This window comes from Terrabacter carboxydivorans (assembly GCF_039532035.1).
Taxonomy (GTDB): domain Bacteria; phylum Actinomycetota; class Actinomycetes; order Actinomycetales; family Dermatophilaceae; genus Terrabacter; species Terrabacter carboxydivorans.
Map to the genome: position 1 here is coordinate 115344 of NZ_BAAARE010000013.1, position 48070 is coordinate 163413.

Annotated in this window: 42 protein-coding genes and 1 tRNA gene (1 of these 43 running past the window's edge); 19 read left to right on the top strand and 24 right to left on the bottom strand. The window is 71.6% G+C overall.

Annotated elements, in window-relative coordinates; translation table 11 throughout:
- From ABD297_RS15430 to ABD297_RS15455, 6 genes are all read right to left on the bottom strand, one after another.
- Positions 1-84, bottom strand: partial view of a glutamate ABC transporter substrate-binding protein gene (locus ABD297_RS15430; protein ID WP_344255921.1) — the start only. It extends 918 nt beyond the left edge of the window; 84 of the gene's 1002 nt are visible here — the first part of the coding sequence; the start codon lies at positions 82-84; its stop codon lies beyond the left edge, outside the window.
- Positions 81-1418 (bottom strand): hypothetical protein, encoded by a 1338-nt coding sequence (locus tag ABD297_RS15435; protein WP_344255922.1) that lies wholly within the window; start codon positions 1416-1418, stop codon positions 81-83. Before ABD297_RS15435 ends, ABD297_RS15430 begins: the two co-directional genes overlap by 4 nt.
- A complete protein-coding gene (locus tag ABD297_RS15440) occupies positions 1415-3052 on the bottom strand; it encodes an AAA family ATPase (protein WP_344255923.1) in 1638 nt (545 codons plus the stop codon). The genes ABD297_RS15435 and ABD297_RS15440 overlap by 4 nt, the downstream gene beginning before the upstream one ends.
- A gap of 13 nt (positions 3053-3065) precedes the next feature.
- Positions 3066-3659, bottom strand: a complete 594-nt coding sequence (locus tag ABD297_RS15445; protein ID WP_344255924.1) for a hypothetical protein — start codon at positions 3657-3659, stop codon at positions 3066-3068.
- Between the two features lie 99 nt (positions 3660-3758).
- Entirely contained in the window at positions 3759-5021 is a 1263-nt protein-coding gene (locus ABD297_RS15450) for a toxic anion resistance protein (protein ID WP_344255925.1), read from the bottom strand.
- Positions 5022-5418: 397 nt separating this feature from the next.
- Positions 5419-6198 (bottom strand): dioxygenase family protein, encoded by a 780-nt coding sequence (locus ABD297_RS15455; protein ID WP_344255926.1) that lies wholly within the window; start codon positions 6196-6198, stop codon positions 5419-5421.
- 173 nt (positions 6199-6371) lie between these two features.
- Between ABD297_RS15455 and ABD297_RS15460 the strand changes: the two genes are divergently transcribed.
- The 6 genes from ABD297_RS15460 to ABD297_RS15485 all read left to right on the top strand — a co-directional run bounded on the left by ABD297_RS15460 (position 6372) and on the right by ABD297_RS15485 (position 12970).
- On the top strand, positions 6372-6830 hold the full coding sequence (locus ABD297_RS15460) for a GyrI-like domain-containing protein (RefSeq protein WP_344255927.1): 459 nt from the start codon (positions 6372-6374) through the stop codon (positions 6828-6830).
- Positions 6831-6986: 156 nt separating this feature from the next.
- The gene (gene topA, locus ABD297_RS15465; RefSeq protein ID WP_344255928.1) at positions 6987-9755 is read left to right on the top strand and encodes a type I DNA topoisomerase; all 2769 of its coding nucleotides are present in this window, start codon (positions 6987-6989) and stop codon (positions 9753-9755) included.
- 155 nt (positions 9756-9910) lie between these two features.
- Positions 9911-10405, top strand: coding sequence for a GNAT family N-acetyltransferase (locus ABD297_RS15470; protein ID WP_344255929.1), 495 nt, complete (start codon positions 9911-9913; stop codon positions 10403-10405).
- A gap of 12 nt (positions 10406-10417) precedes the next feature.
- Positions 10418-11209 (top strand): PIG-L deacetylase family protein, encoded by a 792-nt coding sequence (locus tag ABD297_RS15475; protein ID WP_344255930.1) that lies wholly within the window; start codon positions 10418-10420, stop codon positions 11207-11209.
- Between the two features lie 68 nt (positions 11210-11277).
- The gene (locus ABD297_RS15480) at positions 11278-11745 is read left to right on the top strand and encodes an SCP2 sterol-binding domain-containing protein (protein ID WP_344255931.1); all 468 of its coding nucleotides are present in this window, start codon (positions 11278-11280) and stop codon (positions 11743-11745) included.
- 10 nt (positions 11746-11755) lie between these two features.
- The gene (locus ABD297_RS15485; protein WP_344255932.1) at positions 11756-12970 is read left to right on the top strand and encodes an acyl-CoA dehydrogenase family protein; all 1215 of its coding nucleotides are present in this window, start codon (positions 11756-11758) and stop codon (positions 12968-12970) included.
- Between the two features lie 266 nt (positions 12971-13236).
- Here ABD297_RS15485 and ABD297_RS15490 read toward each other — a convergent pair whose 3' ends face one another.
- Positions 13237-14631, bottom strand: a complete 1395-nt coding sequence (locus tag ABD297_RS15490) for a GntP family permease (RefSeq protein ID WP_344255933.1) — start codon at positions 14629-14631, stop codon at positions 13237-13239.
- Positions 14628-15158, bottom strand: a complete 531-nt coding sequence (locus tag ABD297_RS15495; protein WP_344255934.1) for a gluconokinase — start codon at positions 15156-15158, stop codon at positions 14628-14630. The genes ABD297_RS15490 and ABD297_RS15495 overlap by 4 nt, the downstream gene beginning before the upstream one ends.
- A 158-nt stretch (positions 15159-15316) precedes the next feature.
- Between ABD297_RS15495 and ABD297_RS15500 the strand changes: the two genes are divergently transcribed.
- Positions 15317-16021: a FadR/GntR family transcriptional regulator gene (locus ABD297_RS15500; RefSeq protein ID WP_344255935.1), complete on the top strand. Its 705-nt coding sequence runs from the start codon at positions 15317-15319 to the stop codon at positions 16019-16021.
- A gap of 143 nt (positions 16022-16164) precedes the next feature.
- On the opposite strand, the gene ABD297_RS15505 is transcribed toward ABD297_RS15500, so the two are convergent.
- Positions 16165-17079 (bottom strand): DUF2199 domain-containing protein, encoded by a 915-nt coding sequence (locus ABD297_RS15505; RefSeq protein WP_344255936.1) that lies wholly within the window; start codon positions 17077-17079, stop codon positions 16165-16167.
- Between the two features lie 89 nt (positions 17080-17168).
- Positions 17169-19391, bottom strand: coding sequence for an NADP-dependent isocitrate dehydrogenase (locus ABD297_RS15510; protein WP_344255937.1), 2223 nt, complete (start codon positions 19389-19391; stop codon positions 17169-17171).
- Between the two features lie 167 nt (positions 19392-19558).
- Here ABD297_RS15510 and ABD297_RS15515 point away from each other — a divergent pair, with 167 nt between their 5' ends.
- Positions 19559-21007: a serine hydrolase domain-containing protein gene (locus ABD297_RS15515; protein ID WP_344255938.1), complete on the top strand. Its 1449-nt coding sequence runs from the start codon at positions 19559-19561 to the stop codon at positions 21005-21007.
- A gap of 2 nt (positions 21008-21009) precedes the next feature.
- Positions 21010-21612 (top strand): GNAT family N-acetyltransferase, encoded by a 603-nt coding sequence (locus ABD297_RS15520; RefSeq protein WP_344255939.1) that lies wholly within the window; start codon positions 21010-21012, stop codon positions 21610-21612.
- Positions 21613-21995: 383 nt separating this feature from the next.
- On the opposite strand, the gene ABD297_RS15525 is transcribed toward ABD297_RS15520, so the two are convergent.
- Complete coding sequence (locus ABD297_RS15525; RefSeq protein ID WP_344255941.1) at positions 21996-24080, bottom strand: MMPL family transporter; 2085 nt, start codon at positions 24078-24080, stop codon at positions 21996-21998.
- A 63-nt stretch (positions 24081-24143) separates the two neighbouring features.
- Between ABD297_RS15525 and ABD297_RS15530 the strand changes: the two genes are divergently transcribed.
- Positions 24144-24716: a MarR family winged helix-turn-helix transcriptional regulator gene (locus ABD297_RS15530; protein WP_344255942.1), complete on the top strand. Its 573-nt coding sequence runs from the start codon at positions 24144-24146 to the stop codon at positions 24714-24716.
- 117 nt (positions 24717-24833) lie between these two features.
- Here ABD297_RS15530 and ABD297_RS15535 read toward each other — a convergent pair whose 3' ends face one another.
- The 7 genes from ABD297_RS15535 to ddaH form a co-directional block, all read right to left on the bottom strand.
- Positions 24834-25604, bottom strand: coding sequence for an anti-sigma factor domain-containing protein (locus ABD297_RS15535; protein ID WP_344255943.1), 771 nt, complete (start codon positions 25602-25604; stop codon positions 24834-24836).
- Positions 25588-26160, bottom strand: coding sequence for an RNA polymerase sigma factor (locus tag ABD297_RS15540; protein WP_344255944.1), 573 nt, complete (start codon positions 26158-26160; stop codon positions 25588-25590). The genes ABD297_RS15535 and ABD297_RS15540 overlap by 17 nt, the downstream gene beginning before the upstream one ends.
- A gap of 23 nt (positions 26161-26183) precedes the next feature.
- Entirely contained in the window at positions 26184-26942 is a 759-nt protein-coding gene (locus tag ABD297_RS15545; RefSeq protein ID WP_344255945.1) for a class F sortase, read from the bottom strand.
- Between the two features lie 38 nt (positions 26943-26980).
- Positions 26981-27802, bottom strand: a complete 822-nt coding sequence (locus ABD297_RS15550; protein ID WP_344255946.1) for a DUF4397 domain-containing protein — start codon at positions 27800-27802, stop codon at positions 26981-26983.
- A gap of 381 nt (positions 27803-28183) precedes the next feature.
- Entirely contained in the window at positions 28184-29431 is a 1248-nt protein-coding gene (locus ABD297_RS15555; RefSeq protein WP_344255947.1) for an NAD(P)/FAD-dependent oxidoreductase, read from the bottom strand.
- Positions 29432-29609: 178 nt separating this feature from the next.
- Positions 29610-30473, bottom strand: a complete 864-nt coding sequence (locus ABD297_RS15560) for a tryptophan-rich sensory protein (protein ID WP_344255948.1) — start codon at positions 30471-30473, stop codon at positions 29610-29612.
- A 72-nt stretch (positions 30474-30545) separates the two neighbouring features.
- On the bottom strand, positions 30546-31316 hold the full coding sequence (gene ddaH, locus ABD297_RS15565) for a dimethylargininase (protein WP_344255949.1): 771 nt from the start codon (positions 31314-31316) through the stop codon (positions 30546-30548).
- A gap of 129 nt (positions 31317-31445) precedes the next feature.
- Between ddaH and ABD297_RS15570 the strand changes: the two genes are divergently transcribed.
- The 7 genes from ABD297_RS15570 (at position 31446) to ABD297_RS15600 (ending at position 40253) form a co-directional block, all read left to right on the top strand.
- A complete protein-coding gene (locus tag ABD297_RS15570; protein ID WP_344255950.1) occupies positions 31446-32285 on the top strand; it encodes a MerR family transcriptional regulator in 840 nt (279 codons plus the stop codon).
- 53 nt (positions 32286-32338) lie between these two features.
- Entirely contained in the window at positions 32339-33376 is a 1038-nt protein-coding gene (locus ABD297_RS15575; protein WP_344255951.1) for an aspartate-semialdehyde dehydrogenase, read from the top strand.
- Between the two features lie 25 nt (positions 33377-33401).
- Complete coding sequence (gene tmk, locus ABD297_RS15580; protein WP_344255952.1) at positions 33402-34061, top strand: dTMP kinase; 660 nt, start codon at positions 33402-33404, stop codon at positions 34059-34061.
- Positions 34058-35218: a DNA polymerase III subunit delta' gene (locus tag ABD297_RS15585; RefSeq protein ID WP_344255953.1), complete on the top strand. Its 1161-nt coding sequence runs from the start codon at positions 34058-34060 to the stop codon at positions 35216-35218. The genes tmk and ABD297_RS15585 overlap by 4 nt, the downstream gene beginning before the upstream one ends.
- Positions 35219-35317: 99 nt before the next feature.
- A complete protein-coding gene (locus ABD297_RS15590; RefSeq protein ID WP_344255954.1) occupies positions 35318-36874 on the top strand; it encodes an alpha/beta hydrolase in 1557 nt (518 codons plus the stop codon).
- Complete coding sequence (locus tag ABD297_RS15595) at positions 36868-38598, top strand: alpha/beta hydrolase (RefSeq protein WP_344255955.1); 1731 nt, start codon at positions 36868-36870, stop codon at positions 38596-38598. The genes ABD297_RS15590 and ABD297_RS15595 overlap by 7 nt, the downstream gene beginning before the upstream one ends.
- A complete protein-coding gene (locus ABD297_RS15600) occupies positions 38529-40253 on the top strand; it encodes an alpha/beta fold hydrolase (RefSeq protein ID WP_344255956.1) in 1725 nt (574 codons plus the stop codon). The genes ABD297_RS15595 and ABD297_RS15600 overlap by 70 nt, the downstream gene beginning before the upstream one ends.
- 25 nt (positions 40254-40278) lie before the next feature.
- Here the strand turns inward: ABD297_RS15600 and ABD297_RS15605 are convergent, their stop codons facing one another.
- Positions 40279-41205, bottom strand: coding sequence for an NADP-dependent oxidoreductase (locus ABD297_RS15605; RefSeq protein ID WP_344255966.1), 927 nt, complete (start codon positions 41203-41205; stop codon positions 40279-40281).
- 291 nt (positions 41206-41496) lie between these two features.
- Here ABD297_RS15605 and ABD297_RS15610 point away from each other — a divergent pair.
- Positions 41497-41573: transfer RNA gene (locus ABD297_RS15610), tRNA-Thr, on the top strand.
- Positions 41574-41587: 14 nt separating this feature from the next.
- Here the strand turns inward: ABD297_RS15610 and ABD297_RS15615 are convergent.
- The 5 genes from ABD297_RS15615 to ABD297_RS15635 all read right to left on the bottom strand — a co-directional run bounded on the left by ABD297_RS15615 (position 41588) and on the right by ABD297_RS15635 (position 46506).
- Entirely contained in the window at positions 41588-42727 is a 1140-nt protein-coding gene (locus ABD297_RS15615; RefSeq protein WP_344255957.1) for a tyrosine-type recombinase/integrase, read from the bottom strand.
- Entirely contained in the window at positions 42724-42906 is a 183-nt protein-coding gene (locus tag ABD297_RS15620; protein WP_034770063.1) for a helix-turn-helix domain-containing protein, read from the bottom strand. The genes ABD297_RS15615 and ABD297_RS15620 overlap by 4 nt, the downstream gene beginning before the upstream one ends.
- Entirely contained in the window at positions 42897-44486 is a 1590-nt protein-coding gene (locus ABD297_RS15625; protein ID WP_344255958.1) for a replication initiator, read from the bottom strand. The genes ABD297_RS15620 and ABD297_RS15625 overlap by 10 nt, the downstream gene beginning before the upstream one ends.
- A 473-nt stretch (positions 44487-44959) precedes the next feature.
- Complete coding sequence (locus ABD297_RS15630; RefSeq protein WP_344255959.1) at positions 44960-45988, bottom strand: hypothetical protein; 1029 nt, start codon at positions 45986-45988, stop codon at positions 44960-44962.
- Entirely contained in the window at positions 45949-46506 is a 558-nt protein-coding gene (locus ABD297_RS15635; protein WP_344255960.1) for an RNA polymerase sigma factor, read from the bottom strand. Before ABD297_RS15635 ends, ABD297_RS15630 begins: the two co-directional genes overlap by 40 nt.
- A 395-nt stretch (positions 46507-46901) precedes the next feature.
- Here ABD297_RS15635 and ABD297_RS15640 point away from each other — a divergent pair, with 395 nt between their 5' ends.
- Positions 46902-47318 (top strand): hypothetical protein, encoded by a 417-nt coding sequence (locus tag ABD297_RS15640; RefSeq protein ID WP_344255961.1) that lies wholly within the window; start codon positions 46902-46904, stop codon positions 47316-47318.
- Positions 47319-48070 lie beyond the last annotated feature (752 nt).

The following is a 48070-nucleotide window of genomic DNA, read 5'->3' on the forward strand; positions in this document are numbered from 1 at the left end:
GGAGCACCCGGCGAGGGCGCCCAGTCCGGCCACGGCCACCAGCGTGGAGAGGCGACGGCGCAGCGCCGTGGTCAGCGCGCTCATCGGTACTCCTCGATCCGCTGGCCGATACCTCGGGTGATGAGCCACGACGCGACGAGCGCCGCGAGGGCGACGACGACCGCGATGAGCGGCGCGCTGCCCCCGAGCCCGTTGAGGCTCGTCACGGTGGCCTTGGCGGCATCGTCGCGGGCCTGGGTGACGGCGACGTCGAAGTCGTCGAAGGTCTTGGCGGCGCCGGCTGAGGCCCCGCTCGTCGACAGCTTGACCGCCTCGTCCCAGCGTCCACCGTCGTCGAGCTGACGGACCTTGACGTGCGCGTCGACGTAGGCGCCCCAGAGGGAGGTCAGCCGCGCGGAGCTCTCGAGACGCGCGAGGTCGGTGTCGACGGCCGACTTGTCGGTCTTCCACGACGTCTCGTTGGCCTGACCGGAGCCCCGCTTGATGAGGGTGAGGCTCTCGTTGGCGCGGGCGTCGTTGGCGGCGGTCGTGATGTCGGCGAGCGTGACCGCGCTCTGGAAGTCGCCGCGGGCGACGTCGCGCGTCGCGGTGCCGATGCCGGTGATGGTGGTCGCCGTGACGAAGAGGGCGACGAGGAGCAGGGCGATCGCGCCCGTCAGGGAGGCGTTGAGGTAGCGGTGCGTGCGGCGGGCGAGCCAGACCGCGATGGCGACGAGACCGATGAGCGACACGACGCCGACGAGCAGCTGCAGGCTCGAGTTGCTCCGGTCGAACTCCTTCTGCGAGCGCTGCTCGTTGGCCTTGACCACCTGCACGACGATGGGGATCGCGTCGGCACGCAGCCCGGCGCTCGCCTGGGTGAGGTACTGCGCGCCCACCGGCAGGCCGAGGCGGTTGTTGGAGCGTGCCTGCTCGACGAGGGCGGCATACGTCTGCACGCGCTCGGAGAGCGCGCCGAGCGCGGTGCCGTCGGCCGGCTGGGCCGCGGCGGCCCTGGCGATGCCGGACGCGACGCGGGCCATGGCGCCCTCGTACCTCGCGCGGGAGTCGGGGGACTCGAGCCCCCCGACGAGGAAGGCGTTGGTGGCGACGGCGTCGGCCCGGAGGAGGTCGACGTGGATCGACTGCGCGCGCACCACCTGGGCGGTGTTGTTGGCGGCCCGCTCGACGGCGGCCTGGGAGGCGAGCAGCGCGTTGGCGCTGACGGCCCCGAGCAGCACGGCGGCGATGACGCCCAGCAGCCCGAAGAGGCGCATGCGACCCGGGGTGCCGTGCAGCAGCCGTCCGGCGATGCCGCGTGCTCCGGGGACGCCACCGGACAGGCTCCCCGCGATGGTCCGCGGCTGCTGGGCAGCAGGCGTGCCGGACGAGCCGCCCGCCGGGATGGCGACGGGGATGTTCGTCGTCGGTGCGCTCATGGGGTGTCCTCGTGCTCGTTCCCGTGGCCGTCGGGCTGCCGGTCCTGCTCGTCGTGCTCGTCGTGCTCGTCCGAGACTGCCCCATCGGTGCCGGTCGGACCATCAGGGTCTGCCCTGACCGCCGCCGGATCCTCGGGCTGCTCGGGGGACTGCTCGGGGGACTCCCCCGGCTCGTCGGGCTGCTCGGTGAAGTCGTCTGCGGTGAGTAGACGCAGCTCGTCGCGTGTCGGCTCCGTCGCGTCCTTGAGGCGCCACGCGTGCCGGCCGACGGCGTGCTCGAAGAGGTTGCGCGAGAAGCGGCCGTTGCCGAAGGCCGGGGTGCGCGGCGTCGCCTCGAGCTGGTGGCGCACCCGGGTGCGCGCCTCACCCGTCACCTCGTAGTCGCTGCCCCCGGCGATGGAGTCGAGGATCGCGAGCAGCTCGTCGTCGGAGTAGTCGTCGAACTCGATCGTCGTCGTGAACCGGCTCGCGAGGCCCGGGTTCTGGGCGATGAAGCCGACCATCGGGTCGGGGTAGCCGGCCACGATGACGACGAGGTCCTCGCGGCGGTCCTCCATCTCCTTGACGAGGGTGTTGACCGCCTCCTGGGCGTACTGGTCGCCGGTCAGGGCGTAGGCCTCGTCGATGAAGAGCACGCCACCGGTCGCCTTGGCGCAGACCTCGGCGGTCTTCATCGCGGTCTGGCCGACGTAGCCGGCGACGAGCTCGCTGCGGTCGACCTCGACGAGCTGGCCGGTGGGCAGCAGGCCGAGCGCCTTGTAGATGCCGCCGACGAGCCGGGCCACCGTCGTCTTCCCCGTGCCCGGGTTGCCGACGAAGATGAGGTGGCGGCTCATCTTCGGTGCCTTCAGCCCCGCCTCGGTGCGCATCTTCTCGACGGTGAGCAGGGCCACCTGCCGGTGGATCTCCTTCTTCACCCGCGCCAGCCCGATCATCTGGTCGAGCTCGGCGAGCAGCTCCTCGACGGAGCGCTCCGGCTCGGCCGGCTTGTCGGGCGCCGGGGTGGGCTCGGCCGGGGCGGCGGTCGCGGTCGCGCCGCCCACCGTGCCATCGGCCGGGCTGCCCTGTGCGGCAGGCGGATCCACGAGCCTCGGGTCGACGAGTCGAGGGTCCATCGGGCCGGGGATGCTCGGCCGCATCGTGTCCGGTGACCCCAATCCCAGTCTCGGTATGCCGGCCGGGCCGATCCCGGGGAACGCCCCCACCCCGTGCGTGGGCATCCGGGCCGCCGCGAGGTAGGCGCCCGACGCGGCCGACGCGTTGGCGATGACCCAGATCGGCGCCGTGCCGAGCATGACGGCGGAGGAGGCGACCTCCGTCAGCGCCTCCGCGTAGTCCTCGGCGAGCGAGTGCTGCGCGCCGACCAGCGCCTCGAGCAGCTCGGTCGGGGCCCCGCGCCAGCGCCGTCCGCTTGATGCCGCCTCGAAGAAGGCCTCGTTGATGGAGGCCGCGTCGGTCAGCCCGGGGTGCGCGACCTCGGCCCACGCAGGCGCCGCCCCCGGCACCGCCTCGGCGAGCGCCGCCGCCACCCGCAGCCCCTCGTCGCGGGCTGCCGCCGGGTCGAGCCCGGCCTCGGCCGCGACGTCGCTCAGCTGCTCCAGGCTCTCGGCCAGGCGCGACTCCTCAGTGGTCATGCGGCGGGCTTCCTCACTGTGGCGGGGCCAGGGGGCCGGGTGCAGGCGGGGCCAGGGGCCCGGGCGCCAGGGACGGGTCGGGAGGCGGGGCCACCTGCACGGGATCGGGCCCGAGCCCGAGCGCACCCCCGGTCGAGGCCTGCCCGAACTTCTGCTCGAGGAACGCCCCGTGCACGATGATCGCCTCGGCGTCGGCACGGCATACGGCGTCGTAGACCTTGTCCATCGTCGTGCCGAGCAGGTCGAGCTGGTCGACGAGGAGCATGACCGAGCTCTTCCCGGCGGCGATGGGACGGGTGTCGGCCCAGTCACGCGGCAGACGCAGGTAGTTGCCGATGGCGACCGGCAGGTAGTCGGTGGCCGTCGCCATGACGCTGTAGCCCTGGGCGCTGCCGAGCCCGAGGTTGTCGAGGCGCGGCAGGGTCTGGCGCACGATCCGGGTGACCCGCAGCAGCCGGGAGAGCACGACACCGGGCACCTTGCCCTCGCGGGCCTGCAGCTCGATGGCGTCGAGCGCCCCGACCAGCTGCTCGGTGGTCGGTGGTCCCGAGCGCACCGGCTCGGCTGCCTCGGGCCGGTCCAACCCGAACCACGACCGGATTCCCACTGCGTTGTTCTCCTCTGGTGTGTCGTGCGTGGCCGTCGACCGGCCACGCACGTCCTGCTCGAGCTCCGGGGAGCCGTCGGCCTCAGGCGCCGGTGGGCGTCACCGGCTCGAGCCGAGGTCGAGCAGGCCCGGAGCGGCGTTCTCGGCCCGGCGCGCGTCCTGCTTGGCGACGCGGTCGAGGTAGGAGCGCGACTTGGCGACCTCGGTCTCGAGCGTCCCGATCGTCGCGGCCATGTTGTCGAGCGCGCGGACCTTGAACTGGTCGATGGTGTCCATGGTCTCGTAGATGTTGGCGAACGCCTTCTGCAGCGACTCGATCGAGAGCGTCGCGCTGGCCGACTGCTCCTGGATGCGCGCCGAGTTCTGCTTCAGGGCCTCGGACGTGCGCTCGATGATGCCGGAGGTCGTCGTGTTGAGGGCCGTGATCTGGTCGAGCACGAGCTGCTGGTTGTTCAGGGCCTGGGCCACGATGACGGCGGTGCGCAGCGCCGAGACGGTCGTCGTGGTGGCGCGGTCGACGCCCTTGATGAGCTCGATGTTGTTCTTGATGATGATGTCGATGGCGAGGTAGTTCTGGATCGACACCGCGAGCTGGGTCAGCAGGTCCTGGTGCTTCTGGCGCACGTAGAAGAGGACGTCCTCGCGCAGGGCCTTGGCCTTGTCGGGGTCGGTGGCCTCGAGGGTCGCGACCTGTGCGGCCAGCCGGGTGTCGAGCCGCTCGGCGACGTAGACGTACTGGTTGAGCCGGCCCATCGACTCCCAGAGGTTCTTCTTCTCGAGGTTGAGCGCGACGTTGTCCTTGACGAGCTCGTCCTGGCCGGACTGGAGCGCGTGCAGGACGCCGTTGAGGTGGCTCTGGGCCGACTGGTACTTGCGGAAGTAGTCGGTGACCTTGTCGCCGAACGGGATCATGCCGAGGAACTTCTTGGCGCCGGTGGCCTGGCCGGGGTCGAGGTCCTCGACGGTGCGGCGCAGGTCGAGCAGGGTCTTGCCGACCTTGGAGTTGCCCGACAGGCCGCCCTCGTTGAGCGCCTTGACCGGCATCTGGAGCATGCGGTTGCTGCTCTCGGCGGCGAAGCGCACCTCGTCGTTGCCCATGCTGCGCACGTCGGCGGCCTTGGTCTCCCACTCGGGGGAGCGGGCCGCGGCCTTGCCGAGCGACTCGAGGTAGGTCTCGACCTTGGCGTCGAGGCCGGGCAGGGCCGCCTCGGGGACGGCGGGGGCCATCTTGGGGGCGGCCGTCTCGGCGACGGGAGCGGTCGGGGCCGGGGCGGTGAGGATGAAGGCCTCGCCGGGCGGCGGCTCGAGGGGGGCGACCTGGGCGGACGCGGCGGTCGCCTGCTGGGCGGGCTGGTCAGTCATGTGGAGCGGGTCCTTCCCTCGCGTGCCGGCCGCGTCGGCGACGCGACCGAAGTCCCTCACCCGTCGAGCACGAGCCCGCTGCAGAGGTCGTGCGAGGCGCACCCTGAGGTGCACGACACACGCCTGCGGCGCACTCGTCGGGCGTACGGCCACTCTACGTGCCGTGCGCCTGCGACGGGCGGGTGAACGGGTGGGTTCCGTGGCCCTTCGGACCGGACTCCGGGCACCTCCGGGCACGTCCGAAACTGCCCGGGGAGGGAGCGACCGCGGCTCGGAGTCAGGGGAGGTTCCGAGCCGCGGCCGCGATCGTGGGGCCCCACAACCAGTCGAACGGGTGGGGTTACCCGCGGGTTCCCCCGGTCCGGCGCGCAGTGGTGGGACCCCCGGCGGTCGCGACTCAGCCGAACTGCCAGGACCGCTTGCTCAGGCCGAACCAGAAGCCGTCGATGACGCTCTTGTTGTCGAGCCCCCCCGACTCGTAGGCCGCGCCGAGCGTGACGAAGAGCGGCGCGAAGTGCTCGGTGCGCGGGTGCGCCTCGTGGGCGGCGGGCGCCTTGTCGAGGAAGTCGAGCAGGCTGTCGACGTCCTGGGCCTTCATGGCCTCCTGGGCCCACTGGTCGAACTCGGCGCTCGCCCGCGGCGGGGTGCCGTCGGCGCCGCCGGCCGGGTTGAACCAGCGCAGGTTGTGGGTGGTGAAGCCGGAGCCGACGATCATCGTCCCCTGCTCACGCAGTGGGGCGAGGCGTCGGCCGATCTCGAAGAGGCCGCGCGGGTCGAGCGTCGGCATCGACATCTGGAGCACCGGCACGTCCGCGTCGGGGAACATCTCCTTGAGCGGCACGTACGCGCCGTGGTCGAGACCGCGGGCCTCGTCGCGGTGGACCTGGTGGCCGGGCCAGGTGAGCAGCTTCGTCACGTCTTCGGCGAGGGACGGTGCGGCGGGTGCGTCGTAGGTGACCTCGTAGTACTTCTGCGGGAAGCCCCAGAAGTCGTAGGTCAGCGGGGCGCCGGTGGTCGAGCCGAGCGTCGTCGGCGCGTCCTCCCAGTGCGCGGAGACCATGAGGACGTCCTTGGGCTTGGGCAGGTCCGCGGACCAGCCGGCGAGCTCGCCCGTCCAGCGCACGTCGTCGGCGAGGGGCGGTGCGCCGTGGCTGAGGTAGAGGACGGGGGCGGACATGGCGGTTCCTTCCAAGTTTGTTGAACAATAAACTATCAGAGGAACGTAGATCTGGTGGCCATCATTCCCGAGGTCGTATGCCGTCGGGTGGCTTCCCCGAAGGAGCCTCGTTCCGCTCCCGGAGGGCCCTTCGGCCCTGTCGACGCCGAGGGCGACGGGGAGACGCTGGGTCGATGAACGAGATCCGCACCGTCGAGACCACTGAGCAGCCGACCGCCGTTCTGCGCGCCACGGTGCCGATGGACGAGCTGCCGGCCTTCTTCGCCCGGGCCTTCGCCGCCGCGGCGGCGACGATCGGGCAGCAGGGGCAGTTCCCCGTCGGCCCACCGTTCGGGCTCTACCGGGGCATGCCCACCACGGTCGTCGACGTCGAGGCCGGTTTCCCCGTGACGACGCCGGTCGAGGCCTCCGGCGAGGTCGTGCCGAGCACGCTGCCGGGCGGCCGCGTCGTCGAGGCCGTGCACGTCGGGCCCTACGACACCATGGGCGAGACCTACGGCCAGGTCGAGCAGTGGATGGTCGGTCAGCGGCTCGTGCCGGGCCCCGTCGTGTGGGAGAGCTACCTCCGCGACCCCGAGCACGAGCCCGACCCCGCCACCTGGCGCACCGTCATCCACTGGTCGCTCGCCTGAGGGCGCCCGCCCGGCGTCCCGGGCGACACGGCATACGTCCTCCCCACCGGATGCCGGGAGACCGCACCCGGCGCGGGCTGTTACGGTCGGTCCGCGTCCACGTCGGGGCAGCGACGAATCCGCTGCACGTGAGATGCGGGAAGTTGAAGGTGCACCATGGCCGCAGGCAAGGGCCGCAAGCTCGTCATCGTGGAGTCGCCCGCCAAGGCGAAGACCATCGCCGGCTACCTCGGAGGGGACTTCGAGGTCGAGGCCTCCGTCGGTCACATCCGTGACCTGCCCAACCCGTCCGAGCTGCCGGCGGACATGAAGAAGGGCCCGTTCGGCAAGTTCGCCGTCGACGTCGACAACGGCTTCGAGCCGTACTACGTCGTCGACCCGGACAAGAAGAAGAAGGTCGCCGAGCTCAAGCGGCTGCTCAAGGACGCCAGCGAGCTCTACCTCGCCACCGATGAGGACCGCGAGGGCGAGGCCATCGCGTGGCACCTTCTCGAGGCGCTCAAGCCGCGGGTTCCCGTCAAGCGCATGGTGTTCCACGAGATCACCCGCGAGGCGATCCAGCGCGCCGTCAACGACACCCGCGAGATCGACACCGCGATGGTCGACGCCCAGGAGACCCGCCGCATCCTCGACCGCCTCTACGGCTACGAGGTCAGCCCGGTCCTGTGGCGCAAGGTCCGCCAGGGCCTCTCGGCCGGCCGCGTGCAGTCCGTCGCGACCCGCATGGTCGTCGAACGCGAGCGCGAGCGCATGGCGTTCGTCCGCTCCTCCTACTGGGACATCGAGGGCGACTTCACCCCCGACAGTGCGAGCCAGCAGTTCACCGCCCGCCTGTCGTCCGTCGACGGCACGCGCGTGGCCACTGGCCGCGACTTCGCCGACGACGGCCGCCTGACCGGCAAGGGCGTCGTCCACCTCGACGAGGCGCTCGCGACCCGGATCGCCGAGGCGTGCCTGCCGCTCACGGCGCGCGTCACCGACGTCCAGGAGAAGCCGTACACCCGCCGCCCGTCGGCGCCGTTCACGACCTCGACCCTCCAGCAGGAGGCGTCGCGCAAGCTGCGGATGAGCAGCAAGAACGCGATGCGCGTGGCGCAGCGGCTCTACGAGAACGGCTACATCACCTACATGCGTACCGACAGCACGACGCTGTCGGACGCCGCGATGACCGCGGCGCGCAGCCAGGCCCGCGACATGTACGGCGCCGAGTACGTCCCGGACAGCCCGCGCCGCTACGAGAAGAAGGTCAAGAACGCGCAGGAGGCCCACGAGGCCATCCGCCCCGCCGGTGACCGCTTCCGCAGCCCGGCCCAGGTCGCGGGGTCGCTGCGCGGCGAGGAGTTCGCGCTCTACGAGCTGATCTGGAAGCGCACCGTCGCCTCGCAGATGGCCGACGCCCGCGGCTCGACCGCCACCGTCAAGCTCGCCGTCGACACCGCCATCGAGGGCGCCCAGTCCGTCGAGTTCAGCGCCAGCGGCACCGTCATCACCTTCAAGGGCTTCCTCGCCGCCTACGAGGAGGGCCGCGACGACGAGGCCGCCGCGAAGGCCGACGCGGCCGCCGAGGAGCGCCGCCTGCCGAAGCTGAGCGCCGGCGTCCCGCTCGAGGTCGTGCGCGCCGAGGCCGACGGCCATGAGACGAGCCCGCCCGCCCGCTACACCGAGGCCACGCTCGTCAAGGCCATGGAGGAGCGCGGCATCGGCCGGCCCTCCACGTATGCCGCGACGATCGGCACGATCCAGGACCGCGGCTACGTCTTCAACAAGGGCCAGGCGCTCGTGCCCACGTGGCTGGCCTTCGCCGTGACCCGCCTGCTCGAGGAGCACTTCGGCAACCTCGTCGACTACGAGTTCACCGCCTCGATGGAGGAGGACCTCGACCGCATCGCCAACGGCGACGAGGGCCGTGTCGAGTGGCTGAAGCGCTTCTACTTCGGCGAGGAGGCGACCTCGGCCGCCGGGCTGCGCAGCCTCGTCGAGGACCTCGGCGAGATCGACGCCAAGGAGATCAGCACCATCCCGATCGGCGACGGCATCGTCGTGCGCGTCGGCCGCTACGGCCCCTACGTCGAGGAGGTCGTGCCGGCCGGAGTCGACCTCGCGACGGGCGAGGTCGCCGACGGCGCCGAGGTCCCGGCCAACCCGCGCCGCGCGACGATCACCGACGACATCGCCCCGGACGAGATGACCCCCGAGATGGCGCGCGAGCTGCTCGAGGTCGCCGCCGACGACGGCAAGGTGCTCGGCAAGGACCCCGAGACCGGTCGCGACATCGTCGCCCGCGCCGGCCGCTACGGCCCCTACGTCACCGAGGTCATCGAGGACGACGACGCCGCGGCCGACAGGCCCAAGGCCAAGAAGGCTGCGAAGGTCAAGCCGCGCACCGCGTCGCTCTTCAAGGACATGGAGCTCGCGACGCTGACGATCGACGACGCGCTCAAGCTGCTCTCGCTGCCGCGCGTCGTGGGCGCCGACGCCGAGGGCGTCGAGATCACCGCGCAGAACGGCCGCTACGGCCCGTACCTCAAGAAGGGCACGGACTCGCGCTCGCTCACGACCGAGCAGCAGCTCTTCGACATCACGCTCGAGGAGGCGCTCGCGATCTACGCGCAGCCCAAGCAGCGTGGCCGGGCCGCCGCCACCCCGCCGCTCAAGGAGCTCGGCGCCGACCCGGTCAGCGGCAAGCCCGTCGTCGTCAAGGACGGCCGCTTCGGTCCCTACGTCACCGACGGCGAGACCAACGCGACGCTGCGCAAGGACGACGACCCCGCCTCGATCACCCCGGAGCGCGGCTACGAGCTGCTCGCCGAGAAGCGCGCCAAGGGCCCGACGACCCGCAAGCGCGCCGTGAAGAACACGGCGAAGAAGACCGCGAAGAAGACGACCACGCGCACGACGAAGAAGGCCGCCACCAAGAAGGCCTGACGCTCGACGTGGTGTGACGTCGTGACGCCTGGGACGCGGCGGCCACTCGACTCTCGAGTGGCCGCCCCGTCCCACGTCCCTGCCATCAAGTGGCCCATTGCGTATGCCGGGTGCTGGCCCTCCCGGCGCAGCCGCCGTCGCGCTAGCGTCGGGTCGTGATCGAGATCCGACGGTTCGTGCCCGGCGACCGGGGCCGGTGGGAAGAGCTCTTCAGGGCCTACATCGCCTTCTACGAGCGCACCCTCGACGACACGGCATACGACAGGGCGTGGCGTGAGATCGCTTCTGGCGCAAGGCTGCACGGACTCGGCGCCTGGGTGGGCGGCGAGCTGGTGGGGATCACCCACTTCCTCGTGCACCCGAGCTCGAGCGAGCCCGACCTCTGCTACCTCGAGGACCTGTTCACCGACCCGGCCGTGCGCGGTCGGGGCGTGGCAACCGCGCTCATCGGCGCCGTGCGCGACTGGGCGCGAGAGCAGGGCTGCGGCAGCGTCTACTGGCAGACCCACGAGTCCAACGCCGTGGCGCGCCGGCTCTACGACGAGGTGGCGACGTTCGAGGGCTACGTCGTCTACACGCTCCCCGTCGGGCGGGCGCCCGACGGTGCGGGGGAGGCGTCCGCCGATGGTGGGATCGTCGGCGCGCGGTGAGAGGCTGAGGGCATGGCAACCGTTGTCTTCGTCCACGCCCACCCCGACGACGAGGCGTCCCAGTCCGCCGGCTCCATGGCGCGGGCCGTCAGCGAGGGGCACCGCGTCGTCCTCGTCGTCGCCACGAACGGCGACCACGGCGACGCCCCCGACGACCTGGCCGAGGGCGAGACCGTCGTCGAGCGGCGGCGCGCCGAGGCGGCGGCGTCCAACGCCGTCATCGGGACGCACCGCGTCGAGTTCCTCGACTACGCCGACTCCGGCATGACCGGGTGGGCGCAGAACGACCACGAGGAGAGCTTCGTCCGCGCCGACACGGAGGAGGCCGCCGAGCGCCTGGCCGCGGTCCTGCGCGACGAGGACGCCGACGTCGTCGTCGGCTACGACTGGCACGGCGGCTACGGCCACCCCGACCACGTCAAGGTGCACGCCGTGACCAGGCGGGCGGCCGAGCTGGCCGGCACGCCGCGCTACCTCGAGGGCTCGATGAACCGCGACGCGATGATCCGCTCGCACCAGGCGGCGGTGGCCGCCGGGCTCGACGTGGGTGAGTGGGACCCCAGCCAGCCGATGGACGACGGCAACCCGCTCGGCAGCCTCGAGAGCGAGCTGCACTGGGCCTGCGACGTCAGCGAGTTCCTCGAGGTGAAGCGCTCGGCCCTCAAGGCGCACGCGAGCCAGTCCGACGCCCAGGGCATGCTCCAGATCCCGGAGGAGATGTTCGCCGTCGGCTTCGCGCGGGAGCACTACATCGAGCCCGGCCGGCCCGACGGGATGGTCGAGGGCTGGTTCCTCGACGACTGAACCGTCCAGTAACCTACTCTCGGTAACCAACCGTGGCGACAACGCCGTTTCCTCCGGAGGGACCCCCGATGACCGAGATCGACTTCACGACCGCCACCCCCGAGCAGATCGCCGCCGTCGAGCCCGGCGAGTTCATCCGCATCGTCAAGGAGATGTCCGACAAGGACGTCCAGCAGGTGATGGAGAGCGCCAACCGCGAGCCCATCATCGAGGCGATCTTCCGGCGCATGCCCGAGCTCTTCCGACCCGACCGCGCCGGCTCCACGACGGCCACGACCCACTGGAGCATCACCGGGCGCCCCGACGGCGGCGCCGACGAGTGGACCGTGCGCTTCGCCGACGGCACGTGCACCACCGTCCCCGGCCACGAGGGTGACTCGACGCTCACCCTGGCCATGACGCCGGTCGACTTCACCAAGGTCATCACCAAGAGCGGCAACCCCGTGATGATGTTCATGACCGGCAAGATCAAGGCGAAGGGCGACCTCGGCCTCGCCGCCAACATCGCGAACTTCTTCGACATCCCCAAGGCCTGAGGGACCTGTCGTGGTGGAGTTCTCGCTCGCCCTCGACGACGACCAGAGCGAGCTGCGCGACTGGGTGCACGGCTTCGCCGCCGACGTCGTGCGGCCCGCGGCCGCGGAGTGGGACGCCCGCGAGGAGACGCCGTGGCCGGTCATCCAGGAGGCCGCGAGGAACGGCCTCTACGGCTTCGAGTTCCTGGCGCAGTGCTGGTCCGACCCGACCGGCATCTCGATCAACCTCGCCAACGAGGAGCTCTTCTGGGGTGACGCCGGCATCGGCATGTCGATCTTCGGGACGACCCTCGCGGTGGCCGCGATCTACGGCTCGGGCACGCCCGACCAGATGGTCGAGTGGCTGCCCCAGTGCTACGGCGACGCCGACGACCCCAAGCTCGCCGCCTTCGCGACGACCGAGCCGCAGGCGGGTTCCGACGTCGGCGCCATGCGCACCCGCGCCCGCTACGACGAGGCCGCGGACGAGTGGGTGATCAACGGGCAGAAGGCCTACATCACCAACGGCGGCATCGCGAACGTCCACGTCGTCACCGCCGTCGTCGACCCCGACCTCGGCTCGCGGGGGCAGGCCGCCTTCGTCGTCCCGCCCGGCACCAGGGGGATCGAGGGCGCCAAGAAGCTGCGCAAGCTCGGGCTGCGCGCCTCGCACACCGCCGACGTCTTCCTCGACGACGTGCGCGTGCCCGGCTCGTGCCTGCTCGGCGGCAAGGACAAGCTCGACGAGCGCCTCGCGCGGGCCCGTGAGGGCGGCGGGTCGAGCAGCCAGGCGGCCATGCGGACGTTCGAGATCTCACGACCCACGGTCGGGGCGCAGGCGCTGGGGATCGCGCGGGCGGCCTACGAGTACGCCCTCGACTACGCCAAGGACCGCGTGGCCTTCGGCCGGCCCATCATCGAGAACCAGGCGATCGCCTTCGCCCTCGCCGACATGAGGACCGAGATCGACGCCGCCCGGCTGCTCGTCTGGCGCGCGTCGTGGATGGGCCGGACCAACCAGCCGTTCACGGCGGCGGAGGGCTCGATGAGCAAGCTCAAGGCGGGTGAGGTGGCCGTGGCCGTCACCGACAAGGCCGTGCAGATCCTCGGCGGCGCCGGCTACGTCACCGACCACCCCGTCGAGCGGTGGTCGCGCGACGCGAAGATCTACACGATCTTCGAGGGCACGAGCGAGATCCAGCGGATCGTCATCGCCCGCGCCATCAGCGGCGTCCGCATCCACTGACCACGCGCCCCTGAACGCAGCCACCCCGACCCACCCGTCGAGAGGCCAAAGTCTGCGGGTCCCCACCCGTCGAAAGGCCAAAGTCTGCGGGTCCCCACCCGTCGAAAGGCCAACTTCTGCGGGTCCCGTGACGTCGAGAGGCCAGTTCTCGTCACGAGAACTGGCCTCTCGACCCGGCGACACCCGCAAACAGTGGCCTCTCGACGGTTGAGTCGAGCGTGTCGGTGGTGTCGGTGGGGTGTCGGTGGGCGGTGGGGCGTTGGTCGCTAGACGACGACGTTGAGCAGGAGCACGAAGGCGAGTCCGGTCACCGACAGGATCGTCTCCATGAGCGACCAGGTCTTGATGGTCTGGCCGACCTTGAGGCCGAAGAACTCCTTGACGAGCCAGAAGCCGGCGTCGTTGACGTGCGAGAAGAAGACCGAGCCGGCGCCGATGGCCAGCACCATGAGCGACACCTCGTTGGTCGACATGCCCGCAGCGAGGGGCGCGAGGATCCCCGAGGCCGTGACGGTGGCGACGGTCGCGGAGCCGGTCGCGAGACGGATGAGGACCGCGACGAGCCAGGCGAGCAGGAGCACCGACAGGCCGCTCCCGGAGATCCAGTTCGCGACGAGCTGGCCGATGCCGGTGTCGACGAGGGTCTGCTTGAAGCCGCCCCCGGCTGCCACGATGAGGATGATGCCGGCGATCGGGCCGAGCGAGGACTCGAGCGAGGAGCCGATCTCCTTGACGCCCATGCCGGCGCCACGACCGAGGGTGAACATCGCGAGGATGACCGCGATGAGCAGCGCGATGAGGGGCGTGCCGAGGAAGTCGAGCACCGATCGGGCGACGGTGCCCTTGCCGGCGAGGATGTCGGCGAGCGCCTTGCCCATCATCAGGACGACGGGGGTCAGGACCGTGAGCATCGTGATGCCGAACGACGGGCGGGGGCCGCTCTCGGACTCGCGGGCCTCGAAGAGGTCGGGTGCGGGCACGTCGACCCAGCGGGCGGCGAAGCGGGCGAACCACGGGCCGGCGATGGCGATCGTCGGGATGGCCACGAGGATGCCGAAGCCGAGCGTGACGCCGAGGTTGGCCTTGAGGGCGTCGATGGCCACGAGCGGGCCGGGGTGCGGCGGCACGAGGCCGTGCATGGCCGAGAGGCCGGCGAGGGCGGGGATGCCGACGCGGATCACCGACTGCTGCGAGCGCCGGGCGACGAGGAAGATCACCGGCATCAGCAGCACGAGGCCGATCTCGAAGAACATCGGCAGGCCGATGATCGCACCGACGGCCGCCATCGCCCAGGGCAGCGAGCGCGTGCCGCTGCGACCGATGATCGTGTCGACGATCTCGTCGGCGCCGCCCGAGTCGGCGAGCAGCTTGCCGAACATCGCGCCGAGGGCGATCAGGGTGCCGACCCCGGCCGCGGTGCTGCCGAAGCCCTTGGTGTAGCTGTCGAGCACGTCGGCCATCGGCACGCCGGCGATCGCGCCGACGGTGAGGGACCCGAGCGTCAGCGACAGGAACGGGTGCAGCTTGAAGCGCACGATGAGCACCACGAGCACGGCGATGCCGATGAGCGCGGCGGGGACGAGGCGTCCGGCGGGGATGTCGGGCAGCTTGTCGGCGGCCAGCGCCGAGGCGGGCAGCAGGGAGAGCAGGTCGGCGGTCATGGGCGGGTCGCTTCCGTGTCGCGGGGGTTCAGGAGGGTGAGGGACTGGGTGACGAGGTCGTCGACGGGCTGGTCGACGTCGAGGACGGCTCCGCGCTCGCCGGGCTCGAGGGGCTCGAGCGTGGCGAACTGGGACTCGACCAGGGCGGCCGGCATGAAATGGCCGGGGCGTCCGGCGACGCGCGCGGCGATGACGGCGGGGTCGCCGTGCAGGTGCACGAAGAAGACCTGGGGCGCGGCGGCGGCGAGGACGTCGCGGTAGGCGCGCTTGAGCGCCGAGCAGCTCGCGACGCCGCCGCTCTCCGCGTGCTCACGCAGCCAGGTGGAGATCGTCGCGAGCCACGGGCCGCGGTCCTCGTCGGTCAGCGGGATGCCGGCCGACATCTTGTCGATGTTGGCCTGCGGGTGGAAGTCGTCGGCGTCCGCGAAGGGGACGCGCAGACGCTGCGCGAGGGCCGCGCCGACGGTGGTCTTGCCCGAGCCGGACACCCCCATGACGACGACCAGGGGTGGTGGGTGGTGCTGCATGTCTCCGTGACTCCTTCGTCCGGCTCGAACGACGTCTTCGTCGAGTCGCTCGACCTAGGGTGCAGCAACAAGAGCGTCTTATCAAGCCCTCATGGCAAATAAAACGGTTTTAAGGAGTCGTGGCCGTCGACACGGCGGCCGTGTGTCAGGCTGGCCCCGTGCCCCTCGAACGCCGTCCCGCGCTCCACGCGAGTGTTCTCGACGACCTCGGCAGGCAGGTCGTCTCCGGGGAGCTGGCGCCGGGCACGGTGCTGCGCATCGACCAGCTCGACGAGCACTACGGGGTCTCCCGGTCGGTCGTGCGCGAGGCCGTGCGGGTGCTCGACTCGATGAGGCTCGTCGAGGCCCGCAAGCGCGTCGGGGTCCGGGTGCTGCCGAGCACGTCCTGGAACGTCTTCGACCCTCGCGTCATCCGCTGGCGCCTCGACGGGCCCGGCCGGGAGGAGCAGCTGCTCTCGCTCGGCGACGTGCGCCGCGGCGTCGAGCCGGTCGCGGCCGAGCTCGCGGCCGCCCGAGCCACGCCCGAGCAGTGCGGGGTCCTCGTCGGGGCGGTCATGCAGATGGCGGTGCACGCCAAGTCCGGTGACCTCGAGGCCTACCTCGTGGCCGACCAGCTCTTCCACGCGACGCTGCTCGCGGCCTCGGGCAACGAGATGCTCGCCGCGCTGTCGGACCTCGTCGGCGAGGTGCTCGCGGGGCGCACGCACCACGACCTGATGCCGGCCACCCCGAACCCCGTGGCGGTCCGGCTGCACGGTGACGTCGCCGAGGCCGTCCAGTCCGGTGACGGTGCGGCCGCTGCGGCGGCGATGCAGGCCATCATCACCGAGGCCACCGAAGCCCTCCGCGACGCGGATTCCTAGACGCCGCAGCGTCGTTCGTCGGACCTGCCGCTGTCTCCGAGTCCCTGGCAGGCGACCCCAACCGTCGAGCTCTGACCCTCGCCCTCTGGCGGACGACGCGGCCGTATGCCGTATGCCGTGTGGGGGCGTCGAGTCCCGTGTGCTCAGCCGAGCGGGGGCGCCATCCCGGCCGCCTCGAACGCGGTCGCTGCGTCGTGGGGCTGTGTGAGCGCGGCGGCGAGCTCGGGGTCCGTCGACGTCCTGACGACGGGGATGCCGTCAGCCGGCATGGGGGCGCCGGCGGTCACGGGGGCGCCCAGGGCGCCGATCAGCGGCAGGGCGTTGGCGAGTCGGCCCTCGAAGGCGAGAGTGAAGTAGAGGTCGCTCGACCACAGCCGCCCGATCCTCTGGGCCGTCTCGGGTGAGACCTCCAGCCACACGCCGTAGGTGAGCGCGTAGCCGTCCGTCAGCGGCAGCCGGAGCAGGGAGCGAACGAAGCAGCCGTGGTCGACGGACTCCAGGAAGTCGGCACGCTCCGGGTCGTGGTGGCTCAGGCCGACCCCGGCGGTGTGATCGGCCTCGGGCAGCGCGGCGATGACGTCAGGCAGGCGGAAGCGGACGTGGCGGTCGAACTCGTCCAGGTCGCCGCCGCAGCACGAGCAGGCGGAGCCGTGACCGTCGGCCAGGTGCTCCAGCACGAGGTCGTTGACCTCCCAGAACTGCTCGAGCCGAGGGTGCCCGAGCGCCTCGGGCCTCTCCAGCCGTCGCCCGAGGTCGACGGACGGTGAGTCCGTCGAACCTGCCGTCACGAGGGTGCAGGCGGGATCCTCCTGCCCGCGCACGTGGCCGAAGCGGGCCGCGAACGTCTCGTCGGGCCGGAAGTCGGCTCCCGGCATACGGCCGAAGGTGACCTCGACGATGACCTCGGGCGCCTCGTGGTCGTACTCGAACGCCCGGAACCGTGCCTGCAGGCCGTCGCCAAGCCCGTCGACCGACCCGGCATGGGCGACACGCCGGCCGCCGCAGTCGGGGCACTGCTGCTCGTCGTCGCGGAGGGCGAAGTGCAGGCCGAGGGTCATGGTCGAAGTCTCACACGGCGGCAGACGCGAAGGGCCCGCTCGACCTCGGCGGTCGAGCGGGCCCTGCGGTGCGTGCGATGCGTCTCGGGTCAGGCGAGTGCGTCGATGATCTCGTTGAAGGTCTTCGACGGGCGCATCACCGAGGCGACCTTGGCCGCGTCGGGTCGGTAGTAGCCACCGATGTCGACCGGGTGGCCCTGCGCGTCGACGAGCTCCTGCGAGATCGTGGCGATGTTGTCCGACAGCGCCTGAGCCACCGGCGCGAACGTCTCGGCCAGGGCGGCGTCGTCGCTCTGCTTGGCGAGCTCCTGCGCCCAGTAGAGCGCGAGCCACACGTGGCTGCCGCGGTTGTCGATCTGGCCGACCTTGCGGGCCGGACCCTTGTTCTCGTCGAGGAGCGTGCCGGTGGCCCGGTCGAGCGTCGCCCCGAGGACGCGAGCGCGCGCGTTGTCGGTGACGTCGGCCAGGTGCTCGAAGCTGACTGCGAGAGCGAGGAACTCGCCCAGGCTGTCCCATCGGAGGTAGTTCTCCTTGACGAGCTGCTGCACGTGCTTCGGGGCAGAGCCGCCGGCGCCGGTCTCGAAGAGGCCGCCACCGTTGATGAGCGGGACCACCGACAGCATCTTGGCCGACGTGCCGAGCTCGAGGATCGGGAAGAGGTCGGTGAGGTAGTCGCGCAGCACGTTGCCGGTGACCGAGATCGTGTCCTCGCCCTTGCGGATGCGCCCGAGGGAGTAGGCGATCGCGTCGGTCGGCTTCATGATCTCGATGGTCAGACCGTCGGTGTCGTGCTCCGTGAGGTACTCGTTCACCTTGGTGATGAGGTTCGCGTCGTGGGCGCGGTCGGCGTCGAGCCAGAAGATGGCCGGCGTGCCGGTGGCCCGGGCGCGGGTGACGGCCAGCTTGACCCAGTCGCGGATCGGCACGTCCTTCGTCTGGCAGGCGCGCCAGATGTCACCGGCGGAGACCGCGTGCTCGAGGAGCGTGGTGCCGGAGCCGTCGACGATGCGCACGGTGCCGTCGGCGGGGATCTCGAACGTCTTGTCATGGCTGCCGTACTCCTCGGCGGCCTGTGCCATGAGGCCGACGTTGGCGACCGAGCCCATCGTGGCGGGGTCGTAGGCGCCGTTGGCGCGGCAGTCGTCGATGACGACCTGGTAGATGCCGGCGTAGGAGCTGTCGGGCAGCACGGCCAGGGTGTCCTGCTCGGCGCCGTCACGGTTCCACATGTGGCCCGACGTGCGGATCATCGCCGGCATCGACGCGTCGACGATGACGTCGCTCGGGACGTGCAGGTTGGTGATGCCCTTGTCGGAGTCGACCATCGCGATGGCCGGCCCGTCCTCGAAGCCCTTGGCGACGGCGGCCTCGACCTCGGCGCGCTCGTCGGCGGGCAGGCCCTCGACGGCCTTGAGCACGGCGCCGAGCCCGTCGTTGGGGGACGCGCCGACGGCGGCGAGCGACCCGGCATACGTCTCGAAGACGTCGGGGAAGAAGGCTCGGACGACGTGGCCGAAGATGATCGGGTCGGAGACCTTCATCATCGTGGCCTTGAGGTGCACGGAGAAGAGCACGCCCTCCTCCTTGGCGCGCTCGACCTGCTCGGAGAGGAAGTCGCGCAGCGCGGCGACGTTCATCGACGTCGCGTCGACGACCTCGCCCGCGAGGACGGGGATGGACTCCTTGAGCACCGTGGTCGAGCCGTCGGCGCCGACGAGCTCGACGCGCAGCGTGTCGTCGGCCTCGATGACGACGGACTTCTCGTTGTGGCGGAAGTCGTCGGCGCCCATCGTCGCGACGTTGGTCTTGGACTCGGCGGTCCAGGCGCCCATGGAGTGCGGGTGCTTGCGCGCGTAGCTCTTGACGGACGCGGGGGCGCGGCGGTCCGAGTTGCCTTCGCGCAGAACGGGGTTGACGGCAGATCCCTTGATCTTGTCGTAGGCCGCCCGCGCCGCCTTCTCCTCGTCGGTGCTCGGGTTGTCGGGGTAGTCGGGCAGCGCGTAGCCGGCGGCCTGGAGCTCGGCGATGGCGGCCTTGAGCTGCGGGATCGACGCCGAGACGTTGGGCAGCTTGATGATGTTGGCCTCGGGCGTCTTGGCGAGCGCACCGAGCTCGGCGAGGGCGTCACCGATGCGCTGGTCGGGCTCGAGAGCGTCGGGGAAGGCGGCGATGATGCGACCCGAGAGCGAGATGTCACGCGTCTCGACCTCGACGCCGGCCTGCTTGGCGAAGGCCGAGACGATGGGCAGCAGCGAGGCCGTGGCCAGGGCGGGCGCCTCGTCCGTGTGCGTGTAGATGATTGTCGAGTCCAACGCGGGTGCTCCGTTCGGGTTGCTGGTCGAGCCGGGATCCGAGTTCGGCGGGTCCCGAATAAATCTTGATGTCAAGATATCCGATGACGGTCGGCCGTGGGGTCGCCGTCCCATCCTGCCGGGGTGGTCTGCGCCACGCCAGAGACCGCCGTCCTAGGCTGCAGCGGGTGAGTACCGACAGGAGCACCCACCCGCACGACGAACCACACGGCGACCCGCGCAGCGCCTCCGACGCCGACGCGCCTACCCGTACCCGCGCGGCCGACCCGGCCACCGCCCGGCACCTGCACCACCTGCTGGCGTCCGAGCAGCGGCGAGGACGCGTGCCGTCGGTCGCTGCAGGCATCGTGCGGGACGGCTCGCTCGTGTGGGCCGACGCCGTCGGGGCCGTCGACGGGCGCGCCGGGGGAGTGGCTGCCGACACCGACACGCAGTACCGGATGGGGTCCATCACGAAGACGTTCGTCGCGGTCGCCGTGATGCGGCTGCGCGACGCCGGGCGCCTCGACCTCGGCGACCGGTTCGAGGACCACGTGGCCGGCTCGCGCCTCGGCGGCGCGACCGTCGCCCAGCTGCTCTCGCACGGCGGTGGGGTGCAGGCCGAGACGAACGGTCCGTGGTGGGAGCGCACCCCGGGTGGCACGTGGGACGAGCTCGCGGAATCGCCCGTGGGGCAACGCTTCCGGGCCGGCCGTCGCTTCCACTACACCAACGTCGGCTTCGCCGCGCTCGGTGAGCTCGTCGCCAGATCGCACGGCGTCGACTGGTTCGAGGTGGTGCGTCGCGACCTGCTCGACCCGCTCGGCATGACGCGCACGACGACCCGCCCCAGTGGCAAGGCCGCGCCCGGACTCGCGGTGCACCCCTTCGCCGACGTCCTGCTGCCGGAGCCGGAGCACGACGCCGGTGCGATGGCGCCGGCGGGCCAGCTCTGGACGACCGTCGAGGACCTCGCCCGCTGGGCGGCCTTCGCCGGAGGTGACACCGCCGAGGTCCTGTCGCCCGACAGCCTCGCCGAGATGTTCGAGCCGCACACCGTCAACGACAACCCCGGTCAGCCGTGGACCGTCGCCCACGGTCTCGGCTGGCAGGTCTGGAACGTCGAGGGCAGGCGGTATGCCGGTCACGGCGGCTCGATGCCCGGCTTCCTCGCGGGTCTGCGGGTCGAGGTCGAGTCCGGCGACGGGGTGCTCGTGCTCGCCAACAGCACGAGCGGCCTGGGGGCCACCCTCGCACCCGAGCTGCTGACGGCATGCGTGGAGCGGGAGCCGCGCACCCCGGAGACGTGGCACGCGGGCGGCGACGCGACCGTGCTGGGAGCGCTCGACCTCGTCGGGACCTGGCACTGGGGCCCCGCGGTCTCGACGGCCCGGCTCGTGGGGGGGCACCTCGTGCTCGGCGAGCCCGGGCAGGCGCGGGGGTCGCGCTTCGCGCGGGTCGGGCCCGACGAGTGGGTGGGCCTCGACGGCTACTACACGGGCGAGCCGCTGGTCGTCGTCCGCGCGGCCGACGGCTCGCCGTCGCACCTCGACCTCGCGTCGTTCCGGTTCACGCGCACGCCCTACGACCCCGCGGCCGACGTGCCTGGAGGTTTGGACGACGGCGGCTGGCGCTAGTGGTGTCCGCCCCGAACCTCGCCGGGCTCACCTGGCCGCGTCTCACCCGGCGGCTCGCGTTGCGCCCGCTCACCCTCGACGACGTCGACGCCGTCCTCGCCTACCGGTCGCTGCCCGAGGTCGTCGTGCACCTGAGCCACGACGTGCTGGACCGGGAGCAGGTGCACGACCGGATCGCCCAGCGTCTCGCGCGCGGCCGGCCGGGGGCGCGCGAGCCCCTGCTCGGTCTCGCCGTCGAGGAGCTGCGCACCGGTCAGGTCGTCGGTGACGTGATGCTGGGGATCGAGCCCAGCCACAGCATCGCCCGGTCCGCGAGTGGCGAGTGGGAGGGGACGATCGGCTACGCGCTGCACCCCGACGTCCACGGCCAGGGGCTCGCCGCCGAGGCCGCTGCCGAGCTGCTCGTCATCGGCTTCCGCGACCTCGGGCTGCGACGCGTCACGGCCGACGCCTACGCCTACGCCGACAACGTCGCCTCCAACCGGGTCCTGCGGCGCATCGGGATGCGGCTCGAGGCCACGACGATCGCCAAGTCCCTCGGCAAGGACGGCACCTGGCTCGACGACAACACGTGGTCCCTGCTCCGCGAGGAGTGGCCGGCCTGACCCCCGCTGCCGTGCGCCCCGCCCGTCGCCGAACGCCGCGTTCGGTGCCGAGACCGCTGCTCCAGCGGTGAGTTCGAGACCGAACGCCGCGTTCGGTGCGAGAGGTGCCCGGGGGGAAGACCGTGGGCCACGCGCCGGAAGGGAGTCCGGCGCGTGGCCCACGGCCTGCCGTGACCGACGAGGGAGGGCATCGGTGCTGGCGAGGGGAGTTGACGAGGGGAGTTGACGAGGGGAGGTGACGAGGAGCTCTGGTCGGGTCGGTGGTGCAACGCTGGCGCATCGGGTCTGGGTGGTGCGCCTGACGCCTCGCACCGGTGTCAATGGTTTGTCGAGGGTTCGACCAAGCCAATGTCACACCGACGATCGCTCATGTCAAGGGTTGGTCAAGGGTTGGCCGGAGAGGGGGTGGCGACGAGCTCTCGCGACTCGTCCTCGCCCTGGTTCGGGACCTGTTCCGGCGCGGGGTGCGGGCGACGCGGCCACCAGAAACGGTCGCCGAGGACGACCGCGATGGCGGGCACGAGCAGGGTCCGCACGACGAGGGTGTCGAGCAGCACGCCGACGCAGATGATGACGCCGATCTGGGCCAGCACCACGAGGGGCAGGACGCCCAGCACCGCGAAGACGGCGGCGAGCAGGATGCCTGCGCTCGTGATGACGCCACCGGTCGCGGCCAGCCCGCGCAGCATGCCCTCGCGCGAGCCGTGCAGGCGCGACTCCTCCCGGGCGCGGGTCACCAGGAAGATGTTGTAGTCCACGCCGAGGGCGACGAGGAAGACGAAGGCGAAGAGGGGGGCGCCGTCGTCGAGCGCCGAGAAGCCGAAGATCTTGGTGAAGATCCACCACGACGCGCCGACGCTCGCCAGGTAGGTGGCGACGACGGTGGCGACGAGGACCAGGGGTGCGACGACCGATCGCAGCAGCAGACCGAGCGCGAGCAGGACGAGGGCGAGGACGATCGGGAAGATGACGAGCCGGTCGCGCGAGGATGCCTCGGCCTGGTCGAGGGCGACGGCCTCGGTGCCCGCGACGTGACTGTCGGGCAGGGCCGTGAGCGCGGCCCGGAGAGCTCGCACGGTCTCGGTCGCCGCATCGGAGCCGGGAGCGGCCGTGATCACCGCGTCCACCTCGGCCAAGCCGTCCGCCTGCTTGACCGTGCGGGCCCCCGCGATGCCGTCGACGGCCTTCGCCGCCGAGGTCACGGCAGCCGGGTCGGCGGTCGTGACGATGACCGCCGGGTCGGCGCTGCCGGCGGGGAAGGACCGGGCGAGGCGCTCGCCGGCGGCGATGGCCTCGGGCTTCTTGAGGAACTGGTCGGAGGGCTTGAGCCCCGTGTCGATGGCGCCGATGCCGGCCGCCATGACCGCGAGGGCGACGAGCGTCACGCCGATGATCCGCTTCGGGTGGGCCGCCACGCGGTCACCGACCCGACGCCAGAGCGAGTGGCCGTCCACGAGCGACGCCTCGCCCTCGCGAGGGACCTTGGGCCAGAAGATCCAGCGGTCGAAGATGACGAGGGCGGCCGGCAGGACGAGCAGCACGAAGACCGCCGCCACGACGACGCCGACGGCGCACGCCAGGCCGAGGCCCCGGGTGGCGGGGAAGAGCGACAGCAGCAGCGTCAGCAGGCCGATGACGACGGTGACGGCGCTGGAGAGGACAGCCTCCGCCGTCCGGCGCAGGGCGAGCGACATGGCTTCGCGCCGGTCGGAGTGGCTGCGCAGCTCGTCGCGGTAGCGCGAGATGAGCAGCAGGGCGTAGTCGGTGCCGGCGCCGAAGACGAGGACGGAGAGGATGCCGATGGTCGACTCGTCCCAGACGATCGAGAAGGCGGCCAGGGTGTGGGTCGCGAGCACGGCTGCGAGTCGGTCAGCGACACCGACGACGAGGAGCGGGAAGATCCAGAGGATCGGGCTGCGATACGTGAGCACGAGCAGGAGCGCGACGACCGAGGCGGTGGCGATGAGCAGGCGGGTGTTGGCGCCCTCGAAGACCGCCGCGAGGTCCGCCTGGACGGCGGCCGGGCCGGTGACCTGTGCGGTCACCCCGGTGGGCAGGTCGGCCTTGACCGTCGTCCGAAGGTCGCGCACGAGCTCGGCCGTGGCGGTCGCGTCGTTCGCGTCCACGGGGACGACCGCGAGCGCTGCCGTGCCGTCCTCGCTGCGCTGGACGGGGGCCCGTCCCGCCGCCGGGAGCTGGGCCACCCGGCCCTCGATCGCGGTGAGGTCCGCCGGGCTCAGGGCGCCCGAGTCCTTGCTGAAGACGACCACCGCAGTGGAGCCCTCGGACTCCGGGAGCCGGTCGCGCAGCTGGAGCGCGGCCGCACTGTCCGAGCCGACGGGCAGGGCGTCGGTCGAGGCCGCCGTACGCTGCGCCTCGCCCAGGGCGCTGACGACCCCCATGGCCCCGGCCAGGGCCAGGATGACGATCGCCACGGCCCACCACTTGCGCGTGATCCTGTCGGTCACCGAGCGCACACCACACCTCCGGATAAGATGATTAACAGGGTTACTCAGTAGATTACTAAGTTGGTGAGTGATATTAGCAGCAAGGACCGTGACCGGACATCACCGGCACCCACGCGTGCCCGCGCGAGCCGTGGTGCAGCGCCCGACGCCGGGCCGGGGTCGGCCGCCGACGACCGTCGCGGGGCCGGTCTCGTCCCCGGCGTGCCGTCGTGGCGCACCACCGGCACGCTGTCGGCCCTGCAGGAGCTCGTCGAGGTGTCCGAGACCGTCCCCGCCGTCGTGGCCCGCAAGGCAGGGCTCAGCACGTCGGAGCTGCACTCGCTACGACACCTCATGCGCGGCCCGGTCGGTCCCGTCGACCTCGCCAAGATGCTCGGCGTGACCTCGGCGGCGTCGTCGGGTGTCGTCGACCGCCTCGTCGGCCACGGCCATGCCGAGCGTCGCGCCCACCCCGAGGACGGACGTCGCACGGAGGTCGTCATCACCGACAGCGGCCGCGCCGAGGTGCTGGCCCGGATGACCCCGATGTTCCAGAGCCTGGCCGAGCTCGACGCGACCCTGACCGAGCACGAGCGCGTGGTCGTCGAGCGCTACCTCCGCGGGGCCATCGAGGCCATGAAGAGCCTCCTGGCCTGACCGCTCGTCCCCGCCCACCGCTCCCGAGGGGTGCGTCCCGCTCGGTCGCTCGGGCTTGCACCGCCCACCGGCCGGCATACCCGGCCCGTGGAGCGGCGCCCCGCCTACCGCCGCCCGTCAGGCAGGCAGGTGACCGCGGAGCAGGCTGTCACCCGAGTGGGCCGGGTTGTTGTCGAACTGCTCCTTGGAGATGTCGACGACGACGTAGCCCTGGTCGATGAGGGTCTGGGTGATCGGGAAGGTGCCGGACTCGCCGGGCTGCAGGACCCCCACGGACACCATGCGCTTGCCGTCGGCGTTGATGAGCCAGACCTCGAGGTAGCCGTTGCCGGCATCGAGGGGCCGGTCCGTCACGACGCGCAGGTCGAGACCGTTTCCGGCCCGGACCACGGTCGCCTCCCCTTCACGCTGTCGGGTGTCGAGCGTCGAGAGCGACACCTGCGCGACCGGTCGACTGCCGTCGGAGCTCCAGATGGCCCTCCCGGCCAGCAGGCCGACGACGAGGCTCGCGGCCACGAGCAGCCCGGTCCAGGCCACCGTGCGCCGCCTCCGGCGCTGGTCGAGGTCGGTGACGCCGGCGGGCTCGGGCGTCGGCCCGGCGCCCTCGGACTCGACGTCCGTGCCGGAGTCGGAAGGGGTGTCGGCGGGAGGCGTGCTCGTCGACGGGTCCTCGGCGTCGAGCTGCGCCTTCACGCTGGCCCAGACGGCAGCGGGGGGAGCGGTCCAGGCCTCGACCGGCGTCGCCTGCCCGACCAGCCTTGCGGTCCGGCGGAGCTCCTCGACGGTGCTGGAGCAGGTGGGGCAGTCCCAGACGTGGTCCGACAGGTCGGCCGGGACGTCGGCGCCGACGGCGACGTCGACCAGCTGGTCGTCACTCGGGTGCGGCATGCTCCACCTCCTTCAGTCGGTCTCTGAGCTGGATCAGTCCTCGACGAACGTGGCTCTTGACGGTACCGAGGGGTAGGTCGAGGGCCCGTGCGATGTCTTCGTGCGTGCGGTCCTCGATGAAAGCCATTCGTAGCACCGCGGCCCGTGGATCGCCCATGCGCTCGAGCTCGTGCACGAGGAGCAGCCTCTCGGCCAGGTCGGAGTCGTCCACGGGAGGGGGCTGGGTGGCCGCCTCGGAGGCGAGGGCCTGCAGGTTGCGGTGGGTGCGGAAGCGTTGCGTGCGCACGTCTGCCACCCGGTGCTTCGTGATGCCCACGAGCCAGGCGACGGGGGAGCCGCGGTCCGGCCTCAGCGTGGCCCGGCCGTGCCAGGCGGAGACGAAGACCTGCTGGACGACGTCCTCGGCGTCCTCGCGCGCGCCGAGCGAGCGCAGGGCGATCGTGTGGACGAGGGGGGCCCAGCGGCGGTACATCTCGGCGAGAGCCTCGCGGTCCCCACCGCGCAACCGGGCGGCGAGCTCGGCGGACTCCACGTCAGGGTCGTCGTGCACGTGCACGAGCCCACCTAACCACGGGCCGGTCACGCCATCGGCTCTGCGGTCACGACGACGTTCTCGTCGTAGCGTCGCTTCTCACGGTCGAAGGTGCCCCCGCAGGTCACGAGGCGGATCCGGGGAGGCCCGTCGCGGGCGAAGAGCGCTGCGAGGTCGAGCGAGGCCTTGCGGATGGCGTCCACGGCCGTGACCCGGTACCGCCGCGTCTGGCCTCCGGACCGCACCGAGATGACGTCCCCGTCGTGGAGCTCGCTGATGCCGGCGATCGGCCCCACGCCGTAGCCCGGCATGTCGAGGTGCGCGGCGAGCACCGTCGCGCCGGAGCCGTCACCGGGTCGAGGGCCGTAGCGGTACCACCCCACCTGCGCGGGGGTGGCCGGTAGGGCCATCTCGCCGTCCCGGGCGACCCCCTCCGGCACGACCGGCATGTCGATCCCGAGCCGGGTGATGACCAGGCGGTCCGGGGGGCTCACGGACGGGGCCGGGTCCGGCGTCGCCGGGCGGGCGCTCGGAGAGCCGACGACGGGTGCCGGCCCGGTCGACCCGGAGGCGCCCGACCGAGCGGTCGAACCTGTCTGGGACGGGGTGGACGGGCGACCGTCGGCCTGGGCCGTCAGGGACGCTCCCGCCCCGCTGACCGGCGGTGCGGCGTCGGACGAGCGGGTCAGCCAGGCGGTGGACGCGCCCGCCAGGAGGGCGGCCGCCACGGCGGCGGCCACCCCCCTGAACGGGCTCGACGCACGGTGCCGTTGGCGCCCCGGCCCGTGGTCGGAGGGTCGGTTCATGTCCGTCTCGTCCTCGTCGTCCTGGTCCGGCCGGCGGGTCAGCGGTCGGCGTGGGCCCGGCGACGCGACACGAGGACGAGCCCACCGGCTGCGGCGGCCGCGCCGACGACGGCGGCGTAGCGCGAGACCTCGGCCGTCTGCTGCGCGGCCGCGACCTGACCACCCTCGCCGGCCGGGACGCCGCCCGGCGCGGAGTGCATGCCGGAGAGCGTCTGGACCGCGAGGGCGAGGTTCTTGTCCGCGGCGCTGCCCCACGCGTACACGATGGTGTTCGTGCCTTCCTTGAGGTTGAGGTTGGCCGGACCGATGGCCACCGTGCTCGTCCCCGCGAGCACGACGTCGGCCTTGATGGTGCCGGCGGGCAGGACGGCCGTGGCCTCCTTCGGGTTGGTCAGCCCCTTGAACGCCACGGCCCCGTTGGCGCGCACGTCGACCGCGGGGGCTGCCGCGTCGTGGCGCACGGTGATGCGCGCCTTGCCGGCCGGGATCGTGGACGTGTCGTTGACGTACGGCGTGAGCACCGGCTTCCCGTTCGCGTCGAGGTGCGCGACGACGGTGATGTTCGCGTCACCCGGCACGGCGACGCCCTTGGCCTCGATGACGGCAGCGCCCCCGGCCCCCGCACCGGCCTTGGTGACCTTGAGGTCGTAGGTGCCGGCGGGGATCATCAGCGGGTCGGTGAGCGTGCCCGGCTTGAAGTTGGTCAGCAGCGCCTTGCCGTTGGCGTAGACGTCGACCGTGGCGCCCGGCACGGCGTGCAGGATCGACACCTTGGCGTCGGCGGCGTGCGCGGGCGCGGTGGCGAACGCGGCGGGTGCGAGGGCGAGCGCGGTGACGGCGGCGAGACGAAGGGACTTCATGGTGGTTCCTTTCGAAAGGGGTTCACGAGCGCGACCGGGTCGCCCTCGGTGGGTGCACCCGAGGCGGAGGTCTGGAGCCGTGCTCCGGGCGTCAGAGGTCAGCGGGACACGTCACGCCGGAGGCGTCGGGAGCGCCCCGCTGGTCGCTCTCGGTGGTCTCGAGCGCACGTGGGTGGACCCGCGGGACCGGGAAGGGCTGACGCTGCTGCACGGCCTGTCCTCTCTCGGGGGAGCGACGGCGCCGTATGCCGTCTGCCCCTTCTTCCGAGGACGCCGCCCGTCGGGATGCACCGGTCACAGACTTTTTCCCGAGGAGGTCGGTCGAGGGCCGTGACGGTGCCGGTGGTCGTGATCGCGACCGTGGTCGGCGGGCGTGGCGCGTCAGAGGTGGGCGTTGACCGCCTCGGCCGCCCGTTGGCCCGAGACGAGGGCGCCCTGGATCGAGGCGGTGTCGCGGTGGTCGCCGCAGACGAAGACGCCGTCGCCCAGCGTGACGGGCGAACGGACCTCGAGCGGTGGGGTCATCGCCGGCAGCGCCGCAGCGACCCGGTGGCGGGTGACGACCCGCCAGCCGGAGGTGTCGCAGCCGTAGATCTCCCCGACGTGGCGCAGGACGTCGGACTCGGGGGCGTCACCGTCGGGCCGGTCGAGCAGGCAGGTCGCCTCGACGAGGTGCTTCGTCGGTGGTGCGTAGCTCGGCGCGGCGGCCGTCATGACGGCGGTGTTCCACACCGGTCCGGGCGTGACGGAGTCGTGGCGGCGGCCGTCGACCGCGACGAGCGGCAGCGTGTGGGGCGGCTCGGGCGCCTCGAACCACCAGGTCACGAGGCCCTTGGTCACCGGCTCGGGCAGGGCCGTGAGGTCGGCCGCCCCGACGGGGTCGGTGGCGACGACGGCGCTGCGGGCGCGCAGGCTGCGGCCGTCGACGCGGACGTCGACGCCGCCGTGGACGGGGGTGATGCTCTCGACGTGGCTCTGCAGCCGCACCCGGTCACCGAGCGGCTCGGCCACCTGCTCGGGGAGTGCCTGCATGCCCGTCGCCGGGACGGCGGGACGGCCGAGCGCGAACATCCGCACGAGCAGCTTGGTGAAGTTCGCCGACGAGGCCCCGTGGCTGTCGACGAGGACTCCGGCGAGGAACGGGTCGAGCACCTCCTGGCGCAGTCGACCGGTGACACCGGCTTCGTCGAGGGACTCCGCCAATGCCGAGTCCGGTTGTCCCAGAACGGTCTTGGGGTCGGCGATCACCCTCGCGGTCCACCGGGTGACACCGGCCAGCTCGCGCGGGTGCAGGTAGCCGCTGCGCATCGTGCGGGCGAGCAGCCGGGGCTCGCGGACCGGGTCGGCGAGCACCTGCAGCCCGTTGCTGCGGCGCACCAGCACGCCCGAGCCGAAGGGCTTGAGGTCGAGGGTCCCCACGTCGACCCACCGTCGGACCGCCGGGTAGGCGGGGTTGAGCACCTGGAAGCCGCGGTCGCAGCGGAAGCCGTCGACGACGTCGGTGCGGATGCGGCCGCCGACCGCGTCGGACGCCTCGAGGACGACCACCTCGTGACCGAGCTCGGTGAGGCGGCGAGCGCACCTCAGTCCGGCCAGCCCTGCCCCGACGATGACGACGTCAGCGTCCACGAAAGGATCACCCCACTGCTCGAGTCCGGCCCCCGTCGCAGCGTAGACCTCGAGCGGCCGCCGCGGTGCCGCGCCGAGGGTCCGATCCGCGGTGCTCGGTGGTGCGGCTCCCGGGACGGCGCGGTCAGGCACGTCGGTGGGGAAGAGGTGGTGATGCGGCGTCGGTGAGGCGACGCGGTCAGACGGCTCGCAGGGTGCGCGACCGGTCGCCCGTGCCGCTGCGGACCTGGCGCCGGCGCAGCGCCGCGGCCAGGACGAGCAGGGCGGCGACGATCGCCGCGATGCCCGTCGCGACCGATCGAGGTTCGCCACCCAGGCGGCCCACGGCGATCCAGACGAGACCCCACGCCATCGCCGCGGCGACCGACCAGCGACCGCAGAGCTGGCGGGCGAAGACCACGCCGAGCCCAGCAGCCACGGCGAGGACCGCGACGGCAGCCACCTGGTTGGCCGTGGCACCGAGGTCGACGCCCGAGTCGACCAGTGCCGCAGTGATGTTCGCGCAGGTCGCCACCGCGACCCATCCGAGGTAGAGGCCGAAGGTGACGTCGAGGACGACCCGCTCGACGGTCGTCGAGGCGGCCTCGCGCGTCAGGCGCTGCACCAGGACCCCGAGGGTGAGCGCGAGCGCGACGATGACGACGACGCTGACCCAGATCCAGCCCTGCTGCGTCACGAGCAGCCAGGCGGCGTTGAGCACCATCGAGGCGGCCGCGAGCCAGCCGGTGCTGCGGACCCGGTCGCGGACGGCGTTGGCCGGCAGAGCCTGCCACACGGCATACGCCAGCAGTCCGAGGTAGATCGGGGTCCAGATCGAGAAGGCCGGCCCGGCCGGCGCGACAAGGGTCGCGGTGGCGGCGAGCGCGCCGCCCGACGACTCCTCGACCCGGGTGCCGATGACCCCGACGCCGAAGAGCGTGCCGACGACGCAGAAGACCTCCGCGGCGATGACGCCGATGCGGCGCACCTGGTCGGCGGTCGTCAGAGGACGCGTCGGGTCGCTCGTCGGGTCGGAGCCCGGGCGGCTGGCGGATGTGGACATGTCGTCACCTCGGTCGCTCGGTAGATTGCTCATCCAGTTAGCGACCTTAACAGAGGGGCCGGGCCGCCGCCCTCAGCCGCGGAGCCGGACCGACAGGCACGTGACGCAGCCCTCGAGCTTCTCGAACTCGGAGATGTCGACGGTCGTCACATCATGCCCGCGTGCCGCGAGCAGCTGCGCCGTGCGTGGCGCAGAGGCCGACATCAGCACCGACATGCCGCCCAACAGCACGACGTGGGCGCCGGACTCCTCTGGGACAGCGAGGAACTCGTCCCAGACCGTCGGGTCGTCGACGAGTGGGGGATGGCCGATGACCGTGCCGTCGGGCAGCGCCGTGACCGCCGACTTCAGGTGCAGCACCTTCGAGACCGGGACCGGCACGACCTCGACCCGGTGCCCCTCCCACGCCCGCCGCAGCTGGTCGACACCCGCGAGGTTGGTGCGGCCGCCGACGCCGACCCACACGAGGTGGCCGTGCTTGAGTACGTCGCCGCCGTCGAGCGTCGCGGGCTCCTGCACCTCGACGGTGCGGTAGCCGTGGGCCTCCACGGCCTCGCGCACCCCGACGCGCTCGCCGCGCCGCTCGGGCGCCCCGGAGCGGCACAGCACCGCGACGTCGCCGTGCACGACGACCTGGTCCTCGATGAAGACCCCGTCGGGGCAGTCGTCCGCGGGGGGCGCCTCGACGACCGTCCAGCCACGTCGCCCCAGCACGTCGCAGTACTCCTGCCACTGGCGCAGCGCCAGCTCGCCGTCGACCGATCCCGACCGCTCGATGTGCGTCACGATCCCGTCCGCGAGTCGGGGGGACGGACGGCGGACGAGCGCGAGGCGACGGTGCACGCGCTCACTCTAGGGGCGGCATACGGTGGAGGGGCCGGCCGTGACCCGACTCCAGGCCGGGTGGGCCCGGGAGGCCTTGCGGCGGAAGGGACTTGACCCTCACGCGACGTGAGGCGCCACCCTCGTTCCATGACCGGAAGGACGCAGGAGATGACCACCTGGACGGTGGGGCAGGTCGCCGAGCTCGTCGGCGTCACGGTGCGCACGCTGCACCACTACGACGAGATCGGCCTGCTCGTGCCGAGCGAGCGCTCCCGGGCGGGCTACCGCCTCTACACCGAGGGGGACCTCCAGCGGCTGCAGCAGGTCGTGGTCTACCGACGGCTGGAGCTGCCGCTCGAGGAGATCGCGACCCTGCTCGACGGCGGCGAGGACGCGGCCGACCACCTGCGCCGGCAACGCGCCACGGTCATGTCCCGGCTGGACGAGCTGCGTGAGCTCGTGACGGCCATCGACCGAGCACTGGAGAGAGAGATGAACGACCAGCCCGCCACGCCCGAGGACCTCAAGGAGCTCTTCGGCGACGGTTTCAGCGACGAGTACCAGCAGGAGGCGGAGCAGCGTTGGGGCGAGACCGACGCCTGGAAGCAGTCGGCCGGCCGCACGAAGGGCTACACGAAGGCCGACTGGGCCGAGGTCAAGGCTGAGGCGGATGCCGTCAACGCCGCCTTCGTCGCCGCGCAGTCCGCCGGTGAGCCGCCCACGGGACAGGCGGCCATGGACGCCGCCGAGCAGCACCGCCTCCACATCCAGGAGCGCTTCTACGACCTCACCCACGACTTCCATCGGGGGCTCGCCGACATGTACGTCGCGGACCCCCGCTTCACGAAGACGTACGAGGACATCGCTCCCGGGCTCGCGGCATACGTCCACGACGCGATCCACGCCAACGCCGACCGTCACGGCTCGAACGGCCGACCCGACCGACCCGGCGACGGGGCCGGCGAGCGGGAGACCAAGGGCACCTGACCGAAAGATGAACGCGGCGGGGGAGGGCGACCTCCCCGCCGTAACCTTGTCGTATGCGAGTCGGAGTCTTCGGTGCCACGGGTCAGGTCGGCGGGGTCATGCGTGCCCTCCTCGAGGAGCGGGACTTCCCGGTGACGCAGGTGCGCTTCTTCGCGTCCGCGCGCTCGGCCGGGACGACGCTGCCCTTCAAGGGTGAGGACGTCGTCGTCGAGGACTCGGCGACGGCCGACTTCTCCGGCATCGACATCGCGCTCTTCTCCAACGGCGGCGCCGCCTCCAGGGAGCTCGCGCCCAAGGTGGCCGCGGCCGGCGCGACCGTCATCGACAACTCGAGCGCGTGGCGCAAGGACCCCGAGGTCCCCCTCGTCGTCTCCGAGGTCAACGCCGCCGACCTCGACGACATCCCCAAGGGCATCGTCGCCAACCCCAACTGCACGACGATGGCCGCGATGCCCGCGCTCAAGCCGCTGCACGACAAGGCGGGGCTCGTGCGCCTTCACGTCAGCAGCTACCAGGCCGTCAGCGGCTCCGGCGGCGCCGGGGTCAAGGAGCTGGACCGCCAGCTCAAGGGCGCGTATGCCGCGGGCGACCCCACCGGCCTCGCCCTCGACGGGCGCGCGGTGGCAGTCCCCGACGCGCAGCTGTATGCCGTGCCGGTCGGCTTCAACGTCGTGCCCCTCGCGGGTTCGGTCGTCGACGACGGCTCGCTCGAGACCGACGAGGAGCAGAAGCTGCGCAACGAGTCGCGCAAGATCCTGCACGCCCCCGACCTGCGGGTCTCGGGCACGTGCGTGCGCGTCCCCGTCTTCACCGGGCACAGCCTCGCCATCCACGCCGAGTTCGCCGAGGACATCACCCCCGACGAGGCCCTCGACCTGCTGAAGAACGCGCCCGGCGTCATCGTCACCGACGTGCCCAACCCGCTCGAGGCTGCCGGCCGCGACGAGGTCTTCGTGGGGCGGGTCCGTGCCGACCAGGCGGCGCCCGAGGGCAAGGGCCTCGTGCTCTTCGTCGTCGGCGACAACCTGCGCAAGGGCGCGGCCCTCAACGCGGTCCAGATCGCCGAGGAGCTGCTCACCCGTCGGTCCTGACGGTGGGGTCGCATAGGGTCGGGGCGTGACGGAGAACCTCGCGGCCGCGACCCATCGACAGGACACCGCCCCCGGGCTCTTCGTGTGCTTCGAGGGCGGCGACGGCGCCGGCAAGTCCACCCAGGCTCGGCTGCTCACCGAGGTGCTCGAGCAGCGGGGACGCGAGGTCGTCGTGACCCGCCAGCCGGGTGGCACCCCGCTCGGCGCCCAGATCCGCGAGCTCGTCCTGCACGGCGACCACGTCGCGGCCCGGGCCGAGGCGCTGCTCTTCGCCGCCGATAAGGCGCACCACGTCGACCAGCTCATCAAGCCGGCGCTCGCCGCGGGCCAGGTCGTCATCACCGACCGCTACGTCGACAGCTCCATCACCTACCAGGGCGCCGGCCGCGAGCTCGGCCGTGACGAGATCACCGCCCTGCAGCACTGGGCCGTCGGTGGGCTGCTGCCCGACCTCACCATCGTCCTCGACGTCTCGCCCGAGGTGGGCCGGGAGCGGCGTGGTGACGTGCACGACCGCCTCGAGTCCGAGGCCGACGCCTTCCACGGCGCGGTGCGTCGCGGCTACCTCGAGCTCGCCGCCGCCGACCCCGACCGCTACCTCGTGCTCGACGCGACGCAGGCGGTGGAGCGCCTCCACGCCGCCGTCGTCGACGGCGTCGACCGGGTCCTGGCAGGGCGCCCGTGACCGTCTGGGACGACCTCGTCGGGCAGGAGCCCACGATCGAGACGCTCTCGCGCGCCGTGAGCGACGAGTCGGCCATGACACACGCGTGGCTCTTCACCGGGCCGCCCGGGTCGGGCCGGTCGACCGCGGCCCGCGCCTTCGCGGCGGCGCTGCAGTGCCCCCAGGGCGGCTGCGGCCAGTGCCGTGAGTGCCGCACCGCCCTCGACGGCAGCCACGCCGACGTCAAGGTCGTCGCCACCGAGGGCCTGTCGATCAAGGTCGCCGAGGCCCGTGCGCTCGTCCAGGAGGCGGCCCTGCGCCCGTCCGTGGGCCGCTGGCGCATCATCATCATCGAGGACGCCGACCGACTCACCGCCTACACCGACGCCCCCGCCGACGCGCTCCTCAAGGCCCTCGAGGAGCCGACGCCGCGCACCGTCTGGATGCTCTGCGCCCCGAGCCTCGAGGACGTCATCGTCACCATCCGCTCCCGCTCGCGCCACGTGCGGCTGCGCACGCCCCCGGTCGAGGCCGTCGCCGACCTCCTCCAGCGCCGCGACGGCGTCGACCCCGCCATGGCGTTGTATGCCGCCCGCGCCGCGCAGTCGCACATCGGCCTCGCGCGCCGGCTGGCCCGCGACGAGCAGGCCCGGATCCGCCGCCGTGACGTCCTCGCCATGGCGACGAAGATCCTCGGGGTGGGCGACGCCATCGGCGCGGCCGCCGACCTGGCCCAGATCGCCGACGAGGAGTCCACCGCCTCGAGCGCCGAGCGCGACGCCGCCGAGCGCTCCCGGCTCATGGAGACCCTGGGCGCCGACCCGACCGCGCGCACCCAGCCGCCGCACATCCGCTCGCAGGTGTCGGCCCTGGAGCGCGAGCAGAAGACCCGCGCCACCCGCGCGGCGCGTGACGTCGTCGATCGCGCCCTCGTCGACCTCACCTCGATCTACCGCGATGCGCTCGTGCTGCGCCTGCGCTCCGACGTCGACCTCGTCAACCCCGACGCCGTCGACAAGGTGCGCGCCCTCGCCGGCGTCTTCAGCCCCGAGCAGCTCCTCGGCGCGATGGACGCGATCACCGAGGCACGCGACCGCATCAACGCCAACGTGCAGCCCCTGCTCGCCCTCGAGGCCATGGCCCTGCAGCTGCGGGTGCCGCGTGACCTCGGCGTCTGAGCGGCCCCTCCCGCCGGGCCACGCGGCATACGGCCTCGATGCGGTCACGACTCTGCGTCGACGAGGCCGCGCTCAGGTCGACCCGTTACGGTTTCGGGCATGACGACGCGCCCTGCCGCCATCTCCCGCGCCCTGACCGCCGCTGCGGCGACCCTGGCGCTGGTGCTGTCGGCGGCGGCCTGCACGACGACGACCGAGGCTCCGGTGGCGCCCGGCGCCCGCACCGGCGTCCCCGCCGCGACGGCCGCGCCCACCCCGGCTCTCGCGAGCTACTACGCCCAGAAGCTCGACTGGAAGAAGTGCGGCAGCCTCGAGTGCGCCGACCTGCGGGTCCCGCTCGACCACGCGCACCCCGACCCCTCCAACGACCTCACCATCAAGGTCGCCCGCGTCAAGGCCCGTGACCAGGCCAAGCGCCTGGGCTCGCTCCTGGTCAACCCCGGCGGCCCCGGCGCCTCCGGCATCGAGTACGTCCGCGGCGGCGCCGAGACCATCGGCGGCCCCGAGGTGCGCCGCTACTACGACCTCGTCGGCTTCGACCCCCGCGGCGTCGCGAGCTCCGACCCGATCGACTGCCTCGACGACAAGGCCCTCGACGCCTTCCTCGCCGCCGACCCGACACCCGACACCCCGGCCGAGGAGCAGACCCTCATGACCGAGGCCAAGGCCATGGCCGACGGGTGCCAGAAGGACAACCCCGAGCTCGTCAAGCACCTCTCCACGGCCGACGCCGCCCGCGACATGGACATCCTCCGGGCCGCCGTCGGCGACACGCAGCTGAACTACCTCGGCAAGTCCTACGGCACGTTCCTCGGCTCCACCTACGCCGACCTCTTCCCCAAGCGGGTCGGCCGAGTCGTCCTCGACGGCGTCGTCCCGCCGGACCTGACGAGCGCCGAGCTGGGGGAGGGCCAGGCCCGCGGCTTCCAGATCGCGACGCAGGCCTACGTCGAGGACTGCGTCACCGAGGACTGCCCGCTCGGCTCCACCCCCCAGGCCGCCCTCAAGGGCCTCGACGACTTCTTCACCGAGGTCGACCAGAAGCCACTGCCGACCGGCGACCCCAGCGCGCCGCTGCTGACCGAGGGCTGGGCGCGGCTCGGCGTCGCGGTCGCGCTCTACGACCAGGGCTCCTGGAGCATTCTCACCGACGCCCTCAAGGAGGCCAAGGCCGGCAACGGCCAGAGCCTCATGCAGCTGGCCGACGCCTACGCCGGCCGTCGTCCCGGGGGCGGCTACGACGGCAACCTCATGGAGTCGATCTTCGCCGTCAACTGCCTCGACCGGCCCGACAGCCCCGACCTGTCCGCCTACGAGAAGTACGCCAAGGACTTCTCGGTCAAGGCCCCGACCTGGGGCGCCAACCTCGCCTGGGGTGCGCTGCCGTGCGGCGTGTGGCCGGTCAAGTCCGCCGTCGGCCCGCACAAGGTCCGGGCGCCGGGCAGCGAGCCCATCGTCGTCGTCGGCACGACGCGCGACCCCGCGACGATCTACGAGTGGTCCAAGCGCCTGCGCGACCAGCTCGACAACGCCGTCCTCGTCTCCTTCGACGGTGACGGCCACACCGCCTACGGCCGGAGCAACACCTGCGTCGACAGTGCCATCGACGCCTTCTACGTGCAGGGGCGTGTCCCCAAGGACGGACTCAAGTGCTGAACGAGGACCCTCGTCCCGACGACCTCCCCGACGCACCGACGGGGTATGCCGCCCTGCCGCCCGACTACTCGCCGCCGGTCGCCACCGGCAGGGTCCAGACCGTCCGTCCGGGCCTGCGCCCGGCCCTCGCGGTGGTCGCCGTGGTCGCCGTCGTCGCGGTCGTCGCCCTCGCCGTCTGGCGCATCAGCAGCCCGCCGCCGGCTGCGCAGACCCCGGGACCGGTCGGCTCGTCCGTGACGGCGTCGGGCCCGGCCTCCCCGACCCCGACGGCCGGGAGCCCCTCGCCCGGCAGCACGGCGGCGCAGGGCTACCCGGCTGCACTCGCGCCCTTCTACACCCAGAAGCTCAGCTGGGCGCCGTGCCCCGACAACGCGAGGCACCGGTGCACCACCATGCAGGTGCCCGTCGACTACGCCAAGCCCGCCGGTGACAGTTTCACCCTCGCCCTGCGCAAGGCGCCGGCCACCGACCCGGCCAAGCGCCTCGGCTCCCTCGTCATCAACCCCGGCGGCCCCGGCGGCTCCGGGGTCGAGTACGCCCAGTACGCGTCGTTCGTCTTCTCGCCCGCGGTGCGGGCGGCATACGACGTCGTCGGCTTCGACCCCCGCGGCATCGGTGCGTCGAGCCCCGTGCGGTGCCTGAGCAACTCCGACATGGACCTGCTCTTCAGCGCCGACCCCACGCCCGACACGGCGGCCGAGCGCTCGACGCTGCTCGCCGACGTCGACGGCGTGACGAAGCGGTGTGCGGCTCGGGGCGGCGTCCGTGCCATGCACATGAGCACCACCGAGGTGGCGCGTGACATGGACGTCATGCGGGTGCTGCTCGGTGACCGCAAGCTCAACTTCTTCGGCGGCTCCTACGGCACGTTCCTCGGGGCGATCTACGCCGACACCTTCCCCGAGAAGGTCGGCCGGATGGTGCTCGACTCGGCGTTGTCGCCCAACCAGACCGAGCTGCAGGAGATGACCTACGACATCCAGGGCTTCGAGTCCTCGATCGACGCGTTCATCGGCTGGTGCGTCGCCCGCAGCGACTGCGCCCTCGGGAGCGACAAGAGCCGCGCCCGACAGAAGATCGTCGACCTGCTCGACGCGGTGGAGAAGAAGGGCCTGAAGACGAGCAAGCCCGGCCTCACGACGATCGGCGAGGGCTGGGTCGGCTTCTCGATCTTCATGTGCCTCTACTCCGACACGTCGTGGCCGACGCTCAACCAGGGCCTCGCCCAGGCGTTCAGCGGCAAGGGCGACATCCTGCTCGCCAAGGGCATGTCCGTCGTCGAGCGCGGCATCACCGGCGACTACGCGCCGAGCACCTACCTCCAGGCGATGATCCCGGTGCGGTGCGCCGACTGGCCGCGCGCCACGACCGCCCCCTCCCTCGCGGCCGAGCAGAAGAAGGCCCAGGCGGCCCACCCGCTCTGGGCGCGGATGACCGGCGAGCTCTACGACAACTGCCGCACCTGGCCCACGCCGGGCCGCACCCCCAAGGGCACGACCCTCGCCCAGGGCGCCGGACCCATCCTCGTCATCGGCAACGAGCGGGACCCGGCGACGCCCATCGGCGGCACGAAGCAGCTCGCGAAGGACCTCGCATCGGGCGTTCTGCTCACTTCGGACCATGACGGGCACGGCACCTACTACGCTGGCAACTCGTGCGTGGACTCCGCCGTGGACGGGTACCTGCTCAGGGGGACGGCGCCGGCCGACGGCACGACCTGCTGAGCCGACTGCTCGCGCCCCTCATCTCCGTCGCGATCCTCGCGACCCTCCTCCTGCTGGCCACCGGCCCCTCGACGGTGCCGGGCAGCCCTGTGCCGCAAGGCAAGTCCGGCGGCAGCGTCCCGACGACTGCCAGACCGGCTGGTGAGCCCGCCCGCAAGGACCGGCCCGCCACGACGCCGATCGCCTTCACCGCCCCCGTCGTCGCGGACCCCGCCTACCTGCGGGCCTACTACGGCAAGCGCGTCGCATGGGCCCCGTGCCACGACGACAAGACCTTCGACTGCGGCACCGTCGAGGTGCCGGTCGACTACCAGACCCCGAACGGCGCCCGCACCTCGATCGCGCTGCGCCGGCTGCCGGCGTCCAGCCCGGGTGTCCGCATCGGGTCGCTCTTCATCAACCCCGGCGGTCCCGGAGGCTCGGGCCTCGACTTCGTCGACGAGGCGCCCTCCTTCTTCGGAGACGCCGTGCGCGAGCGCTACGACATCGTCGGCTTCGACCCACGGGGGATGGGCGAGTCCGATCCCGTGCGCTGCCTCAGCGACGCCGACCTGGACGCGATGTATGCGGCCGACCCCACCCCCGACACGGCGGCCGAACGCGCCGCTGCCCGCCGGGCACCGGCCGTTCGGAACGCCCGCTGCCTGTCACGGGGCGGGCCTCTCGCCGCGCGCATGGGCACGGAGTTCGTCGCCCGCGACCTCGACGTCCTCCGCTCCGCGGTGGGAGACGAGCGCCTCAACTACTACGGCGTCAGCTACGGCACCATGATCGGCGCGCTCTACTCGTACTTCTACCCGAGCCGGGTCGGGCTGATGGTGCTCGACTCCGCGGTGCTGCCCGACGGGCTGCCCGAGCAGGCGCCGACGCAGCAGCAGGTCGATGCTGCCGCGCGCGGCTGGGCAGACGAGTTCGACGACGTCTTCGACGACTTCGTGACCGACTGCGGGTCGAGCATCGAGTGTCCGCTCGGCACCGACCGGACCGCCGTCTCGCGTGAGCTCGTCACGCTCCTGGACGGACTGGACCGCCGGCCCCTGGAGACCGGCTACGACAGCCTGCCGCGGCTCACGGAGGGGTGGGCGCAGACGGCGATCGACGCCGGTCTGAGTCGCCCCGACACGTGGCCCGAGCTCGTGGACGCCCTCGATGCGGCGGTCAACGACGGCGACGGCGGCCCGCTGGCCTGGTTCGCCATGGAGATGACCGACCGCAACGAGGACGGCACGTATGCCGCCACGACCTTCGGACGCTCGCACCTGCTCGTCAGCTGCTCGGACTGGCCGCGGTCTCCGTGGGACTCGGCGGTCCCCAGCCACGACGTCCTCGCCAACCACCCCCTGTGGGCGCGGGTGCAGCCGACGACGCCGGACCCCTGCGACGGGTGGAAGGGCGTGCCGCGCGCGACGCTGCTCGTCGGTGCCGACGTGTCGACGCCCGTGCTCGTCATCGGCAACGAGGGGGACCGGACGACGCCCATCGAGAGCACCAAGGGGCTCGCGTCGGAGATCCTCCGGTCCCGGTTCGTCACCGTCTCGGCGGACGGGCACGGCGCCTACGGCACCGACAACGACTGTGCCGACGCCGTCGTCGACGGCTACCTGGCCCGCCTGCAGGCTCCGCAGAACGACTATGTCTGCGGGGCCAACACCTGAGGACGCGCCCGCTCCTCGCCCGAGGTCACTCGGTGGAGACGCGGAGCACGATCTTGCCCGCCGTGTGGCCCTCTTGGTTGAGGCGGAAGGCGTCGGCGAGCTGCTCGAGCGGGAAGGTCTGCACGACGGGGACGGTCAGGTCGCCGCGCTCGACGAGCGCCGCGAGGTGGGCCAGCTCGGCGCCGTCGGGGCGCACCCAGACGTAGTGGCCGCCCGCGGCGGCCACCGAGCCGTCGGCGATCGAGCCGTGCCGTCCGCCCTCGGCGAGGACGGCGGTGGTCACGTCGAGCACGTCGCCGACGAAGTCCGCCACCGCGTCCACGCCGTCGGGCGCCAGCTCCCGGATGCGCTCGACGACGCCGTCGCCGTAGGTGACAGGCTCGGCGCCGAGCTCGCGCAGCCGGTCGTGGTTGCGCTCGGAGGCGGTGCCGATGACCCGGGCGCCGAGCGTGCGGGCGATCTGCACGGCCAGCGACCCGACGCCACCGGCGGCGGCGTGGACGAGGAAGGTGTCGCCCGCGCCGACCTCGAGACGCTTGAGCATCCGCAGCGCGGTGAGGCCGGCGAGCGGCAGTCCGGCCGCCTCGTCCCAGGACATCGACGCCGGCTTGGCGGCCAGGGCCCGGACCGGCACGCTGACGAGCTCGGCGAAGGTGCCGCCGTGCACGTAGTCCTTGCGGGCGTAGGCCAGCACCTCGTCGCCGGGGGAGAACTCGGGGGTGTCGAAGCCGACGGCCTCGACGACTCCCGACACGTCCCAGCCGGGCACGACCGGGAAGCGCACGTCCATGACCGGGTCGAGGCCGCCTGACATGAGCTTCCAGTCCACGGGGTTGACCGACGCCGACCGGACGCGGACGAGGACCTCGCCGGGGCCGACCTTGGGCCGGGGCTGCTCGGTGAGCGCGAGGACCTCGGGTCCGCCGTAGGTGTCGTAGGTCATGGCACGCATGGTCTGGCCGGCCTCGTTCGTGTCGCTCATCCGGGTTCTCCTCGCTGGTGGGTGGTGGTCAGGAAATGACTGCTGCGAGGCGCGGCACGGTGGGGCGGTCGCGCGCTCGTCAGGTTCAAGGTCGGGCGCACCACGCGGCATTCCCGTCGCTCGCGGAGCCCGTCCCGCAGCCCGCCACGGGCGCGACCGCGCCCGAGGGAACGGGAGGTGGGGCGCGATTTTTCTCCGGCAGGGGTCCTGCGTATACTCAACCTCCGTGTCCGGTCGCGCTCGTCGCGAGTGGCACGGCCAGCCGCTTTAGCTCAGTCGGCCAGAGCGATTCACTCGTAATGAATAGGTCGTCGGTTCGATTCCGACAAGCGGCTCCACGCAACACCACAGGTCAGGCCCCCTTCTCGCCAGAGTCGGGGGCCTTTCCCTTGCCCGTGGCGGCATCAGATGCCCCCGTGGTGCCCCCGACCTTCTGCGCTGCCTCCCACAGGTTGCGGTCGATCAGGTGGCCGTAGAGGTCCATCGTCATGGCCGCCGAGGCGTGCCCGAGGATGCGTTGGACGACCTTCGGGTCGGCGCCCGCGCCGAGCCAGATGGACGCCGCCGTGTGCCGTAGGTCGTGAGCCCGCAGGGCCGGCCGGCCGATGGCGGCGCAGGCCTCACGCCATCCGACGGATCGCTTCCAGTTGGACTCCGAGAGCGGCCCGCCGCCAGGTGCGCTGAACACCCATGCCGAGGATGACTTGCCGGCCGACCAGAGGTCGAGGATCGGCACCACTGCTGACGGCAGTGCCACGGTGCGCGAGCGGTGACCCTTCAAGGTGTCGACGTATAGGCCGCCCTTCGAGCTGCTGGCGAGAACGGTTCGCTGCAGGCGCAGGCCCTCACCCGGCACCTTGACGCGGTCCCCGACCTGGAGGCCGGCCAGCTCGCCCCACCTCAGTCCGCACAGACCGAGGACCCGAACGACGTCGGCATACGGGCCGTTGCATGCGAGGGCTAGCGCCTCGAGCTCCTCCAATGAGAGGAACTGGCCCTCGCGACGGGCACGCCCTGCCTTGGGAGGCTTGACCAACGCGGCGACGTTCCTGGACACGCGACCGTCGGCGACGGCGAATGCCAGCATCGAGCGCAGTGTGGACAGGTAGCGGCTCGCGGTCGACCCGGACAGACCGGCGGCCACGAGCCCTCCTGCCCACGCCGAGACCTGGGCCTCGGTGATCGACGCGATCGGTACGTGCCCGAACTTGGGCGCGACGTGGTTCGTCCAAGCGGATAGATCAGCCTCCTGTGTTTTCCTCTTGAGGCCCTGTCGCGAGGCGAGCCACTCCGGGAAGAGCGACGCCAGCGGCACCCTTCCCCGTCGCGGGTCGAACCACTCGCCCGAGCGCAGCCGCCGAGCCTGCTCCTGATCCCACGCGACCGCATCAGACTTGCGGTCGAAGACACGGGTCGCCACCTCGCGCCCATGGGACTTCACACGCGCCCGGTAGCGGACGCGGTCGCCCCGAACCAACCGCTGGATGCTCACGCTGCGGGTGTCCCTTCGCGTTGTGCCTCGAGCCAGGCGTCGACGTCCTTCACGTCCCAGACGAGGCGACGGCCCACCTTGATCGCGGGCGCGAACCGGCCCTCCTGGCGCAGCCAGCGGATGGTTAGGACGGGGACGCGCAACCGTTCGGCGACCTCGTCGATGGTCATCAGTTCCATCTCTCAACTCCAATCTCCTCGCGGTGCGGTCTCTCGTGTCTGGCTCTCGCTCGTTCTTGGGCATACTCGCGGGCGCGGGCGGCGGCAGCTTTGGCGAGTTCGGCGTCGCCGTCGGTGTCCCAGCCGGATCCGGCGTAGGTCCAGTGCCCGACGACGAGGGTGGTCTCGGTGTCCTCGTCTTCGAGGAGGTCCTCGAGGTCGCGGGCCTCGAGCGTGCGCCCCTCGAGGTTGGCCGCGGCGAGGCGGCGCTGGAACCGGACGCGGGCGCGGCGCAGCCGGCCGAGGGTGACGCTGTAGCGGCGGGACTTGGAGGAGAAGTGGCCGCGGAACCCGAGCATGTGGGCCCACTTGCCGAGCAGCGCGTACGGGCGCTCGGCCATCGGAGCCTCAGCGGCGGCCGCTTCGGTCTGGTGCCGGGCGACCGTCTGGGCGATGGTCGAGCGGAGCCGGTGCAGGTGCGGGCTGGCCGCGTCGGTCGAGTCGGTCGCGGACTTCGTCGCGTACTTGGCCAGGTAGCCGGCCACCTGCTCGGCCTCGAGCTGCTTCTCGGGGTCGTCGGTGCGGTGAGCGTTACGGACCGGTCGGGCGTCGACCTGCGCGCCAAAACGGAGCCGTCGGGCCAGGTCACCGCCGAACAGGGGCGGGGCGTCGAACCACACGGACGCGGCGGCGGTCTCGATCGCGGACGAGAGCAGGGCGGCGGTGATCCCGGCCGGGGCCGGCGCATGTGAGCCGTCGTCGTCGGTGGCCTTGCCGTCGACGCGGACGAGGGCGTGGAAGTGGACGAGGCCGCGCAGCTGGTACTCGGCGACCTTGGCGAACTGCACGGTCGCGATCCTCGCGAGCCGGTGGGTGCTCATGCCGAGTATCTGGGCCAGGACCCGGCGCAGGGTGATGGTGAACCGGCGCCACAGCTCCGGGGCCCACCACTGCCACACGACGTGCGAGGCGTAGTCGTAGCAGTCGCCGCACAGCGGCTGCCCGAGCAGCGGGTCATCGTCCGTGTGGGTGGTGTGGCACGTCGTCGGCCGGCCGTGCGGGCAGCGGTCTGCTTGGCCCTTGGTCCGGTAGGGGCGGCAGCGGCGGCCGCTGCGGGTGCCGTGCACCGGGCCGAACGACGGCGCGGTCAGCGTCGCGAACACCAGCGGGTTCTCCCGCACCTGCTCGGGGACGCCCTTCCCGCCGACGACCCCAGCCCGGATCAGGTGGAACGTGTCGGAGGCGTAGACGCGGGAGCACGAGGGGCAGTCGGCGGCGCGCCTGTTGCCGCAGCGCACGTGCAGGACCCCGAGCGGGCTCTCGGCCGAGGAGAAGGTCGAGAGCACCTCACCCGTGGCCGCGTCGACCGTCTGGGAGGAGCCGTGCAGCCGGATCGGCTTGGCGCAGTGGCCGACCCGGAAGGCGGCCTCGGACCAGGCGTCGAAGTCCTGGGACAGCAACCGGGCCAGGACCTGGGCCTCGGTCGCCGAGTCGAGGTGGCTCAGGTCGAGAGGGTGACCTTCACGGCCCGGACGGTCATCGGCCCGCTGGGGGTGCAGGGGGACGGCGTCCCAGACGCGGTCACGTGTTGCCCGGCTCATCTCGGCCACCCCCTTCCCTGTTCCGGGTGGGTGTGCCGTGCAGCTAGTGCAACCCGCGCTGCACGACACACCCGGTCCAGAAGGGCGGCCACTGAAAGTTCGAGAAGGAGGTGCCGGCGCCGCGGGTTGCTCACACGCCGACCACGTCAAAGGTCACGAAGAAGATGGCGGACCAGGAGATGCGTGTCTGTGTGTGTGACGGCAATTCGTGTGTATGGCCTCTGGCCGGGGTGGGGAGCCGACCCCCAGGGCATCAAGCCCGCAGTTTTGTCAGTTCAGGTTTTTGTTTGGGTATGTCCGCACTCCCACCATCCACGCCCAAGGTGCAGATCCACGAAGAAACACGCCGCGTGTCGCGCGGTCGAAGTTTCACCCACATGCCGATGGTCGGACGTTTCAATCCTGCCGATGACAGCGCGTCCCAGCGCCTGACCGTCGAACTCCGCAGAGCGTGCTCTTGACGAAACGGCCGTTCACCGAAAGAGGGCGTAGTCGATGACCGCCGGGATCTTGACCTCGAGCTTTCCAGGGCTCGACGTCAAGATCTGCTCGTAGCTGAGCAGGAGACCGGTCACGTGGTCGAAGACCATGACGAACCGGGCCGGCAGGCCGCCCGGTTGCGAGGTCGACACGCCAATCCCGAGGCCGGCGCGCCCTTCTCGGTCCCGCAGAGTGCCCAGGTCCAGGACGTCCGTGCGGGACGCGAGCAGCCGCAGCAGCTGCGCCCGGACTGCGGGATCGGGGCGCTGTTCCTTGTAGAGGTCGGTGATGGCCACGAACAACTCACCGGTGCCCAGTTCAGCTATCGGGTGTGCCTGGCGCAGCTGATCCCACAGCGTTGAGTCCTCAGCGCTGAGGGCGCCGGCATAGATGCGAGGGGTCTGCCCAGGGCCGTACTTCTCGTCGCGGATGACCGTGCCCGGCGTTGGCAGGTCGAAGTCACTGACGTCATAGCCTGCGGGGACTTCGGGTGCGCCGATACGCACGGTGCGCTGACCGGACCCGTCCGCCACCAGGGAGAAGTCGACGTTCTGGGGGACCACTGCCGACCGGACGGGCTGGTCGTTCACCACCCGGGTGAATAGCGACCACGTGGAGTACCGGCTGCCGAGGGCACCCATGAGCGTGGACCCGGCAGCGGTCGCCGCGGCGGAGGTCAGGGTCTGGGTGGCAGGACCTCCCTCGGCAAGGCATCCGTCAAGGACTGGCGGAGTCGCGGCGAAAGCGGCCGCAGGCTTGCTTCCCGGCAGCAGCGGGGGACCGACGACCAGGATCGATGCGGCGCCGGCGGCCGCGAGGCCCCCGATGACCGCCCGTCGCGGGATCCGTCCTTGGCTGCCAGTTGTTGAGCCGCCTGTTCGCGGCGTCGCCAAGATGTCCGCGAGGTCGTCCTCGCGTCGGGCGACGTCGAGGGCCGTTGCGTCCTTCGGTGCGAGCTGCTTGAGCAGGTCAAGGTCGTTCGTCATTCTTCTAGCCCCTTCTGCCTCGTTACGCTCGCCCACTCCTTCGTCGGAGCAGGCGACTCAAGTTCGCGCTTCAGTCGTGTCCTGGCTCGGTGCAGACGGACCGCGGCGGCTCCACGGCTGCAGCCCAACGCGGCGGCCAGCTCGGCGCCCGAGAGCTCCTCCCAGGCCACCAGCAGCAGCACCTGCCGGTCCGGGAGCGACAGCCGGTCCACCGCGGCCGCGACCTGGCGCAGCTCTTCGAAGTGTTCGTATCGGTCCGTCAGGTCGCCGGCCTCAGGCCTCGGCTCCGTGTCCTCCAGTGAGGCGGTCAGCGGGTGTGCCGCGCGGTTGGTCGCCAACACCACTCGGTGGGCCACCCCGAACAGCCACCCGAGCTCCGCAGCAGGGATCTGGTCGAGACGACGCCACGCCACCAAGAACACCTCGGCAGCCACGTCGGCGGCCGCGCCACGATCGTGCAGGCGCCGGTACGCGAAGCCGTGGATCGCCGCGTAGTGCAGCCGGTACAGCCGAGAGAACCGCTGCACCTCACCCGCTTCGTCGTTCCTCCGCACAGTTGTAAGTGTCGCGAATCTCGATTCGATTACTTGCCCAAGCCGGCACTCCCTGCGCTCGTCACGGTCGGAAGCGATTCACCGGTCATCAGCGTGAGTCGTTTTCCGAATCTGCAAGGGACCCACTTCAAGTCGCCTCGGCTGGGTCTGGGGTCTACCTTTCTCCCATGGAGTTCACAGGGGACTCCTAGGAAGGATTGCCAATGATGTCAATTCTGATGAGAAGTGCCGCGCTCTTGGCGGTGATGGGACTGACAGCTGCAGGTCCGGTCGCCTCTAGCGCGGCCGTCAACCACGGAAATGGTGGAGGTCTGGTCGCTTCCAGCGCGGCCGCCGGCCGCTCAGTCGCGGGCTTCGACGGCGGAGAGGCTGTCTCTTGGTCAGAACCGAGGACCATGGCCGACGGCGAAGTCGTGGTGGAGGCGCGTGACTCCTCCGGCGCTGTAGTAGGAAAAGCAGGCTTCAAGCCTGGGGTGAAGCCCGAAGGCCGCAGCAGCAAGTCTTCAGCGCGTGTTGCTACCGCTAGTGGCTGCGACAGCGGGGGAGGCCGAGATGCCTGCATCTACGTCTACGGCGATGGGCTCTACATCGACCTATGGGAGACGCGGGCCTATGGCAATTGGGGCTGCTCGACTGCCTACTACCAGCGCAACGGCAACGTAGTTGCCTCGTACCGCATCTGCCCTGGCACAACCCAGGAGGGCATGTACTACTCGTATTGGGATGCGAATCGCAGTTATCACGACAGCGATCAGGTCTGTAACCAATGGAGCGGCTCGGTCGCAAGACCATGCCTTTGGATAGAGGCATAGAGCGTTTGGGGCGTGCGTGTCTTCCCGCACGCCCCATCGTGCGCTACCTCTGGATGTCGAACTTGGAGACCGTACGGCTGCCCGAGCAAACATGGGCGCCCAGAAGCACGCGGGTATCGTCGGGGTCGGGAACCAAACGGACCACCTCAGTGCTTCCGTCCGAGTAGACGGCTCGTACGGACTCAACGGTTCGGCGGACACGCACAATCGTCGAGACCGGCACTCCGTCTGCTTGACCTTGGAAAGTGGAGAAGTCAACGCCCTCGGTGAGAGACGGGGACCCGTAACCGCCTTTGAAGCGGGCGCCGAGCGCAGTTGTAACCGCGATCCAGATAGTGCGACCGCCCTTATCGTCTACCGACCGCCCAAGGGTCCACCGCGTTTGGTCTTCAGTGATGCCTTCGTCAAGTTGCGCGTCATTGCGAGCAGTGGACATGAATCACTCTCCCGAGTTCGGCTGTCTCTAGAGGGGCAAGGCTAGCGACTTGCGGCTCCGGCGCTCGTCGAACGTATCGCACAACCGACGAGGTTCGGAGCCCACGAGCGCGTCACAGAGCGGGTGTACCGGAGACGTTCACGGGCGCCAGTAGCTGGAATTCGAGATGATCCGAATTTGTGTCTTGACTCACCTGATGCTTGACACTCCGGCTAGGAAACTGAGGTAGCGGTCCGTGGCCGCTGGCCCTTGATGCTACGCACGGGCTTGGTGCTGGTCCGACGGAAGACACGGGTCTCACCGTCGGCCTCGACGG

Coding starts and splice junctions, on each gene's coding strand:
- ABD297_RS15535 (WP_344255943.1), bottom strand. CDS start 25,604: ATGCCGCACCCGAGTGACGACCAGCTGGTCGACGTCGCCGTCGGCGCC.
- ABD297_RS15435 (WP_344255922.1), bottom strand. CDS start 1,418: ATGAGCGCACCGACGACGAACATCCCCGTCGCCATCCCGGCGGGCGGC.
- ABD297_RS15490 (WP_344255933.1), bottom strand. CDS start 14,631: ATGACCGCCGACCTGCTCTCCCTGCTGCCCGCCTCGGCGCTGGCCGCC.
- ABD297_RS15450 (WP_344255925.1), bottom strand. CDS start 5,021: ATGACTGACCAGCCCGCCCAGCAGGCGACCGCCGCGTCCGCCCAGGTC.
- ABD297_RS15480 (WP_344255931.1), top strand. CDS start 11,278: ATGACCGAGATCGACTTCACGACCGCCACCCCCGAGCAGATCGCCGCC.
- ABD297_RS15570 (WP_344255950.1), top strand. CDS start 31,446: ATGACCGGAAGGACGCAGGAGATGACCACCTGGACGGTGGGGCAGGTC.
- ABD297_RS15495 (WP_344255934.1), bottom strand. CDS start 15,158: ATGCAGCACCACCCACCACCCCTGGTCGTCGTCATGGGGGTGTCCGGC.
- ABD297_RS15560 (WP_344255948.1), bottom strand. CDS start 30,473: ATGTCCACATCCGCCAGCCGCCCGGGCTCCGACCCGACGAGCGACCCG.
- ABD297_RS15590 (WP_344255954.1), top strand. CDS start 35,318: ATGACGACGCGCCCTGCCGCCATCTCCCGCGCCCTGACCGCCGCTGCG.
- ABD297_RS15475 (WP_344255930.1), top strand. CDS start 10,418: ATGGCAACCGTTGTCTTCGTCCACGCCCACCCCGACGACGAGGCGTCC.
- ABD297_RS15640 (WP_344255961.1), top strand. CDS start 46,902: ATGGCCGACGGCGAAGTCGTGGTGGAGGCGCGTGACTCCTCCGGCGCT.
- ABD297_RS15505 (WP_344255936.1), bottom strand. CDS start 17,079: ATGACCCTCGGCCTGCACTTCGCCCTCCGCGACGACGAGCAGCAGTGC.
- ABD297_RS15440 (WP_344255923.1), bottom strand. CDS start 3,052: ATGACCACTGAGGAGTCGCGCCTGGCCGAGAGCCTGGAGCAGCTGAGC.
- ABD297_RS15620 (WP_034770063.1), bottom strand. CDS start 42,906: ATGGAACTGATGACCATCGACGAGGTCGCCGAACGGTTGCGCGTCCCC.
- ABD297_RS15625 (WP_344255958.1), bottom strand. CDS start 44,486: ATGAGCCGGGCAACACGTGACCGCGTCTGGGACGCCGTCCCCCTGCAC.
- topA (WP_344255928.1), top strand. CDS start 6,987: ATGGCCGCAGGCAAGGGCCGCAAGCTCGTCATCGTGGAGTCGCCCGCC.
- ABD297_RS15605 (WP_344255966.1), bottom strand. CDS start 41,205: ATGCGTGCCATGACCTACGACACCTACGGCGGACCCGAGGTCCTCGCG.
- ABD297_RS15575 (WP_344255951.1), top strand. CDS start 32,339: ATGCGAGTCGGAGTCTTCGGTGCCACGGGTCAGGTCGGCGGGGTCATG.
- ABD297_RS15460 (WP_344255927.1), top strand. CDS start 6,372: ATGAACGAGATCCGCACCGTCGAGACCACTGAGCAGCCGACCGCCGTT.
- ABD297_RS15455 (WP_344255926.1), bottom strand. CDS start 6,198: ATGTCCGCCCCCGTCCTCTACCTCAGCCACGGCGCACCGCCCCTCGCC.
- ABD297_RS15545 (WP_344255945.1), bottom strand. CDS start 26,942: ATGAACCGACCCTCCGACCACGGGCCGGGGCGCCAACGGCACCGTGCG.
- ABD297_RS15550 (WP_344255946.1), bottom strand. CDS start 27,802: ATGAAGTCCCTTCGTCTCGCCGCCGTCACCGCGCTCGCCCTCGCACCC.